Below are 56,829 nucleotides of genomic sequence, written 5' to 3'. Positions count from 1 at the left end.
TACCAGATCTGCTCGGCGGGGACGGAGACCAGCTCGCGTTCCGGGTAGCGCAGCGCGGTCATCGTGCCGCCGAACACGCAGCCGGTGTCGAGGCAGATCGTGTTGTTGATCCACTCAGGCTTGGTCGTGGGCGTGTGGCCGTAGACGACCATGGCCCGGCCGCGGTACTCCTCGGCCCACGGGTAGCGGACCGGCAGGCCGTACTCGTCGGTCTCGCCGGTCGTGTCGCCGTACAGGGCGAACGCGCGGACCCGGCCCGACGCGCGGCCGTGGTAGGCCTCCTTGAGCCCGGCGTGCGCGACGACGAGCCGGCCGCCGTCGAGCAGGTAGTGGCTGATCAGGCCCTCCATGAACGTCCGGGCCCGCTCGACGAACTCCGGCGGCTCGGCGGCGAACTGCTCGAGCGACTCCTTGAGCCCGTGGGCGACCGTGACCTTGCGGCCGTTCAGCGCGCGCACCAGCTTGGCCTCGTGGTTGCCCGAGACGCAGATCGCGGTGCCGGCCGCGACCATGCCCATGACCAGGCGGAGCACCCCGGGCGAGTCGGGGCCGCGGTCGACCAGGTCGCCGACGAACACCGCCGTACGACCGGCCGGGTGATGGGCCGTCACCGCCTTGCCCTCGACGCGCTCGATCTCCCAGCCCAGGGTCCCCAGCAGCGTCTCCAGCTCGGAACGGCAGCCGTGGATGTCGCCGATGACGTCGAACGGGCCGGTCAGCTCGCGCTTGTCGGTCCACGCCTTCTCGTAGGAGAGCTCGGCGTTCTCGATGGCGTCGAGGCCGCGCAGCACGTGCACCTTCCTGAAGCCGTCGCGGGAGATCTTGCCCAGCGAGCGGCGCAGGTCCTTGCGCTGGCGGATCACCACACCGGGCCCGAAGTCGCGGTTGGGGCGGCCGGCGTTGCGCTCGATCGCCACCTCCTCGGGGGTGTCGAGCACGATCGCGTCGGCCAGCACGTCGTGCTTCTTGGCCAGCTCGATGAGGCTCCGGCGGGCGGCGTACTGCACGTTCGTGGCGTCGACCACGGTGAACAGCCCTCTGGCCAGGCGTACGCCGACGATGTGGTGGAGCAGGTCGAAGGCGGCGGGGGTGGCCGACTGGTCGTTCTCGTCGTCGGCGACCAGGCCGCGGCAGAAGTCGGACGAGATGACCTGGGTCGGCGCGAAGTGCTTGGCGGCGAACGTCGACTTCCCGCTGCCCGACACGCCGACGAGCACCACGAGAGACAGCTCGGGGACGCTGATCATCGGGTGAACACTCCCATCTGGGTGGGCGGCCCGACCTCGGGGTCGTCGTCGCCGACAGGCTTGAAGGTGACCTGGTAGCCGTAATCATCGGCCACCCGCGAGGCCCACGCGGCGAACTCGGCGCGGGTCCACTCGAAGCGGTGGTCACGATGGCGCAGCCCGGTCAGGAACTCGTAGCGGGGGTTGTACTCGATGTTCGGGGTGGTCACGAGCACGTGCTGGGGCCGGGCGTGGCCGAACACGACGCGTTCGAGCGCCGCCAGCCGCGGCGGATCGACGTGCTCGATCACCTCCATGAGCACAGCCGCGTCATAGCCGGACAGCCGCTTGTCGGTGTAGGTCAGCGCGCCCTGGAACAGCGTCAGCCTGGCCCGCTTGCTGTCGGGCATCCGGTCCAGCTTGAGCTTGCGCGCGGCGATGGTGAGCGCCATCGCCGAGACGTCCATCCCGGCGACCCTGGCGAACCTGGGCCTGGCCAGCATCGCGCCGACCAACTCGCCCTGCCCGCAGCCGAGGTCGATCACGCTCGTCGCGCCGATCTCCTCCAGGGTCTCCAGTACGGCCTCGCGCCGCCTGACGTTGAGCGCCTTCGGCTTGACCTCCGGCACATCGCCCTGGGCCTCGGCCTCTGCGGCGGCCGCCTCGTCGGCCGCGGTCTCCCCCGCCGCCGCGTCCTCGTCGACCGCGGGCTCCAACTGCTCCTCGGTCTCGTCGCCCAGCTCGGCCAGCCTGGCCAGCGCCGTCCGGGCCAGCGCCCAGCGGCGGCCCAGGTAGCGCCGCATGATCAGGCCGCGCTCCGGGTGCCCGTACAGCCAGCCCTCACCGGCCCTGACCAGTTTGTCCACCTCGTCGGGCGCGATCCAGTAGTGCTTGCCGTCGTCGAGCACGGGCAGCAGCACGTACAGGTGGTTGAGCGCGTCGGCCAGCCGTACGGTCCCGCTGAGCGTCAGCCGGACGTAACGCGAGTCTCCCCATTCGGGAAACCCCTCGTCCAGGGGTACGGCCAGCGCCTCGACGGCCCAGCCGAGCGGCTCGAACAGCCGGGCCGCCAGCTCGGGCCCGCCGCGGCAGGGCAGCGCCGGCAGCCCGATCACCAGCGGCATCGGCCGGCCCGGCAGGTCCGGCCGGGCCTTGCACCGGCCGGCCCGCGCGGTCCGGAAGACGTCGCCCAGGGCCACGGCCAGCAGCGAGGAGGCGGCGTAGGGCCGGTCGTTGACGTACTGGGACAGGCTGAAGTCGGGCGAGTTCTTGCCGCGTGACCGGACCAGCGCGATCGGGTCGACGTCGAGCAGCAGCGCGGCCGTGCAGCGCCCCTCGCCGGACTCCGGGTAGAAGACCGTGGCCGTACCGAACGACTGGCCGAACTCCTGCACCCGATCTGGATGCTTATGCAGGAGAAAGCCCAGATCGGTGGCAGGTGTGGCGGTGGTCGAAATGGTCAGCAGCACGGGGCAAGTGTGCCGCAGTCCGACTTAGGGGCGCCAACGGATATGTCAGACGTGCGGCAGCACCTCGGCGGCGATCAGCTCCAGGTGTTCGAGGTCGGACAGGTCCATGACCTGGAGGTAGAAGCGCTCGGCACCGAGCTCGCCGAACCGGCCGATCTTGTCGAGCACCTCCGCCGGAGTTCCCGCGAGACCGCCTTCCCGCAGCGCGGTCAGGTCCTGGCCGATGGCGGCGGCGCGCCGTTCGAGCTCGGCCTGGTCGCGGCCGACGCAGACGGTCTGCGCCGCCGAAAGGATCACGCTACGGCCGGTCTCCGCCGTCGCCTCCCGCACCCGGTCATAGGCCGCGCCCGTGTCGGACAGGGTCCTGAACGGCACGTTGTACTCGTCGGCGAAGGCGGCCACCAGCCGGGGCGTGCGCTTGGCACCGGTGCCGCCGATGATGATCGGCGGGTGCGGGCGCTGGACCGGCTTGGGCAGCGCGGGCGAGTCGACGAGACGGTAGTACCTGCCCTCGAAGGAGTAGGACTTCTCCGCCGTCCAGAGCCCCTGGATGATCTCCAGCTGCTCCTCGAACCGGCCGAACCGCTCGCCCACCGGCGGGAACGGGATGCCGTACGCGGTGTGCTCCTGGTCGAACCAGCCGGTGCCGAGGCCCAGCTCGACCCGGCCGCCGCTCATCTGGTCCACCTGCGCGACGCTGATGGCCAGCGGTCCCGGCAGCCGGAACGTGGCCGGGCTCACCAGCGTGCCCAGCCTGATCCGGGAGGTCTCCCTGGCCAGCGCGGCCAGCGTGAGCCAGGCGTCGGTCGAACCGGGGCCCGGGTCGCCCTCCCCGATACGCAGGTAATGGTCGGACCGGAAGAACGCGTCGAAGCCCAGCCGTTCCGTGGCCTGGGCGACGGCGAGCAGGTCATCGTAGGTGGCACCCTGCTGGGGCTCGGTGAAGATCCGCAACTTCATAAGGCCATTATCCGCTCACGTACCACCACACATGGGACGACACCTGGAGAATGCCCCCGCCACACCCGCGCCGCCCCCACGACGGCCATAGGATTTTGTGAGCAACGTGGCTTTTATCGGCGAGGGAGGGGTGAGATGGCGACCCGTCCGGAGACGGCGAAGAAGATCCTCCTCTACTGGATGGACCTCACGATCGCGCTGCTGGGCATCGCCCTCTCGATGCTCGTCGTCGCCGCGGTCCGGGAGCAGCGGATCTCCGTGCCGCACGCGGTGGCCGCCGAGGTCTGCCTGCTCGCTTCGCTGGCGTTCGCCCCCCTCATTCTGCGGGACTCCTTCAGCGACCGGCCCCGTCCCACGGCGAAGCTGGCCGCGAGCGGGCTGTTCTCCGTGGCCGCGGTGGCGCTCGTGCCGCACGCCGGCGCCGGCTCCGGGTCGTGGGAGACGATCGGGACCTTCTGGCTCTCAGTCCTCGCCCTCTACCTGCCGCTCCGGGCGACGGCCTGCGTGGGCGCCGGGCTGGTCGCGCTGATCACCGTCTACATGTCGGCGGTGAACGGCCAGCCGTGGCTGTCCACCCTGATCACCTTGACTCTGTCCGCCGTGCTGCTGCCCGCCACCATGCTGCTCTGGCGCTGGGTCTGGTGGACGATCAGGGAGGCGTACGACGGCCGGGAGGCCAGGGCCACGCTGGCCGTGGCGAACGAGCGGTTACGCTTCGCCCGCGACCTGCACGACCTGCTCGGCCACAGCCTGTCCGTCATCACGCTGAAGAGCGAGCTGGCCGCCAAGCTGGCCACTCTTGACGAAGGCAAGGCCGCGGCCGAGATGGCCGACGTGGGCCGCCTGGCCGCGGAGTCGCTGGCCGAGGTGCAGGTGGCCGTGGACGGCTACCGGCTGCTCGACCTGGACGAAGAACTCGCCGGGGTACGCGTCGCGCTGGAGGCGGCGGGCGCTCGGTGCGTCATCGAGGCCAGGGCCGACGACCTGTCCCCCGCCGCCCGCACGCTGCTCGCCTGGGCGGTCCGCGAAGGCGCCACCAACGTGCTCAAGCACAGCAAGGCCACGCGCTGCGCGATCGTCATCGACGGTGGCGTACTGGAGATGCGCAACGACGGCGTGCGCGGGCCCGCAGCCGGGGCCGGGAGCGGGCTGCACGGGTTGGCCGAGCGCATGACGGCCGCGGGCGGCTCGTTCGCGGCGGCTCCCACGCCGGCGGGCGAGTTCCTGCTGCGAGCGGCGGTGCCCGCATGAGGCGGACCACCCCGTGGCGCGGCCGTCTCAGGCGGGCGAGCCGGCTCGACAAGGTGCGATGGGTGATCGTCTACTCCACCGACATCGCCCACCTGCTCGCCGTGTTCGGGTTCTTCGAGCTGTATGCCCTCTGGCAGGAGGGCTTCCCCGAGGCTCTCGCGATCGGGGCGGCCATCCTCCTCCTCATCCTGCTCGTGCTGGCCACCCGCCCGTTCAGGATCGCCGTCAGGGGCGGGCGGCGGCCGACCGCGATCCTCGTGGTCGCCGGGATCATCACGCTGCTCCTGGCCGCCCTCCCGATGATCTGGGTGATCCCGGTGGGGCTGGCGATGCTCGCCCCTTACGTCCGCAGGCGTACCACCCTCATCCTGTCCATCGGGTCGATCGTCGTCATCAACGTGTACGTCACGCTGGCCGCCGGGTTCCTGATCGAGGTCCTCGTGCTCCAGATCGTCACCACCGGCATCGTGACCGGCGGCGTCATGGCGAACCTGTGGCTGTGGCACGTGGCCAAGGACGCCTACGAGGGCCAGGAGGCCAGGGCCATGCTCGCGGTGTCGGAGGAACGGCTGCGCTTCGCCCGCGACCTGAACGACCTGCTCGGCCAGAGCCTCGCCGACATCTCGGCCGGGGCCGGGGCCGCCGCGCGGACGCTGCGCGACGATCCCTCGGCGGCGGCGGGCGAGATGTTCGAGGTACGCGACCTGGCCAGGAAGACGCTGCGCGAGGTGCGCTCCACCGTACAGAGCTATCGGGCCCTGGACCTCGACGAGGTCCTGGCCAGCGTGCGGGCGGTCCTGGAGGCGGCGGACGTACGGTGCGCCGTCCGCGCGAACACGGCCGCGCTGACCGCCGAGACCCGCACGCTGCTGGCCACCGTGGTCCGCGAAGGCGCGACCAACGTGCTCAAGCACAGCAAGGCCGGGCATTGCACGATCACGATCGAGGATGGGGTGCTGGAGATGTCCAACGACGGGGTCGACGGGCCGGTGAACGACCACGCGCCGGACGGGCTCGGCGGCCTGTCGCAACGGGTCAGCGCCGCGGGCGGCACGCTGTCCGCGGCGTGCACGGGTGACGGCGCGTACCTGCTGCGGGCGGCGGTGCCGGCATGACGACGCGCGTACCCGCTCCAGGGGGGACGACCCGCGTTCTGCTGGCCGACGACGAGCACCTGGTCCGCGGTGCCATCGCGGCCCTGCTCGACCTGGAGGCGGGCATCGAGGTGATCGCCCAGGTCGGCCGCGGCGACGAGGTGCTGGCCGCCGTCGTCGAACACCGCCCCGACGTGGCCGTACTCGACATCGAGATGCCCGGCATGGACGGACTGAGCGCGGCGGAGCAGATCAGCTCCCTGTGCAAGATCGTCATCCTGACCAGCCTGGGACGACCCGGCTACCTGCGCCGGGCGATGGCGGCCGGGGTGAGCGGCTTCCTCGGCAAGGACGCCTCCGCCGAGGAACTGGCCATGGCCATCCGCAAGGTCCAATCGGGCGGCCGCTACCTGGACGCCGAACTGGCCGCGGCGGCGATGGCCGCCGGAGACAGCCCCCTGACCGGCCGCGAACGAGACGCCCTGCGGCTGGCCGGCGACGGCGCGACGATCGCCCGGATCGCAGCCGAACTGCACCTCACCGAGGGGACCGTACGCAACTACCTGTCCAGCGCGATGACCAAGCTCAACGCCCAGAACCGACTCGAAGCCATCCGTACGGCACAGCGCATGGGGTGGCTCTGAAAGCCCGGTCAGGATGCCTCATTCTTGGTCGGAGCTTCTACCGCCGAAAGGGACGCCCGACCCTTGTCTGCGTGAATGTCCTGTCGAGCTTGGCCGGTTCGCTGCATATCGAGCACCATGCCCGAAGGATCGCCAAATAACAGACCGAGCAAGAACATCAGCCGCTCAAATGGAGTCCGTTCGTCTCCCCTGCCAAGCAATGCGAACGCCACTATTCCCAGAACGGCGATCAGCACCACGCCTATGACCAGGAGCGTAATAGGCAGCGCACCGCCGAAGAAGATCGCCGTCGCCGCCGCCCCACCGCCGATCGTGCTGTAGAGCGTCCTTCCGCGAGGCCTGCGAGGTACCGGGCAGTCGTTCTCGGCAGGTGTTTCGTCACCGTTTGCTGCCATCCGACCCTGCCTGATCTCAGTCCGGTCCAAGCTCCCCCACTAGAGCCCTGAGTTGGGAGACGGGACGGCTGGGCCATCGCGATCTCGCGCGAGTCATCCTGCCTCCTACCGCCAGAATGAGCTACGCTAAGCGTGCATGCAAGGTTGCATGCAGAGATGCTTCTCTTACGTCTGGGAGAAGGTCAACCATGACCGGACGCTCGCTGGGCTTTCGCAACTCTGCGGAGCAGAACCTTGCCTAGCTCTCCGTCGATCCAACGCCGGATGCTGGCTGCCGAGCTCCGTCGGATGCGCGAGAGTGCCTTTCTGACAGGGGAAGACCTCAAGGCGCGTTTGGGATGGTCCACATCCAAGGTCAGTCGGATCGAAAACGCGCGCATCGGTATTTCGACCGAAGATCTCGACATCCTGCTGGACCTGTACCGGGCCACCGCCGCCGATCGTCAACGACTGATGACGCTGCTCGAGCAGTCTTCCGCACATCCATGGTGGCGCACCTCCTCGACTCCGCCCAATGACTTTCATCAGTATCTGGATTTCGAAGCGGTCGCCGACCTGATCGAGGATTGGGAAATACGAGTAGTTCCAGGCTTATTCCAGACTGAGAGCTATGCGCGAAGCCTGTTGAACGCATGGAAAAAGGTCGAACCCGCTCTAACGCCCCGCGAGCTCGACGAACGAGTAGCCCTCCGCATGCGTCGCCAGGTTCGGCTGAACACCTCCGATCACCCTCTTCGGCTTGATTCCATCGTCGATGAGTCCGTCTTGTTGCGACGCATCGGCGACGCTACGGTGATGCACGCGCAACTGGCCAGATTACTCGAAATATCCGAGCTGCCCAACGTAACCCTGCGCGTTCTGCCGCTCGACGCCGACCGAGAGATCATGGACGGCTCTTTTATGCTCATCAAACTTTCCCCTGGCGAGGAGGTCGAGCAACGTCTGCTCTATGTGGACAACGTAGGCAGCGGGACGATCAGCACAGATGACACTTACATCTATCAATTTCAACGAACTTTTGAAAATCTGGCAGAGCACGCACTGACACCTGAACGCACTCGCGACTTGATAGTGCGCCACGACCAACAACGCTGGATACCTGCGATGGCGCAGGAAAACAACCATTCAAAATAGGGGTGTGCATAATGGAAAAGGACCTACTGACGGCGGCCTGGCAGCGATCGAGCCGGTGCAGCAACAACGGCTCTTGCGTCGAAATCGCCCGCTTGCGGGGCGGCCGGGTAGCCATACGCGACAGCAAGAACCCGCATGTCCACCCCATGATCGTCTCCGACACCGTTTACCAAGAATTCATCAACTCGATCAAATAGACAGCTCAGGCCGAACCAGCCGCGATGGGGGTGGCCGGGAGGTTCCTCACCACCCGGCCCTTACCTGAGGTGACCCTGAAAGCGTGGGATAAGCAGGTCCGACGGGCTCGTCACCTGGATAGCATGCCGACCCATGAGAAGACCGGCAAAGATCGCAACCGTGGCCCTTGGGGCAACCGTCCTGGCCACCCTGACACCGACCGCGCCCGCACTCGCGGACAGGGGATACGTGATCAAGAACGTCTCCACCGGTATGTGCCTCACCATCGGCGGCGACACCTCGACGCGGCGGATGGGCAACATCGCGCGGACCTGGGAATGCCAGCCCGGTTTCCAGGGCTACTTATGGAATCGCACTGCCCGCTCCCAACTCGCCAGCGCCGACTTCGGGGGCAAGCTGTGCATCGGTGCGCCCAAAGGCCCGCTCGTGCTCGTACGCCGATGCGGGGCCGATCTCAAGCACCAGCGGTTCACCTTCTCCACGATCAAGACCAACTACGGCGACCGGCTCCTGATCAAGTGGAAGAACGTATCGCCGGAGACCTGCCTGAACAGCAACGACAAGGGCCAGGTCTTCGGCTCGCGCTGCGACCCGGCCAGCACGAACCAGAACTGGACGCTGGGCCCTCGGGTTCGTGTCGGCTAGGCGATTTCGTGTCGGCCCCCGAGGGCGGGCGCGGACAGCTCTAAGAGATCTGGTGACACCTACGCTCGGAGGATCACATGAGGTCGGGTAGCGCGCAGGGGGACGACATCTCGCTGGACTACTACCTGATCTTCGCCACGCCAGCCGACAGGGACCGTGGGGCGCCGCCTCTGGGGGTCCTGGTCGAGGAGTTCGTGCTCTGCGACGACTACACCGCGGCCGGTATCGACAGTGTCGAATGGCCGGCGGCGACCGGTGTCTGGGGCGGTTCGTCCGCATCGAGCCGTGACATCCGTGCCGACGCCCTGCTGCGTTCGCGGGTGATCGCGGTGAGCCGTCACGACGCCGGCGGCGCTTACAAGGCGGGCGGCGGGGGCGAGCTGCCGACAGAGGCGGAGATCCGCACCCTGTTCGGCGAACGCCAGCCGTTGCCGGCCGCCGCCCCACTTGACCTGGGCGCGACGGGATCGCGCCTCTACCGCGTCCTGTTCGCCGGGGAACTCAGTGGGCGCGGCCTGGCGAACGTGCGGTCGGCCCTGAGACTGGAGCCGGCCGACGACCCCGCGGCTCCCCTGGCCCGCGTGGTCGGCACGGCGACGGCGACCGCCGCGGGTCACGGCTTCACCTGGGAGTTGCGGCGGATCGGGCCGGGGATTGCCTGGTGCCTCGATGTGACCGTACGTATGGGGACCGGCCCGGAGTCCGCCGTCGGGGCGCTGCTCCATCACCACCGGCAGGCGATCCGCGGGCAGGGCCTGATTCCCGTCACGATCGAACGCTTCAGATAAAAGCCCCGCAGGGCCGCGAAACTATGCCAAGGGCGTCCGGCTGAGGAAGGCGGGCACCGACGCGCGCCAGCGCGGGGCGTCCAGCGCGTTGAGCGCCGAGACGAGCCGCTTCTCCTCATAGACGAAGTGGGACTCCAGCAGGGCGGCCAGACCGTCCAGCTCGGCCCGCACCCGTTCGGGATCCGCGTCCAGGTCGCCGAGCAGCTCCTGCAACGCGCGCATGATGTCGGCCACCTGCCGGTGGTCACGGGCCAGCTCGTCCAGTACGGGACGCAGCTCGGGGAACTGCTCCGCCAGAGCGGGGAAGGCCCCCTCGTCCTCACCGCTGTGGTGCTTGGTCACGGCCGAGCAGAACGTCAGGCAGTGGGCCCGCAGCTCCCACGTCCGCTCGGGACGGGTGTGCGCGTCGGGGTGGGCGTGCACTTCCTCGCGCAGCCGGGCCAGCTCCTCGCGGAGCCAGAGGTGCGCCTCGATCAACTGGTTGCCGAACGCCGTCAGGCGGCCGTCCGGTTCGGAGGGCGGGTTCATCTGAATGGTGGCGCGGAGACCCGGTCCTTCAGGGCCGGGAGGAAGCGCCACTCCTCCTTTCGAAAACAGTATGGAAAGACTTAGTCACGTTCAGTAATGCGTGCGGTGGGTGAGAGTGCTGTGACAGGAGGTGCGCGATGACGATCCGCCGATCTGCTACCAAACGCAATGGCCTGCCCACGGTCGTGCAGCTGCGGCTCACGCCCGCCCCGGCCCAGGCCGACGCGCTGACCGCGGCGGTGCTGCTGTGCAATCAGGCGGCCACCGTCGTCTCCCGGCTGGCCTGGCAGCACCGCGTGTTCGCCGTGGTGGAGCTGCACCGGCTGGCCTATTACGAGGTGCGGGCTCAGGTGGCCGGGCTGGGCGCGCAGGCGGCCGTGCGGGCGATCGCCCGGGTCGCCGGCGCGTATGCCAACCGGCGCGCCAGCAAGAAGCGAGCTCACATCTTCCGGCCGCACGGCGCCATCCCTTACGACGCCCGGTTGATGAGCTGGAATCGTGACGCCCGCACGGTGTCGCTGTGGACGCCCACCGGCCGCGTCGCCGTCCCATATGCGGGTCGGCCGGAAGATCTCAAGGCTGTGGACGTGCTGCCGGTGGGGGAGGCCGATCTGGTCTGCCGGCGTGGGGTGTGGCTGCTGCAGGTCGCCCTCACCCTGCCCAAACCGGCGGTGCGTGAGCCGGTCGGCGGTTTTGTGGGGGTGGATCAAGGCGTGGCGAACCTGGCAGTCACCTGCGACGGTGCGGTGCTGTTGGGCCCTGCCTTGGTCGGGCCGATCGGCGGCAACGGGCACGTCCGCACCCTGCGCGAGCGGCGCCACCGGCAACGCCGACGGCTGCAGAAGAAGGGCACTGCTGCGGCGCGGCGGGTGCTGCGCCGCCTGTCCGGGCGTGAGCATCGGATGATGACCGACCTCAACCACCAAATCAGTAAGTTCGTGGTGCGTGAAGCCGAACGCACCGGCCGCGGGGTCGCCCTGGAGGATCTGCAGGGTATCCGCGGTCGGGTCAGGGCTCACCGGCTCCAGCGGCGCACCCTGCACACCTGGGCGTTCGCCCAGCAGATCGCCTTCACCCGCTACAAGGCCGCCCGGACGGGGGTTGCCTTCGTGTTGGTCGACCCTGCGTATACCTCGCAGGCGTGTCCGGAGTGCGGGTGTGTGGCGAGGGCGAACCGGCCGGCGCGGGGCCGGTTCGTCTGCACCCGGTGCGGCCTCGCTGGGCACGCCGACCACATCGCGGCCCGCAACATCGCCACACGCGGCATAGCGGGCTGGGCTGCCATCAACCAGCCACACGCTACCGGCCTCCCTTCACCCAGACGGGACCGCGAGAGCAAACCACCAGCTTCAACCGGCGGTTAGTTGATGGTCGTTCCATCCAGCACCCATTTGGGCGAGCCGTCAAACTGGCACCGTGAACAGGATCATCGTCTGCGGCATCTCCGGGTCGGGCAAGACGACGCTCGCCAGGAAGCTGGCCGCCCGGCTCGGCCTGCCCCGCCACGAGCTCGACGCCCTGCATCACGGTCCCGGCTGGGTCAAGCGGCCGGAGTTCGAGGCCGACGTGGACGAGTTCAGCCGGGGCGAGCGGTGGGTGACCGAGGACCAGTACCACCGCTTCCTGGGCGACCTCCTCTGGCAGCGCGCCGACACGGCCGTCTGGCTGGACCTGCCGCGCCGCACCGTGATGTGGCGGGTCGTACGCCGCTCACTCGGCCGCGCGATCACCCGGCGCGAGCTGTGGAACGGCAACCGGGAGGACTGGAGATCCTGGCTCGAACCTGACCACCCGATCCGGTGGGCGTGGACCCACCACCAGCGCCGCAAGACGCAGACCGCCGACCGCATCGCCCAGCACCCGGAGGTGACGGCGATCCGCCTGCGTACGGCCCGCGCGGCGAAACGCTGGCTCGCCGACCTGCCCCCGAAGGAGTGAGGAGGACAGCGCACCCCTCTTGATCGAGACGTGAGTGCGACGGCACCCGGTGACGTGGAACGCCGCGCCCTATGCCGAATACGGCGGATCCACTTGAGCAATGCATACTGAATATGCATACTTCGTATCTATGTCGATCAGGCACGGGCTGCTCGCCCTCCTCAGCAGGGGGCCCCGGCATGGCTACCAACTGCGGGTGGAATTCGAGGCGTCGACGGGGGCGACCTGGCCGCTCAACATCGGCCAGGTCTACACGACGCTGTCCCGTCTGGAGCGCGACTGCCTGGTCGAGCCGAGTGAGTCGGACGAGCAGGGGCGAGTCGTCTACACGATCACCGCGGCCGGGCGGGAGGAGATGGCGCGATGGTTCAGCACCCCCGTCGTCCACTCCGACCGGCCGCGGGACGAGCTGGTCATCAAGTTGGCCATGGCCGTCGCCGCCAAGGAGGTGGACGTCGCCGAGGTCATCCGCAAGCAGCGTACGGCGACCATGCGCGCCCTCCAGGAGCTGACCAGGGCCAAGCGAGCTGTCGCGGAAGGCGCGGCCCAGCGGCTCGTGCTCGATTCCATGATCTTCCACGCCGAGGCCGAGCAACGGTGGCTGGACCACTGCGAGGCCGTTCTCGAGGAGAAAAGATGACGTTCGTACGGCTGGCTGAGGTGGCCAGAGTCCACGGCGAAGGGGCGACAGCCGTACCCGCCCTGAAGGGTGTGAGCCTCGAGGTCGACGCGGGAGAGCTGGTCGCGGTCATGGGCCCGTCAGGGTCCGGCAAGTCGACCCTGCTCAACCTCGCGGGCGGGCTCGACCGGCCCACGTCGGGGACGGTGCACATCGGCGAGCAGGACCTGGCCACCGTGCGCGACCTGGCGGCGCTGCGGCGCCGCAGCGTCGGCTACGTCTTCCAGGACCTGAACCTGATCCCGTCGCTGACGGCGGCGGAGAACGTGATGCTGCCGCGCGAGCTCGACGGCGTACGGTCACGTCAAGCCCGCGAGGAGGCCATGGCCGTGCTGGCGGAGATCGACATGGAACACCTGGCCGACCGCTTCCCCGAGGAGCTGTCCGGTGGCCAGCGCCAGCGGGTCGCGATCGCCCGCGCACTGATCGGCGAGCGGCGCCTGCTGCTGGCCGACGAACCGACCGGTGCGCTCGACACACGTACCGGGGACGAGATCCTGCAGATATTACGCACGCGCTGTGACGCGGGCGTGGCGGCCCTGCTCGTCACCCACGAGCCGCGCTACGCCGCCTGGGCCGACCGTGTGGTGTTCCTCCGCGACGGTATGATCACCGATTCCACCAACGGGTCGCTGGTGAGCGCCCGATGAGCGCCGTTCTCGCCGCGCTGCGCATCGCCCGCCGGAACGCGTGGCGTTCCCGGGGACGAAGCGCGCTCATCATGATGATGATCGGCTTGCCCGTCCTGGTGATCACGGCGGCTCTCACCCTCAGCGAGACCATGACCGTCACTCCGCGCGAGGGCCTGGTGGCCGAGCTCGGCGCGGCCGACGCCCGCCTCGTGCAGGTACCCGAGGGCACGGTGCTGCACCAGCAGCCGGGCGGGGCGAGCATGGACCCGGCTGACGGCAAAACGGCCACGCCCCGGCTCAACGCCGCCGAGGTGGTGGCCCTGCTGGGGCCGGGTGCCCGGGTGATCCCCTTCAGCACCGGCGCGCTCCGGCTGGGCAGCGGGCAGGCCGTCGGGCTGCGGACCGATCTGCGCGATCCTCTTACCAGGGGAATCCGGACGCTGAGTGAGGGCAGGTTTCCCTCCGCCCGCGAGGTCGCGGTGACACCCGCGTTCGGCCTGCGGCCCGGCGATGTCCTGCGGTTACCCGGCGCGGCGCCGCTGACGGTGGTGGGCGTGGTCGAGCACCCGCACCAGCCGTCGCTTCGAGAGGTCGTGGGTCCGGATCTCCCGTTGACGCCGTCGGAAGAATTCTGGCCCCGCGAGTACGGCAGCGGCTGGCTCGCCGCCGCCGCGAGGCCCGTGTCGTGGACCGACGTGCCCGCGCTGAACAGAGGCGGTCTGTACGTCACCTCTCGCACCATGATCACCGACAATCAGCGCGCTCTGGTTCGTGGCCCAGACTCCGTCCAGGAGCTGGCCGGGATCGGCGCCATGGTGATCGTGATGGCGCTGGAGACCGTGCTGCTGGCCGGGCCCGCCTTCGCGGTCGGGCTCCGCAGACGGCGCCGGGAACTGGCCGAGATCGCGACCCAAGGCGGCTCAGCCGGGCACCTGCGGACGATCGTGCTGGCCGACGGGCTCATCCTCGGTGGTGCGGCCACCCTCGTGGCGACCGTGCTGGGCATCGCGGCCGGAACGCTGGGCGCCCCGGTCCTGGCGCGCTGGGGAGGGCAGGTCGGCCCGCCGGACGTACCGTGGTGGCCGGTTCTGGGCGTGGCCGGGCTGGGCCTGCTCACCGGGCTCGTGGCAGCGCTGGTGCCTGCCGTGCAAGCGGCTCGGCAGAACACCGCGGCCGTGTTGGCCGGCCGCTCGCCCACGATGGCCGACCGGCCGGGATGGCCCCTGGTGGGGGTCGCGCTGGTGCTGGCCGGACTGGCGGCGACCGTGGTGGCGCGCCGCCAACCGGGCTCGGCGTGGGTGTTCGTCTCGTCGGTGCCGGTCCTGCTCGGGCTGGTGGCGTTGACGCCATGGCTGGTCCGCTACACGGGACGGCTGGCCACGCGGCTGCGGCTGCCGCTGCGGGTGTCCGTCCGCGACGCGGTCCGCCACCGATCCCGGACGGCGAGCGCCGTGGCGGCCGTCATGGCGGTCACGGCCACGGTCGTGGCGATGGGCATCGGCGCTCAGAGCGCATACATGGACCAGCGCAACGCCTACACCTCGGCGCGCCCGACCGGCATGCTGGCGATCTGGGGCGGCACCATGGCCGACGCGACCTGGAACAAGCTGCGCGCCGAAGCGGCCCGCCTGCTGCCGGGCGTGCCGCTGACCGCCGGCTACCAGGTGAAGGACGCCCAGGGCCACCGCTACGCGTTGCGGTACACGGTGCGATGGAACGGCACCCGGACACGTCGCACGGCGGCCATCGGCGACCAGGCGCTGCTCGAACTCCTGCAAGGACGCCACGACCCACAGGCGGCCGCGGCGCTGGCGAGCGGTAAGGCCGTGGTGTTCGACGCGGCCGCCCTGCGGGACGGCAAGCTCACGCTGCGGGCGGGCTCCACGTCCGGCCCCGCGCGCCAGCTCGACGTGCCCGCGGTGCTGGCCACACCCGCTGACGAGTACCAGGGCGGTGCCCTGCTGCCGCGCGCCCTGGTCGAGCAGGCCGGCTTCTCGACGGCGGAGCGCCAGCTCTACGCCATGCACCGGCCGCCGGCCGACTCACCGCTGTGGCGCGATCTCGCCAAAGTGACCCACCGCGTCACGATCGCGTCCGAGGAGGGCTATCGCAACACGCCCGACCCCAGCTTGTGGGGCTGGCTCGGCGGCGCTCTCGTCCTCGTCGTCGGCGGCACACTGGCCGCCACCCGCCTGGCGGCCGCCGACATGCGGCCTGAACGGGCCACAATGGCAGCCATCGGCGCCCCGCCCGGGATGTTGCGGATGGTCGTGGCCGGCCAGGCCCTCTACATCTCCGGGCTCGGCGCGCTGGTCGGGCTGGTCGCGGGAACGGTGACAGGCGTGGCGCTGAGCCGGCCGATGACGACGCACGGCGCGGGAGATCCCGCCACGATCGCCATACCGTGGTCATTCGTGATCGCCGCTGTGGTGGGGCTGCCCCTGCTGGCGACCGCAGCGGCACTGATCACCCGGACCCGGCTGCCCCTCGCCCGTCGGCTCGTGTGACGCGGATCCTGGATCGCTCCCGGCCACCGTGGTGAGCTGCGCCATCGGCACCGGGAGCGTCGTGATGGTCGACGAACGCGGCTACTTCCTGGCCAGCAGTGCCACGCACTCCACGTGGTGAGTCATCGGAAAGGCGTCGAAAGCCCGCAGGTCTACCAGCTCATAGCCGTCGTCGCCCAGCCAGGACAGGTCGCGGGCCAGCGTCGCCGGGTCGCAGGAGACGTACACGATCCGCGACGCCTCCAGCGCGGCGACCCGGCGGACCACGTCGCGCCCGAGCCCCGACCGGGGCGGGTCGACGACGACGATGTCGGCGCGCTCGATCTGGAACCGGTCCAGTGCCTCCTCCACCCGTCCCCGCTCCACCCGGGCCTGCGGCAGGTCGCGGAGGTTGGCGCGGGCGTCGCGGACGGCGGCCGCCTCCGACTCCAGGCCGAACACCGCGCCCTCGGCCCCCACACCCTCCGCCAGGCCGGCGGCGAACAGGCCGACCCCGCAGTAGAGGTCCAGGGCCCACTCTCCGGGCTCCGGCGCGGCGTAGGACAGGACGGCGTCGAGCAGGGTCTCGGCGGCGCCCGGATGCACCTGCCAGAAGCCGCTGCCCGCCACCCTGAACTCCCGGTCGCCCACCTGCTCGTGCAGCACCCCGGAGCCCTTGCGCGGCACGGTGTGGCCCTTGCCCTGGTCGAGCAGGATCGAGGCCGACGCGTCAAGGTCCGGGACGGTCACGCTGCGCCTGGGCCGCGGCTTGACCACCACGGCCTGGTCGCCGGCCGAGGAGGCGATCACCTCGACGACGGACGCGCCGCGCCACTCGCGCTGCTCGGCGCCGACGGCCTCCACCTCCGGGTGCGCGATCAGGCAGGCGTCGACCACCTCGATGTCGTGCGAGCGGTGCTTGCGGAAGCCGAGCTCGCCGTCGGGCCGGGCGGCGAACTGGACGCGGGTGCGCCAGCCGAGCCCGTCCTTGGCGCCCGGCACCTCCTCGACCACGACCGCACGCTCGATGCCGGCCAGCCTGCTGAGCTGCTCGGCGACCACGGCGGCCTTGAGACCGCGCTGCGCCTCCAGAGTGGCGTGCTGCCAGTCGCAGCCGCCGCAGCGGCCGGGGCCGGCGAAGGGGCAGGGCGGGACCACGCGGTCGGGTGACGGGTCGAGCACCTGCACGGCGTCGGCCCGGAGGAAGCGGGTGGTCTCCTCGGTGACCTCGGCGATGACCCGCTCGCCTGGCAGCGCGTGTCGTACGAAGACCACGCGCCCTTCATGGCGCGCCACGCACCAGCCGCCATGGGCGACCGGACCTACCGTCAGCTCGAGAGATGCCTGTTCCACACGGATACCCTATGCCCTGGCCGACCCTGCCACTTTCCGGACTTGGCCTGCTACAGGGAGTGGTCGCTGGCTTTGATCTCGTCTTTCGCCTTGACGTCCGTCTTGATGACCTGGTGTCCCGCCCGGCGCGAGGCGCCCGGCGCGAACGGCTCGCGCCGCCCCTTGAGCCGGTCGGAGGAGTGGAGCTGCCACGGCACGCTCGTCACCATCACCCCTGGCTTGAACAGCAGCCGCGCCTTCAGCCGCAGCGCGCTCTGGTTGTGCAGCAGGTGCTCCCACCAGTGCCCGACCACGTACTCGGGGATGAACACGGTCACCACGTCGCGCGGTGAGCGGCGGCGCAGGGTCTTGACGTAGTCGAGGATCGGCTGGGTGATCTCCCGGTATGGAGAGTCGAGCATCTTCAGCGGCACCGGGATGCCCAGGCGCTCCCACTCGTCCTGGAGGTGGCGGGCTTCGGCGCCCTCGACGCCGACGGTGATCGCCTCCAGCGTGGACGGCCTGGTGGCGCGGGCGTAGGCGAGGGCACGCATCGTCGGCTTGTGAATCTTGGAGACGAGCACGATCGCGTGGTTGCGCGCCGGCAGCATCGACTCGTCGAACTCCTCGGTGATCTCCAGTTCGGCCGCCACGTTGTCGTAGTGGCGCCGGATGGCCTTCATCATGAGGAACAGGACCGGCATCGCGAAGCACACGATCCAGGCGCCGACCAGGAACTTGGTCAGCAGCACGACGACCAGCACCAGCCCGGTCATGATGCCGCCGAAGAAGTTGATCACTCGCGAGCGGTGCATCTGGTGCCGGATCTTGGGGTCGGTCTCGGTCTTGAGATGGCGGGTCCAGTGGATGACCATGCCGATCTGGCTGAGCGTGAAGGAGACGAACACGCCGACGATGTAGAGGTTCAGCAGGCGGCTGACGTCGGCGTTGAACCCCCACAGCAGCAGGCACGCGCCCAGCGCCAGGATGACGATGCCGTTGGAGAAGGCCAGCCGGTCGCCGCGGGTGTGCAGCTGGCGGGGCAGGTAGCGGTCCTGGGCCAGGATCGAGCCGAGCACCGGGAAGCCGTTGAAGGCGGTGTTGGCGGCGAGGAACAGGATGAGCGCGGTGACCGCCGAGATGACCACGAACGGCAGCGAGCCGCCGCCGAAGACCGCGTCGGCCACCTGCGAGATGATCGGCTGCTGGTAGTAGCCGGGGCCGACCGGCGACCCGTCCGCCCGGTGCAGGTCGTAGGCCACCACCGACGGCTCGGCCACCTTCACGCCCGAGGCCAGGCCCAGCGCGATGATGCCGCCGAACATCGTGATCGACACCAGGCCCATCATGAGCAGCGTGGTGGCGGCGTTCTTGCTCTTGGGCTTGCGGAAGGCGGGCACGCCGTTGCTGATGGCCTCGACACCGGTCAGCGCCGCGCAACCGGAGGAGAAGGCGCGCAGGATCAGGAAGGCGGCGGCGAAGCTGGTCAGGTTCGCCTGCTCGGCGTCGATCGTGAACCCGGCGCTGGGCGCCCGCAGGTCGTCGCCGAGCACCAGCAGCCGGAAGCCGCCCCAGGCGATCAGCCCCAGCACCGCGAGCATGAACGCGTACGTCGGGACGGCGAAGGCCGCCCCCGACTCGCGCAGGCCGCGCAGGTTGACGACGGTGAGCAGGATCACGATGGCGATGGCGACGGCCGGCTTGTGCTCGCCGACGAACGGGATCGTGGCGCCCACGTAGTCGACGCCGTTGGCGACCGACACGGCCACGGTCAGCACGTAGTCGACCATGAGCGCGCTGGCCACGGTCAGCCCGGCGTTCTTGCCGAGGTTGGTGGTGGCCACCTCGTAGTCGCCGCCGCCGCTGGGGTAGGCGTGCACGTTCTGCCGGTACGAGGCCACGACCGTCAGCATCACGACCACGACGGCGATCGCGACCCACGGACTGTAGGAGTAGAACGACACACCCGCCAGCGACAGGATGACCAGAATCTCCTGCGGCGCGTACGCCACGGAGGACAGGGCGTCGCTGGCGAAGATCGGCAGGGCTATGCGTTTGGGCAGCAGTTGCTCGTGAAGCTGGCCGCTTCTGAGCGCCCGCCCCACAAGCACGCGTTTGACAAGATCCGTTACCTTCGCCACGTAACGAAATGCTAGCCCCCCGTGCCAGGGGCGCCGACGGGGCGCTCCCCTATCGGGCCATACTGGTGTCGAGCAACCGGCCGACCGCGAAGTGCGGGGGAGTATGCATATAGTGATCATGGGCTGTGGCCGGGTCGGTTCGACCCTGGCCCACATCCTCGAGGACAACGGCCATACGGTCGCGATCATCGATCGCGACCCTCAGGCCTTCCGCCGGCTGCGTGCCGGTTTTCGCGGGCGGCGGGTGACCGGCGTCGGATTCGACCGTGACGTGCTCACCGAGGCGGGCATCGAGTCCGCGGCCGCGTACGTGGCGGTCTCCAGCGGCGACAACTCCAACATCATCTCGGCGCGCGCGGCGCGCGAGACGTTCGGCGTCGACAACGTGGTGGCCCGCATCTACGACCCGCGGCGGGCCGAGGTCTACCAGCGGCTGGGCATCCCCACGGTGGCGACCGTGCGGTGGACCGCCGACCAGATCCTGCGCCGCATCCTGCCCGAGGGCGCCGAGCCGCTCTGGCGCGACCCCACCGGCACCGTGATCCTGGCGGAGGTCGCCACGAATCCCGGCTGGATCGGCACCCGGGTCGTCGATCTCGAGGCACGGGCCAGGACCCGCGCCGCCTACCTCAACCGCATGGGCGAGGCCCTGGTCATCGCCGATGACACCGTGATCCAGGAAGGCGACGTGCTGCACGTCATCGCCGCCGAGAACGACATGGACCGGATCAACAAGGTGCTCGCCCTGGCACCGGAACAGGACCACTGATGCGCGTCGCCATCGCCGGTGCGGGGGCCGTGGGCCGGTCCATCGCGGCCGAGCTGCTGGAGAACGGTCACGAGGTCCTCCTGATCGACATCGACCCCCGCGCCATCAAGATCGACAGCGTGCCGCGGGCGGAGTGGCTGCTGGCCGACGCCTGCGAGATCGCCTCGCTCGACGAGGCGGGCCTGAGCAACTGCCACGTCGTCGTCGCCTCCTCCGGCGACGACAAGGTCAACCTCGTGGTGTCGCTGCTGGCCAAGACCGAGTACGGCGTGCCGCGCGTGGTGGCCCGGATCAACCACCCCAACAACGAGTGGCTGTTCAACGAGTCGTGGGGCGTGGACGTGGCGGTCTCGACACCGCGCCTGCTGAGCGCGCTGGTCGAGGAGGCGGTGAGCGTCGGCGACCTGGTGCGGCTGATGACGTTCCGCCAGGGGCAGGCCAACCTGGTCGAGCTCACCCTGGCCGAGGACGCGCCCGTGGTGGGCCAGCGGGCCGGCTCGGTGCCGTGGCCGAACGACTCGGCGCTGGTCGCGATCCTGCGTGAGGGCCGGGTGCTGGTGCCGACCAACGACGACCCGCTGGAGGCGGGCGACGAGCTGTTGTTCGTCGCCAACCAGGAGGTGGAGCAGGAGCTCGCGCACCTGCTCTCCCAGCACTGAGCGGCTAGGCGGGGGCGACCGGCGACTTGATCGGCGTTCGTCCCCTGCCGAGCAGCCACAGCATCGCGCCGAGCGCGGCCACCTGGAGCGGCCAGCCCATCACGATCTTCGCGAAGCCGAGGGCGGCCACGGCCTCGTCGCCGCCGCCGAACAGCCACACGGGCAGCTGCACGGCCACCCTGATCACGCACGGGATCAGCAGCATCCAGGTCAGCTTGGCGCAGAGCCGGACGATGCCCGGATCCTTGTGCCAGGCCGTGGGGTCGCCGGTGACCGAGCCGATCAGGAACCCGACCACGGGCCAGCGGGTGACGATCGACAGCAGCATCGCCACCGAGTAGCCGGCGTTCCACAGGATGCCGGGCAGGAAATAGTCCTTCGCGTCGCCGGTGCGGCTGGCGAAGAACGCGCCGATGGCGATGCCGATCAGGCTGTTGATCACGAACTGCGGCGTGGACCGCTGCGCGATCCTGGCCACCAGCAGCACGACCGCCAGCGAGACGCTGATGATGAGCGAGATCTTCAGGTCTTCGGTGAAGATCCACGACAGCGTGAACGCGATGGTCGGCACCGCCGCCTCGATGATGCCCCGTACTCCGCCGAACGCCTTGGCGAGCTGGGCTCGCACCGCCGCTTCGACGGTGTCGTGGGCGACCTCTTCCGCCTCGGCACTCACCTGATCAACTCCCTGGGCGCAGCTCGTAGCGAGGATTGAACATCACCTTGCGCCCGTCCTGCATGCTGACCAGGCCTTCTGCCTTGACGGTGCGCCCGGGCTCGATGCCCGCGATCTTGCGGCGGCCGAGCCATACCAGGTCGATCACGTCTGACCCGTCGTAGAGCTCGGCCTCAAGGGCGGGCGCGCCGCCCCTGGGCCGCAGTGTCACGGTACGTAGCGTACCGGCCACGCAGAAGCGGCGCCTGCCGCCACACGAGACGATGGGGGTCGCGCCGACCTCGTCGACGTCTTCCCGTAGTTCCTGGGCTTCGATCTCGGACTGGGTGGAGGCCAGCCGACTGAAGAACCCGCGCAATCCCCCGCGTTTCGGAGGTTCTGCCGTACTCATGATGACTCAGCCTACGTGATAGGAACGGTCAGCGAATCTCGCTGATCTCGGGTCCTCGTTTGAACGGGTTGAGCCCCTGGCTCTCGTCCGTTTCGGTGCTCTGCTCGTTGGGACGGCGCAGCGTGATCGCCTCTTCCCGGGCCATCGGCTCGGTGCCCCGTACTACCACGACATCCCGGATGAAGTCGAGGAACACGTTCGCCACGCTCTCGTCGAGCGCGGCCCGGCCACTGATCATCGCCAGCAGGAACCAGCGCGGACCGTCGATGCCGATGTAACGGGCCTTGCGGGTGGTGTTGCCCTCGCCGGCGATGTCGCCGATCAGCTCGGGACCGAACGGGCCCTCCTGCCCGGCGAGGTCCTTGGCACCCGACAGGATCTTGGCCCGGACCTCGTCCCAGAGACCCATGGTCTTGGGCGCGGCCAGTGCCTGGAGCTGCAGCGAGCTCTCCTCGTACAGCACGACGACACCGACGTTCTGGTCACCCACCGAGGCCAGCCGCAGGTCGAAGTCGGGGTTGTGCGGCACGCGCAGCCCGCCGAGATCGATCCTGTCGGTGTCGGGGTGGGGCTCGTCGGCGTCCCATGGGCCGGATTCGCGCATGGGGGCGGCGGAGACCTTCTGCTCTGCCGCCTGATCCGGCTGCTCACGACGGCGACGTCGGAACACTGTGCTCACTCTCCCTGGTTAACGTCCTGTTGATCCGAAACCGCCGGTGCCGCGGGCCGAGCCGGGCAGCAGCTCCACCTCGGTGAACGCCGCCCGCTCGACGCGTTGGACGACGAGCTGGGCCACCCGGTCTCCGCGGCTCAGGCGGAAGGGCTCCTTGGCGTCGGTGTTGATCACCGTCACCCTGATCTCGCCGCGGTAGCCGGCGTCGACCGTGCCTGGCGCGTTGACCAGCGTGACGCCGTGCTTGGCGGCAAGGCCCGAGCGAGGGTGCACGAACGCGGCGTAGCCGTCGGGCAGCGCGATCGCGAGGCCCGTCCCGATCACGGCCCGCTCGCCGGGCAGCAGTTCGACGTCCTCGGCCGCGTAGAGGTCGGCGCCCGCGTCGCCCGGATGGGCGTAGGACGGCACCGGCAGCTCGTCGTCGAGTCGCTGGATGAGGACCTGCACGTCGGTCAAGGGTTCACCTCACGGTCGTGGTGCTCGGCGGCGATGCGCCCCCTCAGCCTCAAGGTACGCCCTTCCGCCCGTACTCCTGTCGCACCAGACAGGAGGGTGGAGTGTCGGGCCACCGGGAAAAGGGAGAAGGCACCCGAACTCGGGCGTCCCTCGGTGAGGTGGTCACGGGTGACGAGATTACTCGGTGTCAGGGGGACTATCGTCCTTGTCGGCCGAGCCCGAACTTGCGCCCGGGGGCGGGGAGTCGGGTGACCGCGCGGGGGCCGGCGGCAGGGCGGGCGGTTTGTGCACCAGCTCGGGCAGCGCCCGGTAGATCACCGCCGCCACGGGCACGGCCACCGCCGCTCCCGCGATGCCGGCCAGGATGCCGCCGACGGCCAGCACGAGGATGATGGCCAGCGGGTGGAAGTTGAGCGCCCGGCCGACGATGAGCGGCTGGAGCACGTGGTTCTCCAGTTGCTGCTCGACGATCAGGATGCCGATGAAGATCAGCGCGTAGACCGGCCCCTTGGCGCCCAGCGTGACCAGGGTGGCGATCGTACCCGCGAAGAAGATGCCGACGATCGGGATGAAGCTGGCGAAGAAGATCAGCACCGCCAGCGGCGCCCAGAGCGGCACGCCCATACCGGCCAGCACGATGCCCATGATTAATCCGTGCACGGCGGCGACCGCGACGGTGCCCTGCACATAGTGGGAGAGCGTGGTCCAGGCGGCCCGGCCCGCCCGGTCGACCCGCGGCGCCATCGAGCCGAACCCCCGCAGGAACCACGACCAGATCCGGTCGCCGTCCTTGAGCAGGAAGAACGTGACGAACAGCAGCAGCACGAGGGATGCGAGCACCTCGAAGGCGACGGCGCCGGCGGTCAGCACGGTGCTCGTGATGGCCGTGCGCTGGGCGTTGACCATCGTCGCGATCTCGTCGACGTAGCTGGTGATCTGCGCCTCTTTGAGGTGCAGCGGGCCGGTGATCAGCCAGTTCTGTACGTCGCGGGCGGTGGACTGGACCTGTTCGACCAGGTTGGGGAACTCCTCGGTGGCCCGCGCGCCGACCAGCCATCCGGTGCCGGCGAGCACCGCGAGCGCCACCAGCATGGTGATCCAGGTGGCGTAGATGGGGCGCATGCCCGCCTCACGCAGGCTCCTGGCCAGCGGGAACAGCAGCGCGGTCAGCAGCAGGGCGATGGCGACGGGCAGGGCCACGAAGCTGAGCCGCGCGATGCCCTGGACGAAGAAGTAGACGACCACGCCGACGAGGATCAGGCACAGGCACCAGGCGGCCATCTTGGCCAGCACGGGTGGCACGAGCTTGGTTGGGCGGTCAGTCAGCACGTGTTCAAGACTGGCACGTGACCGGAATGGATGCGCGCGGATAAAAGATCGGGTCTGATCGGGTCTGGGCAACGGCATGATCACATGCGACCGTCATGCACATGAAGACCGTCGCGCTGGTTAAGGTGAGCGCTATCACCGCCGTGATCGCATGTCTCGTCGCGGTCCCCGTGCCCGCCCTGGCCTCGCGCGGTGAGCCCGCGCTCGACGTGCTGTCCAGCCGCGCCGACCGGGTCAGCGGCGGTGACGCCTTGATCCGGGTACAAGTAAGCCAGGGCATGCGGCTCAAGGTGCTGCGCAACGGCGAGGACGTCACCGCGGCCTTCACACCGGATCCCGGCGGCGAGTCGTTCAGCGGCCTGGTGACCGGGCTGATCGACGGCGACAACACGATCAAGGCGCTGGCCGGGCCGTTCAAAGAGACGCTGAAGTTACGCAACCACCCGATCTCAGGACCGATCTTCTCGGGGCCGCACCAGTACCCGTTCCTGTGCAAGACCGAGCGGAGCGGGCTCGGCCCGCCGGTCGCGGACAACCAGGACGGCCAGGGCATGCGCACCACGGGCGGGTGGAGCAGGGACTGCTTCGCGCCGGTGCTGAAGGAGCGGCTCTACCGCTCGACGGACGGCGCGTTCAAGACGATGCCCGCCCAGCGCCCCGCGGACATGTCGACCACCACCACGATGGACGGCCGGACGGTGGACTTCGTGGTGCGCCGCGAGCGCGGCGTGATCAACCGCTTCCTCTACTCCATCGCGATGCTGGAGGACGGCTACAACGGCCGGGCGATCTACCGCTTCGACGGCGGCGTGGGGATCGGCCACGACCAGGGCACGCTCGGCGGCAGCGCGCTCGACGTGTACGGACTGGGCAAGGGCTACGCGATCCTGTACTCGTCGGGCACCCGCACCTCGACGCACTACAACCTGATCCTGGGCGGCGAGACCGCGCTGATGGTGAAGGAGCGGTTCATCGAGCAGTACGGCGTGCCGCTCTACACGGTCGGCGTGGGCGGCTCGGGCGGCGCCCTCCAGCAGTACATCTACGGGCAGAACTACGGCACCGAGGTGATCGACGCGGCGATCCCGCAGTACTCCTATCCCGACATGGTCACCCAGACCATCCACGTCGGCGACTGTGAGCTGCTCGAACGCTACATGGACCACAACCCGCGCTGGGCGTCCTGGGACGCGCGGACCGCGCTGATCGGGATGAACGCCAGCGACACCGTGGACAACCCCTACACCGGCAAGCCGGGCTCGGACGAGTGCGTCAAGGGCTGGCGCGGGCTCACACCGCTGACCATGAACCCGCTCTTCAGCTCCAACAACGATCCCGAGTGGGCCAAGATGGACCCGCCCGGCGTCAAGGACACGGTCCAGTGGACGCACTGGGACGACCTGCGCGAGGTCTACGGCGTCGCCCCCGACGGCTACGCCCGCTCCACCTGGGACAACGTCGGCGTCCAGTACGGTCTGGGGTCGCTGGTGAAGGGCCTGATCACGCCCGCGGAGTTCCTCGACGTCAACGCGCACGCCGGCTCCTGGAAGGAGTCGAAGGACATGGTGCGGGAGGGCTGCCCGTTCACCCCCTCCCTCTGCCAGGATCCGGCCCAGTTCGACCCGTGGAGCACCCGCAACCAGCAGACGGGGGACCCGGCGCCACGGCGTACCGGCGACCCGATCGCGATCAAGAACGTGGAGCGCAGCGGGCTGGTGTTCAAGGGCGACATCGCCATCCCGGTCATCGACTGGCGCCACTACCTCGAAGACCAGCTCGACATGCACGACGCGCACCAGTCGTTCGCCTCGCGGCAGCGGATGCTGAACTACGACGGCAACGCCGACAACCAGGTCATCTGGTTCACCGACGCCCGCCCCGACGGGCCGGCGTTCGACCAGACGCCCGAGGCGCTGCGGGTGATGGACCAGTGGATGGCCAACCTCCGCGCCCGCCCGTGGCGCGGGGTGGCGGGCAACAAGCCCGCCTCGGCCGTGGACCGCTGCTTCACCACCACCGGGGCGCAGATCGCCGCCGGCCCGCACGTGTGGGACGGCATCCTGGACCACCACGCCGCCGGCCCCTGCACCGCGCGCTTCCCGTTGTACTCCACCTCCCGCGTCGTGGCGGGCGGTCCGCTGGAGGGCGGCGTGTACAAGTGCCGCCTGCAGCCGGTGTCCAAGGCCATCGCACGCGGCCTGTACGGCTCGTGGCGCCCCTCCCCCGAGGAGCGGGCCCGCCTTGAGGCGATCTTCCCCTCGGGGGTGTGCGACTACTAGCAGTTACTGCTCGAGCGTCACCTCGACGGCGAACTCGGGACCGTCGTCGAGGACGAACTCCTCGACGTTGCCCGCGCCGCACAGGTCGTCCTGCGCCAGCCGTACCAGGGCGATCTCGGGGCCGGACACGGTGAGGCGGGAGACCTCGGCGCGCATCGACAGCTTGACGGCGGACTTGGCCTTGCGGATCCGCGCGAGCACGTCGGACGCCACGGTGAGCACCGCCGGGTCACCCGCGCCCGCCGGCACCGACGGCCACGCCGCGCGGTGGACCGAGCCGGGACGCCACCAGGACCAGACCTCCTCCGTGACGAACGGCAGGAACGGCGCGAAGAGCCGCAGCAGCACGTCGAGCGCCTGGCGCAGCGCCGCGTGCGCCGAGGCGGCCGCCGGGCCGCTCTCATAGGCCCTGGCCTTGACCAGCTCCAGGTAGTCGTCACAGAACGCCCAGAAGAAGCGCTCGGCGGCCTCCATCGCCCGGGTGTAGTCGTAGCCCTCGAACGCCTGGGTGGCCTCCTCGATCACACTCGAGAGCTGGGCCAGCATCGCCAGGTCGAGCGGCTCGGTGACCGCCGCCTCGGAGCCGGGGAAGCCGAGCACGAACTTCGACGCGTTGAGGATCTTGATGGCGAGCCGCCGGCCGACCTTGATCTGCCCGGTGTCGAACGCCGTGTCGGTGCCGGGCCGCCCGCTGGCCGCCCAGTAGCGGATCGCGTCGGAGCCGTACTCCTCCAGCAGCCCGAGCGGCGTCGTGACGTTGCCCTTGGACTTGGACATCTTCTTGCGGTCGGGGTCGAGGATCCAGCCCGCGATGACCACGTCGCGCCACGGCAGCGTGCCGAACTCCTGGTGCGCCCTGACCACGGTGGAGAACAGCCAGGTGCGGATGATCTCGTGCGCCTGCGGCCGCAGGTCCATCGGGAAGACCCGGCCGAACAGGTCGGGATCCCGCTCCCAGCCGCCGACGATCTCCGGCGTGAGGGACGAGGTCGCCCAGGTGTCCATGATGTCCGGATCGCCCATGAAGCCGCCCGGCACGCCCCGCTGGTCCTCGGTGTAGCCGTCGGGCACCTGCGAAGAGGGGTCCATCGGCAGCAGGTCCTCCGGCGGGACCAGCGGACGGGAGTAGTCGGGCTCGCCCGACCCGTCCAGCGGGTACCAGACGGGGATCGGCACGCCGAAGAAGCGCTGCCGGGAGATCAGCCAGTCGCCGGCCAGCCCCCGCACCCAGTTGTCGTAGCGGACCCGCATGTGCGGCGGGTGCCAGCGCAGCTCGGCGCCCCTGTCCAGCAGCCGCTCGCGCAGCTCGGGGTCGCGTCCGCCGTTGCGGATGTACCACTGACGGGTGGTGACGATCTCCAGCGGGCGGTCGCCCTGCTCGTAGAACTTCACCATCCGCCGCGTGGGACGCGGGTCGCCGTCCAGGTCGCCCGACTCGCGCAGCAGCTCCACGACGCGTTCGCGCGCGCTGTGGACGGTCTTGCCCGCCAGCTCTTTGTACGGCTCCTGCTCGACGCCCTCGGGCGGCTCGGGCAGCAGGCGGCCGTCCTTGCCGATGATCGGCCTGGTCTCCAGCGCCAGCTCCCGCCACCAGGTGATGTCGGTGATGTCGCCGAACGTGCAGACCATCGCGATGCCGGAGCCCTTGTCGGGCTCGGCCAGGTGGTGGGCCAGCACCGGCACCTCGGCGCCGAACAGCGGCGTCAGCACCGAGGTGCCGAACAGCGGCTGGTAGCGCTCGTCGTCGGGGTGCGCCACCAGGGCCACGCAGGCGGGCAGCAGCTCGGGCCGGGTCGTCTCGATCCAGACCGGCCCCTTCTCGCCGTAGAAGGAGACCCGGTGGAAGGCTCCCGGCCACTCACGGTCCTCGAGCTCCGCCTGGGCGACGGCGGTGCGGAAGGAGACGTCCCACAGCGTCGGCGCCTCGGCCAGGTAGGCCTCGCCGCGCCCCAGCGTGCGCAGGAAGGCCCGCTGCGAGGCGGCCCGCGCCCCGGCGTCGATGGTCGCGTACGTCATCGACCAGTCGACGGACAGCCCCAGCCGCCGCCACAGCTCCTCGAACGCCTTCTCGTCCTCGGCGGTCAGCCGCTCGCACAGCTCGATGAAGTTGCCGCGCGAGACGGAGACCTGCCGCTTGGGATCGGGCTTGGCCGGAGGTGTGAAGTCGGGGTCGTAGGGCACCGAAGGGTCACAGCGGACGCCGAAGTGGTTCTGCACCCGGCGCTCGGTGGGCAGGCCGTTGTCGTCCCACCCCATGGGATAGAAGACCTCGCGCCCGCGCATCCGCTGGAAACGGGCGATGGTGTCAGTGTGCGTGTAGGAGAAGACGTGACCGACGTGGAGGGAGCCGGAGACGGTGGGAGGCGGCGTGTCGATCGAGTAGATCTGCTCGCGCGTCTTGGACCTGTCGAACCGGTAGGTACCGTCATCTTCCCAGCGCGCTACCCATACCTGCTCCAAGCCGTCGAGAGTCGGTTTCTCCGGCATGGCGGCATGGCGTAGTCGCTGCTGATTCATGCCTCCATATGGTACGGCTTCACCGGCCTGGGAGGCGTTGCAGACTAGTGTTCGTTACAAAGCGGAAGGAGACGTTCGGATGGCAGACGACAAGCCCGACCTCGCCTGGCGGGTCATCGGCGGTCTGGTCGGATTGGTCACCGCCTGGGCGGCGCGCAAGATCCTCGGGTTCGTCTGGGTGAAGACCACCGGCAAGGAGCCGCCGATCGACACCGACTCACCCGAGGTCAGCATGGGCGAGGCGATCGGTTACGCCGTGGTGATGGGCGTCGGGATGTCCGTGGCGCAGATCGTGGTCAACCGGACCGCCAAGAAGCGTTATGAGGCGTGGAAGACGGTGAAGCAGGTGACTCCAGGGCAGTGAGAAACTCTCCGGCCCAGCGGTCCACGTCGTAGGTGGCGACCCGGCGGCGCATCGTCCGCATCCGCCGGGACAGCTCGTGCGGCGTGGCCCGCATCGCCGTCATCATCTGCCGCTTGACGTCCTCGACGTCATAGGGATTGACCAGGTACGACTGCCGCAGCTCGTCGGCCGCCCCGGCGAACTCACTGAGCACGAGCGCTCCCCGCAGGTCGTGGTGGCAGGCGACATACTCCTTGGCCACCAGGTTCATCCCGTCACGCAACGGCGTGACCACCATGACGTCGGCGGCCAGGTAGAGCGCGGCCAGCTCCTCCCGCCCGTATGACTGGTGGAAATACTGGATCGGCTGGAGGCCGAGCATCGCGTGCTCGCCGTTGATCCGGCCGACCTGCAGTTCGATGTCGTCGCGCAACCGGCGGTACTCCTCCACCCGTTCGCGCGAAGGCGTGGCGATCTGCACGAACACGGCCTCGTTGGGCTTCAGCCGCCCCTCCTTGAGCAACTCGCCGAACGCCTCCAGCCGTAGCCCGATGCCCTTGGTGTAGTCGAGCCGGTCCACCCCGAGCAGCACGTGCTCCGGATCGCCGAGCTCGGCCCTGATCTCCTTGGCGCGGGTCATGATGTGCGGCTCGCGCACCAGCCGGTCGAGCTCGCCGAAGTCCACCGAGATGGGGAACGCCTGCGTGGTCACGATCCGGTCGTCGAGGAAGATCTCATTCCCCTTGTACGGCAGGCCGAGCAGCCTGCGGCACAGCCGCCGGAAGTTCGAGGCGCCGCCGGGCAACTGGAAGCCCACCAGGTCGGCCCCGAGCAGCCCTTCGACCAGCTCCCTGCGCCACGGCAGCCGCCAGAACAGCTCGACCGGCGGGAACGGGATGTGCAGGAAGAAGCCGATGCGCAGGTCCGGCCGGAGCTTGCGCAGCATGGCGGGGACGAGCTGGAGCTGGTAGTCCTGCACCCAGACGAGCGCCCCCTCCTCGGCCGCCTCGGCCGCGGCCTCGGCGAAGCGCTGGTTGACGGCGCGGTAGGCGTCCCACATGCCGCGCTCGAACACCGGCGGCGCGACCACGTCGTGATAGAGCGGCCAGAGCGTGGCGTTGGAGAAGCCCTCGTAGTAGAGCTCCACCTCACTGGCCGAGAGCGGCACCGGGATCAGGCTCATGCCGTCCTGATCGAACGGCTCCAGGCGCTCGTCGGCGGCGCCGTGCCAGCCCAGCCAGGCGCCGTGGCGGCGCTGCATAACGGGAGCGATGGCGGTGACAAGCCCGCCTGGGCTCCTGCGCCATGAGGCCGTCCCGTCCGGCTCGACCGTTCGATCGACCGGCAACCGGTTCGCGACGATCATAAACGAGTTACGGCCACTCACCCAGGTCCTCCTAGACTCCATCCTTCGCGAGCCGCAAAACGCGGCACACGGCGGCGGCCACCCTTTCGGGCTTCGCGTGAGAGAGAACCGCGGCGACATGGGCGTCCGGCCTGACGATCCAGACCTCGCCCCGCTCCACGCCCAGCGTCTCTGCCAGGGCTCCGGAGCGGTCCAATGCCGCGAACTCCCGCACGGCGAGCGGCGCCGTAGTGACCTTGCCCAGGACCTGCACAAACAAACGTGAATCGCACATATCGCCCAATAGGACAAGGATTCCGGCTCGGCAAAATTCGCGCAGTCTGCCGCCGCCCGGAAGCGGGATGTCGGGCAGCGCCACCCCGGGAGCGGGCGCCGGACTCGCCCCCTTGGCCGGCCGCCCCGCGAACGGGCGCCTCGGGTCGGGCGTGGTGAGCGGCGAGTCGACGTACCAGTACGGCTCGGCGAACCGGCCGGAGTCGATCTCCTCGGGCACGCCCTTCTCCAGCGCCGCCCGCCGGCGCGCCCGCTCCGGCTCGTTCCTGGGCGCCAGGAAGCGCATGGTGGCGCCGGTCACCTCCAGGTTCTCCAGCGCGGCCGCGTGCCGCTCGATGTGGTAGGTCTCCAGCAGTTCTTCGGGGGCCCAGCCGTGGGCGACGAAGGCCAGCTTCCAGGCGGCGTTCTCGGCGTCGGGCACGCCGGAGTTGAGGCCACGGGCGCCGAAGGGGGCCACCAGGTGGGCGCAGTCACCGGCCAGCAGCACCCGGCCCGTCCGCATGCGGGAGGCGATGCGGGAGTGGAAGCGGTACGTGGTCCGCCAGAGCAGGTCGTAGTCCCGCTCGCCAATGATTTGCCTGATTCTTCGAGAAATATCGTCTTCTGTTGGGGTGTAGTCCGGCGGGACCTGCCAGTCGATGCGGAACGTCGATCCGGGGCAGGGGTGGATGAGCACCTGCCTGCCGGGGTTCCACTCGGGGTCGAAGTAGAAGCGCCTCTCGTGCTCCCAGCCGGGCAGGTCGGCCCTGATGTCGCAGATGAGGAACTGGTCGTCGAACGTCTCCCCGTCGAAGGTGACGCCCAGCGCCCGGCGGAGCGGCTCGGCCTTGGCGCCCGCGCAGGCCAGCACGTAGGGGGCGCGCAGCACCCGCTCCCCGCAGCGGACCGTGACACCCTCGGCGTCCTGGGTCAGGCCGGTGACCTCGTGGTCCCAGCGCACCTCGATGAGCGGCTGGGCGGCGATGGCGTCGTCCAGGATCTCCTCGGTGCGCGACTGCGAGATGTTGACGCACGGCGGCAGCGGGCCCTGGCCGCCGAACGTCCATGAGAACAGCTCGCGGCCCCGGTAGTAGGTGCGGGCGGTGGTCCAGGCCAGGCCTTCCTCGGCGATCCGGCCCGCGCCGACGGCCGACCAGATGTCGAGCACGTCCCGCTGCTGGCAGATGGACCTGGACCCCGTGGCGGCGCGGGCGGGACTCCGGTCGAGGACGAGCACGGGCAGTCCCCAGCGGGCCAGCAGCAGCGCCGCCGTCTGCCCGACGGGCCCGGCACCGATGACGATGACCCCGGCGATCGCGTCCCCGGCGCCGATCCCGGGGCCGGTGCCGGTCATGACTGGAGCTGTTCCCAGACCGCGCGGTCGCGTTCGGCCGTCCAGATGACCGGTCGTTCGACGCCGTCGAGCTCGTCCCACAGCCGGGAGACGTTGAACGGCAGGCAGTGCTCGAAGATGGGCCAGGCGCCGTAGCGGGGTTCGAGCGCCCGGTGGGTGTTGGCGAACGCCTCCTTGAGCGTGCCGCCGCCCTCGTGGGCCCGGCCGACCTCGCGGAGCATCACGGCCAGGAAGTCGCGGGTCTGCGCGATGGCCGCCTCGACGCCCTGCTTGCCACGGGCCACCGCTCCCCTGCCGCCCACCAGCGTCTCCGCGCCGAACGCGGCGACCCGGTCGAGCGTCGTGGTGGACCAGTCACGGTGGAAGGCGTCACCGGTGTAGAGGGCGGCCTGCGACTCGACCAGGTCGCCGGCGAACATGACGCGCCGCTCCGGCAGCCAGGCCACCAGGTCGCCCTCGGTGTGCCCGCGCCCGCAGTAGGCCAGCACCAGGTCGCCGCGCCCGCCGCCGAGTGCGATGGTGAACCGGTCGCTGAACGTCGCCGTGGGCCACGTCAGGCCGGGGATGGAGCCGGGCTCCTTGAACAGCCGGGGCATCCGGGCGTACTCGCTGGCCCAGTCCTCGGCACCGCGCTCGGCGATCAGTTCTCTGGTCTTGTCGTGCGTGACGATCACGTCGGCCCCGAACGCCGAGGCGCCCAGCACCCGTACCGCGTGATAGTGCGACAGAACGAGGTATCTGATCGGCTTGTCCGTGTGCTCGCGCAGCCGGGCGAGCCACTCGCGGGCGGCGACCGGGGTGGCCAGCGCCTCGAAGCAGACCAGGAAGTCCTCGCCCTCGATCGCGCCGACGTTCGGGTCGCCCTCGGCGGTGAGCGCGTAGACGCCCTCGGCCAGCACTTCCAGCGACTGCCGCTGCTCTCCGAGATCGGCGGACGAGGCGAACGGCTTGACCATGGTTTCCTCCCGTTCAGGCGTACCTCGGGGGGTTCCGTCCGTCTCTTGACAGGGATCGGGCCGGACGGTGAAGTGTTTACCGAACATTCGGTCAGTTGACAAGGGAGACTTGCGTTGGAGAGCGCGCGTCGCATGATGGACGCCGACACCGCCTCGGCGGCCCTGGGCATCGAGCTGGCGGAGCTGGGCGCCGGCCGGGCGGTGTGCCGCATGGAGGTCACCGATCGGATGATCAACGGGCACGCGCTGTGCCACGGCGGGTACGTCTTCCTGCTGGCCGACACCGCGTTCGCCTGCGCGTGCAACAGCCACGGGCCGGTGACGGTCGCGGCGGGCGCGGAGATCACCTTCGTGGCGCCGGCCCGCGCGGGCGACGTGCTGGTGGCCGAGGCCGCCGAGCGCACCCGCTACGGGCGCAGCGGCATCTACGACATCACGGTGAAGAAGGCCGACGGCGAGGTGGTCGCGGAGTTCCGCGGCCGCAGCAGGGAGATGCGATGAGACTCGGCGCCGCCCCTCGGCCCGCGGAGCTCGACCCGATCGAGCGGGTTTCGCGCGATGAGCTCATGGCGCTCCAGTTGGAGCGCCTCCAATGGACGCTCCACCACGCGTACCAAAATGTCCCGAAATATCGGCAGAAGTTTGATGAGCACGGCGTCCACCCCGCCGACTGCAAAGAGCTCGGCGACCTGGCGAAGTTCCCGTTCACCACGAAGCAGGACCTGCGCGACAGCTACCCGTTCGGCATGTTCGCCGTGCCACGGGAGCGGGTGGCGCGGGTGCACGCCTCCAGCGGCACCACCGGGCAGCCCACCGTGGTCGGCTACACGAAGAACGACCTCGACGTCTGGGCCGATGTCATGGCCCGCTCGATCCGCGCCGCGGGCGGCCGGCCCGGCGACATCGTGCACATCTCGTACGGCTACGGCCTGTTCACCGGCGGCCTGGGCGCCCACTACGGCGCCGAGCGGCTGGGCTGCACGGTGATACCGGTCTCCGGCGGCATGACGCCCCGCCAGGTGCGGCTCATCGCCGACTTCCGGCCGGACGTCATCATGGTCACGCCGTCGTACATGCTGGCGCTGCTCGACGAGTTCGACCGCCAGGGCCTGGACGCCCGCGCGTCCTCGCTGCGGATCGGCGTCTTCGGCGCCGAGCCGTGGACCGAGGAGATGCGCGCGGAGATCGAGGACCGCTTCGACCTGGACGCCGTCGACATCTACGGCCTGTCGGAGGTGATGGGCCCGGGCGTGGCCAACGAGTGCGTCGAGTCCAAGGACGGGCTGCACATCTGGGAGGACCACTTCTACCCCGAGACCGTCGACCCGTTCACCGGGGCCCCGGCCGAGACGGGCGAGCTGGTCTTCACCAGCCTCACCAAGGAGGCGCTGCCGATCATCCGCTACCGGACCCGCGACCTGACCCGGCTGCTGCCCGGCACCGCGCGGCCGGCCTTCCGGCGGATGGAGAAGGTGACGGGCCGCACCGACGACATGATCATCCTGCGCGGGGTGAACGTCTTCCCGACCCAGATCGAGGAGATCGTGCTGCGCGTGCCGGGACTGTCGCCGCACTTCCAGGTGCACCTCACCAGGCCGGGACGGCTCGACGTGATGACAGTCAAGGTCGAGGCCCGGCGGGGCCTTGAGGCGGGCACAGAGGCCCGCGCAGAGGCCGGGCAGGCGGTGCGCCGGGCCGTCAAGGACACGATCGGCGTGCAGGTCGAGGTCGAGGTGGTGGACCCGGAGACCCTGGAGCGCTCGGTGGGCAAACTCCGGCGACTGGTGGATAAGCGGGATACTTAGCCCTATGGCGACCAGTACCACCCGCCGGGGTAAACGCGGACATGATCCCGAGTCCGTGCTCTCCATCGCCGTGGGCGTGTTCAACGAGCGCGGCTACGACGGCACCAGCATGGAGGACCTGGCCAGGGCGCTCGGCGTCACCAAGTCGGCGATCTACTACCACGTGCCGGGCAAGGAGCAGTTGCTGGCGCGGGCGCTGGACCGGGCGCTCGGCGGCCTGTTCGCGATGATCGCCGACGAGCGCGCCACCTCGGGCCCGGCGATCGCCCGCCTGGAATGGGTGGTCCGCCAGAGCGTCCGCATCCTCGTCGACCACCTGCCGTACGTGACGCTGCTGCTGCGCGTGCGGGGCAACAGCGCGACCGAGCAGGCGGCGCTGGAGCGGCGGCGCGAGATCGACAGGTTCGTCAGCCACCTGGTCAAGGAGGCGGCGGCGGACGGCGGCATCCGGCCCGACGTGGACCCGTCGCTGGTGACGCGGCTGCTGTTCGGCACCGTGAACTCGATCACCGAGTGGTACCGGCCGCCGCGCGGCGGCTCGGCCGACGACCTGGCCGACGCGCTGCTCAAGATGACGTTCGACGGGTTGCGGGTCTAACCTGGTCCAGCTCGGGCGACCGGTCACCGGGCGGCAGCTTGCCGCGCAGGTCCTCGCGGATGGCCTGGCCCAGCTTCTTGGTCGCCATCCGGTTGAGCGTGCCGCCGGCGACGGCGCCGGTGAGGAACGGGCCCAGCGTGGTCAGGTGCCGCCCGAGCGTGCGCAGGAGGCGGTTGCGTACGGCGGTCTTGGTGGCCGCGCCGAGGGCGAGTGAGACCGAGGCGGGGCTGAGGGGGTCGACGCCGCGCTGCTTGGCCCAGGCCGCGGCGAAGGCGGCCGCGCGCTGGGTGCCGGTGCCCTGGACGCGTACGCCGTAGACCTCGTGGAGCTCGGCCAGCAGCTTGACCTCGATGGCGGCCACCACGATGGTCTCGGCGACGAGCTGCGCGGGAGCGGAGAGCAGGAGCGGTGGTGCCGCGAACTCGGCCGCGGCGAGCGCTCCGCCGATGGCGCCGACCGTCATGGTCGCCTTTTGGGCGGTGCGCACCAGGTCGTCGGCGAGTTGCTCGCCGGTCAGGCCGTGATGATGCTCGGAAAGCGTGTGCAGGTCTCTGATGGGGATGCGGGGCGCGATGTTCATGAACACATCCGTCAGCCAGCGTCCGCGCCCGACTCCGGTCTCACGCGCCTTGTTCGCGCCAGAGGCCAGAGCACGGGCTAGACGGCCGAGCAGCCGACGCCGCTCGGCCGGCTCCAGCTCACCGGGGTCGGCGAGCCTGCCCACGAGCTCGCCGACCTCTTGGTCGGGGTCGGCGTTCTCGTTTCCTGGTTGCCGGTCCTTCTCAGGTGCGGCCACGCGGAGCCTCCTTCGTCAGGCGGCGCACTCCCGGCACACCTGCTGGCCGTTCTTCTCAGACGCCAGCTGGCTGCGGTGGTGCACCAGGAAGCAACGCGAGCAGGTGAACTCGTCAGCCTGGCGCGGGATCACGCGCAGGCTCAGCTCTTCGTTCGACAGGTCTGCACCGGGTAGTTCGAGCGACTCGGCCAGATCCGTCTCATCGATGTCGATGCTGCCCGACGACTTGTCGGTGCGCCGCGCCTGGAGCTCCTGGAGGCTGTCTTCCCCCAGGTCGTCGTCCGTCTTGCGCGGGCTGTCGTAATCGGTAGCCATTGTGCTTGCTCCATCCCCCTCATCTATAAGTCTTCGCGCTCATCGCGCGTCTTCTAACGTCCAGGAGCCTCATCTTGTGCCCGTTCTGCCGGGGGAATTTTTGCATCGGTACCCAGCAGGAAGGAACGACGAACCTCCCAACACGTCAGGGCCTGCTGCCATCGGCAATGGTTAGCCAAATATGGCCAAACCCACAGCCTTGGCGGCATGCTCCACCGTGTTCGACGGCACATCCAACCACATGTGCGGCGAGAACGAGACGCCCGCCGTGGTGCAACACGCCGGATCAGCGGCTCGGCAGCCGAATGGTCACCACAAGTCCTCCGCCCTCCCGAGGCACGGCGGTCACATTTCCACCGTGAGCCTGCACAACAGCACGAACGATGGACAGCCCCAGACCTGATCCCTTCGCCGAATCCACACGGTCCGCGTGGAGCCTCCTGAAGGGCTCGAACAGGGTGTTCACCTCGTACGCCGGGACGTGCTGCCCCGTGTTGGCCACCTGAACAACCAGTGCCCCGTCCACCATTCCCGTTCGGATCCATACTTTTCCGTTTTCCGGAATGTTGTACTTGACGGCGTTCTCGAGCAGGTTGCTCACGGAGCGCTCCAAGAGCACCGGATCGCCTATGGTAGGCGCGCTGACCAGTTCGGTGGTGATGGTTACAGAGTTATCTTCGGCGAATGGAGTCACCTGCTCAACGGCCGTCTGGGCGACCTCCTGGACGTCCACCGGCTTGCGTACCGCCAGCTCGCGTTCGCTCCTGGCGAGCAGCAGCAGACCCTCGATGAGCTTCTCGTTGCGCGCGTTGACTTCGAGCAGGGTACGCCCGAGCGCTTTGAGATCTTGCGACGCCTCGGGATCGGACAGCGCGATCTCCAGGACCGTCCTGTTGATGGTCAGCGGGGTCCGCAACTCGTGCGAGGCATTGGCGACGAACCTGCGCTGGGTGTCGAATGCGAGATTGAGCCGGGTGAGCATGGCGTCGAAGGTGTCGGCCAGCTCCTTCAGCTCGTCGTCCGGGCCCTCCAGGTCGATGCGCTGATGGGCCAGAGTGCTCTCGGAGAGCTTCTTGGCCGTGGCCGTCATCTGGCTCACCGGCCGCATCGCCCGGTCGGCGACGAAGTAGCCGAGCATCACCGCGAGGATGCCGACGCCGGCCAGAGCCATGAAGGAGCTCTGCAGCAGCGCGTCGCGGGCGCTGGTGACGGTCTGGTCCCTGGCGGCGTACCAGCGCGCCTGCATGATGGCCGCGTTGATGGCGTCGATGTTGCTGGTGTCGAGCTGCAGCCACGTGGAGGTGATCGCCGTGCCGACGATGGCGTAGATCGAGAAGAGCAACCCCACCGCGGCCACGAAGAACAGCGCGCTGTAGGTGAGGGTGAGCCGCCACCGGATGCTCACCCTGCCCGGCAGCCCCTTGACCAGCTCCATCGTGGTCCGTTGCGGCCGGGCGTACGACGGGGGCGGCGGGCCGTCCCAGACGGGCGGCCCGCTCGGCGGCGGGACCCGCTGCATCTGCTTGCTCCTCGACACGGCCCGCTCGGAATGGGGGCTGATCATCGGGTGCGTCGGCATAGCCTCGCGCTCCGGCCGTTCTGTCACAACTTGTATCCCACTCCGGGCACCGTCTCGATCACCTGCGGATCCCCAAGCTTCTTGCGCAGCGTCATCATCGTCACGCGCACCACGTTGGTGAACGGGTCGATGTTCTCGTCCCACGCCTTGTCCAGCAGGTCCTCCTGGCTGACGACGGCGCCCTCCGCCCGCATCAGCTCTTCCAGGACCGCGAACTCCTTCTTCGTGAGGACGATCTCCTTGCCCTCACGCTCGACCAGCCGCTTGCCCGGGTCCAGCCGGACCCCGCCCCGCTCCAGAACGGGCGGCAGCGCGGGCGCGGACCGGCGGCCGAGCGCGCGCACCCGGGCGACCAGCTCGACGAAGACGAACGGCTTGGCCAGGTAGTCGTCGGCCCCCAGGCCGAGCCCCTCCACCTTGTCGTCGACGTCGCCGGAGGCGGTCAGCATCAGGATGCGCGAGGCCGTACGCTGCTCCACCAGACGGCGGCAGACCTCGTCCCCGTGCACGACCGGCAGGTCGCGATCCAGGACGATCACGTCGTAGTCGATGTAGGAGGTGCGCTCCAGCGCGCCACCGCCGTCATAGGCCACGTCCACCGCCATGGCTTCGCGCCGCAGACCGGTCGCGATCGCGTCGGCGAGCACTCGCTCGTCCTCTACAACCAGCACTCGCACGACTGGCACCTCTCTCCGGATCCGCTGCTTCATTCTGCCCACACCTGCGATAAGCGCACGGTAAGGCATGTGCGACAGGTGTGCTGCAAGGCGCAGCCAAATTCATGTTTTGGTATGCGATAGGCCGGGGTATGCCTGCTGAACACCCATCGCCGTGTGCCTGATCGGGTTCCACGCGCGCGGTGGGCGCTCTTCGCCCCGCAACCCCTGAAGAGAGTAGGTGAGATGGGCGAGTTCACGACCACGATCGAAAGCCGCCTCGACCAGGCTTACAAGGGCCTTCGGGAGGCCCGGTGCGCCGGGGACGACTACCTCGCCGACACCCTCACCGCCGAGATCGAGGACCTGCGCCGCCTGGCGGATGACAATGGTGTCCCGTTGCCTCATTGATCGGTGTCTCGCGTGACGGAACGGCCGGAGCCCTGGAGAGGGGCTCCGGCCGTTTTCGCGCTGTCACGTCACCTCACGGCGTCAGGCGTCGCGTTGCGGATCCAGCGGTACGAGCAGGTCGTGCAGCTCCTCGAACAGCCCCTGCGCCGCGCAGAGCACGAAGTCGTTGCCGTACGGCCTGCCGTTCAGCCCGCCGATCCTGGCCCCCGCCTCGGTCGCGACCAGCCCGGCCGCGGCGAAGTCCCAGTAGTTGGTGCCCCGCTCGTAGTAGGCGTCCACCCGGCCCGAGGCCACCGAACAGAGGTCGACGGCGCACGAGCCGCCCCGCCTGATGTCGCGTACCCGCGGCAGCACCGACGCCAGCACCTGGGCCTGCACGGCCCGGCGTTCGCGCAGGTAACCGAAGCCGGTCGCGACCAGCGCCTGCGACAGCGGCACGCCGGTGTTGCAGCGCAGCCGCTCGCCGCCGAGCCAGGCGCCGCCACCGAGCGAGGCGGTGAACACCTCGCCGCGCGGCACCACGTTCACCACGCCCGCGACGATCTCGCCGTCCACCTCGACGGCGATCGACACCGCCCACTCGGGCAGGCCGTACAGGAAGTTGACCGTGCCGTCGATCGGGTCGACGATCCAGCGCACGCCGGAGTCGCCGGCCGCCTCGCCGCCCTCCTCCCCCAGCACGCTGTCACCGGGCCTGGCCTCCAGCACGCGGGCGCGGATGAGCCGCTCCGAGGCCGTGTCCAGGGCGGTGACCACGTCGGTGGGGCTGGACTTGGTCTCGACGACCTCCGACATCGTGGGCCGCTTGGCGAGCAGCATGTCGCCCGCCTCGCGGGCGATGTCCTCGGCCAGTTCGAGCAGCGCCTGTGGATCGTTCATCACGCCACCGAGTCCGGGCGCTTCCACTCCTGGCCGAGCACGTGCTGGGCGAGGAAGGCCAGCACGGTCTCGTACCAGGCGACGGCGTTGCCGGGCTTGAGTATCCAGTGGTTCTCGTCGGGGAAGTACAGGAACTTCGACTCGACGTCGCTGCGCTGCAGGTCCCACCAGAGACGCAGTGCCTCGCCGATCGGCACCCGGTAGTCCTTGTCGCCGTGGATGACGAGCATCGGGGTGGTGATGTCGCCGAGCCCGTGGTGCGGGGAGAGCTTGGTGTAGCGCTCGGAGCCGGGCTCGCCGAACTCGCGCTGCCAGTACATGGCCGCGTCGGTGGTGCCGGCGAACTGGTCGAGGTTCCACAGGGCGGCGTGGGTGACGAGGGCCTTGTAGCGGTCGCTGTGGCCGGCGATCCAGTTGGCCATGTAGCCGCCGTAGGAGCCGCCCATCGCGCCGATCCGCTCGCCGTCGATGTCGTCCCTGGCCACGGCCACGTCCACGATCGCGTCGAGATCGGCGAGCGTGCGCGGGCCCCAGTCGCCCCAGCCTCGGTCGATCATCTCCTGACCATAGCCGGTGGACAGGCACGGGTCGGGCAGCAGAACGGCGTAGCCGTGCTGGGCCATGATCCAGGACTGCCAGCGCCACTGCCAGTCGTTCCACGAGGCGACGGGGCCGCCGTGGATCCAGAGCAGGAACGGCGCCGGGTTGGCGGCCGAGGCGCCCTCGGGCAGTACGAGCCAGCCGCGGATCGTGGTGCCGTCGTCGGCGGTCGCGGAGATCTCGGTCAGCGTGCCGGGCACCTCGGGGCGCGGGGCGGGCGAGGGCAGGTCGGTGATCTCGCCGGTGGCGGTGTCGATCCTGGCCGGGCCGGGGGCGCGGTCGACGGCGCTGTGCAGCGCGTAGACGAACCGGCCGTCGGCTGAGGGGTTGAGCCCGAGATAGGCGGCGTCGTCCTGGGTCAGCCGGGCGACCTCCCCGTCCAGCGGCACGCGGAAGATCGGGCGGCGGCCCTGGTGGTCGGCCACGAGGTAGACGGCCGACGAGTCGGGCGCCCACTCGACGTCCATCGGGAACAGGTCGGGCGCGTAACCGCGGGCCTCGCCGGTGGCCAGGTCGCCGATCCACAGCTCGTTGCGGACGGGGACGTCGATGCCGCCCAGGCGCTCACGGACGCAGGCGACGCGGGTGCCGTCGGGCGAGATCGCCAGCGGGCCGCCGAAGTCGTGGCCCTCGTCGGTGAAGAGCGTGCGCCGCTCGCCGGTGGCCACGTCGATGGCGACCAGGTCGACCCGCAGCTCGCCGCCCGGCAGGAAGGTACGCCAGGTCGCGACCACGGTGGCGCCGTCAGGTGTGAGCGCGAAGGTGACGTCGCGCAGCGCCTCGCCCGGGTCGGGGGTCAGGTCGCGCACGTCCTCCAGCCGGTCGCCGCCGAGCTTCGCGGCGAACAGCCGGGTACGGCCCGGGCCGAGGTCGTGGTCCCAATAGCGGACCGGGTAGCTCTCGTGCAGGATCGCGCTGATGCCGGCGTCCTTGCGCGCCTTGCGGCGCTCCTCCTCGGCCGCCTCCTCCCCGGTGAGCACGTCGGAGGCGAACACCACCACATCGCCGACCGTACGGAAGGCGCCGATGCCACCGGGACGGGCGGCCACCTGCCGGGCCTCGCCGCCTGAGCGGGGCAGCAGCCACAGCGCGGGCACCTCGTCGGTGGCGTCCTTGACGGTCGGGTCGGGACGGGCCGAGGTGAACAACACGTCGCCCGCGTCGGTGAACTCCGCCGCGCTCTCACCCTTGGCCGAGCGGGTCAGCCGGTACGGCTCGCCGTCGACTGGGATCGCCCAGAGCGCGGTGCCGTACGACTTGCCGTCGGGGTTGAGGGACTGGACCGCGGAGATCAACCGGGAACCGTCGGGCGAGAGCTTCAGCGAGAGAACCCGGGGGATGGCAACGTAATCACGAATATCGTCGAATGCGCTCACTCCATCGAACCTACCTGCTTATTGCCTCACTCCGTGAGGCTGGCTCGGTCGCCCAATGCCGCCGCCTTCCCCCGTCGCTCTGGTCGCTACGCTCCGTGCCTATTTGCCTCACTCCGTGAGGCGGGCTCGGTCGCCAAACGCCGCCGCCTTCCCCCGTCGCTCTGGTCGCTACGCTCCGTGCCTATTTGCCTCACTCCGTGAGGCGGGCTCGGTCGCCAAACGCCGCCGTCTTCCCCCGTCGCTCTGGTCGCTACGCTCCCGGCGCTCCTCCTCCAGACGACGGCACTCCCTCGCCGGCTCCTCCTCCAGACGACGGCACTCCCTCGCCGGCTCCTCCTCCAGACGACGGCGCTCCCTCGCCGGGGCCGCAGACGCCGGCACCCGCACGCGGGAATAGGGTTGGTCACGTGGGGACTTACGACGCTCTGCTGGTGCTGTCGTTCGGGGGGCCCGAGGGGCCTGATGACGTGCTGCCGTTCCTGGAGAATGTGGTGCGCGGCCGGGGGGTGCCGCGTGAGCGGTTGCTGCAGGTGGCCGAGCACTACCAGGGGTTCGGCGGGGTCAGCCCGATCAACGGCCAGAACCGCGAGCTCATCGAGGCGCTGCGTCCCGTGGTCGGTGTGCCCGTCTACTGGGGCAACCGCAACTGGCACCCGTTCGGCGAGGAGACCGTCCTGCGGATGAAGGACGACGGGGTCCGCAAGGCGGCGGTGTTCGCCACCTCGGCCTTCGCCGGCTACTCCAGTTGCCGCCAGTACTACGAGGACATCGCCAGGATCTCCGTCAAGGGCGGTCCCGAGCTGGTCAAGATGCGGCACTTCGGGGAGCATCCGGGGTTCGTGGCCGCGATGGCCGACCACGTCCGGCAGGCGCTCGACCGGCTCGGCCGCGACGACGCCCGGCTGGTGTTCACCGCGCACAGCGTCCCGGTCTCGATGGCGCGCACCGCGGGGCCGTACGGCGGCCTCTACGAGGCGCAGTTGCGCAGGAGCGCCGAGCTGGTCAACGCGGCGCTGGGCCGCACCCAGCCGTGGGACCTGGTGTGGCAGTCGCGCAGCGGGCCGCCCGAGGTGCCGTGGCTGGAGCCCGACGTCTGCGACCACCTGCGCAAGACCGACGCCCGGTCGGTCGTGCTGGTGCCGATCGGGTTCGTCTCCGACCACATGGAGGTCGTCTACGACCTCGACACCGAGGCCAGGCAGGTCGCCACTGAGCTGGGCCTGCCCATGGAGCGGGCCGCGACGGCGGGCGTCCATCCGGCCTTCGTCCGCATGGTCCGCGAGCTGATGGACGAGCCCGAGCCGCAGCCCTGCGCGCTCACCTGCTGCCCGCCGCCCCGGCGGCGTCAGGTGTAGGCGCGGGCGTACGCCTCGGCGATGCCCATCACCTTGTTCACGTAGTCCCACGAGTGGTTGTAGAACCAGATCGACTTGCGTAGCTTCTGGCCGCCCTGGCCGGCGCCGTTGGCGCACAGGTACTTGGCCGCCGCGGGCACCGCGTCGTACGGGCTCCAGATGTCGGCCTTGCCGTCGCCGTCGCCGTCCACCCCGTAGTGCTTCCAGGTGGCGGGCATGAACTGCATCGGGCCGAGCGCGCCCGCGCTCGACGGGCCGTTGTTGCGGCCATGGCTGCTCTCCACCTGGCCGATCGCCGCCAGCACCGTCCAGGACAGGCCGGGGCAGTGGGTGGCCGAGGCTTTGTAGAGGTCGAGGTAGCTGCTCGGCCGCCCGACGTTGACCTGCTGCTGCGGCTTGGCGGTCTGCTTCGGCTGCGCCTTGGGGCGCGCGCCCAGCGTCACGACCTGGGCGCCCTTGCCGAGCAGCTTGCGTACGCCCGGCTCGCTGATGGCGGACTTGCCGTGCAGCAGCACCGCGACGCCCGGCGCCAGGCCGAGCGCCTTGCCCATGTCGGCGCCCACCAGGCCGTCGATCCCCGTCAGGCCGAGCGTGGCCGAGGCCGCGACGCGCAGCCGGGGGCCGCCGTCCACCTGGTACTCGGCGCCCAGGATCATGCCGAGCCTGCGTACCGTCGAGGTGTCGGCGACCAACTCGCCCCTGGACAGCGCGCTCCACACGGCGGGCTGGTCGGCGACGGCCTTGGGCGTCCAGGAGCGGAAGTCGGCCGGGTCGACGGCGAGCAGGTTCAGGCCGGTGCCGGACACCTTGACGGAGCCCGCGTCGACGACGGCCACCTTCTGCACGTGCTTGAGCTTCGACAGGGCGAAGCGGGTGGGCTTGGGCACCTCGGCGCGGGCGATCGCGAGGACGCGGGGCGGGGTCGGGGTGACGCTGGGTCCGCCCTCGCCGAAGTCCTTCACCGGCTCGGCCGTGGGCACGATCTTGTCCAGACCGGCGGTCTGCTGCAGCGTCTTCTGGGCTGGTTTCTGCGCCTTCCGTACCGGCTGCTGGTCGGCCGTACTGGCGAAAAGGTCGTCCCGCGTGGACAGTGCCACTCCCACGGCCACGACCGAGACGGCCACGACCGCGGCAATCACCATCAGAACGGCACGGAAGGAGGGAAGACCGGACACCCGGCACACGTTAGCCGAGTTGCCGGAAAAATCACTTGCTGTCCGGTCAGCGCGTGCGTAAAGGTTGGGACGCACTTAGGGAGGGGAACGGACGTGGTCGGGCCTTACCGGGGGTTGTTCAACGGGCCCGGCGTCAAAGGATTCGTGCTGGCCGGCTTCATCGGCCGGATGCCGATGTCCATGCTCGGCATCGGCATCGTCCTGCTCATCTCCGGCCTCACCGAGTCCTACGCGACCGCGGGCGCCGTCGCGGCCACCACCAACGTCTCCTTCGCGGTGGCCGGCCCCTTGACCGCGCGGCTGGTCGACAGGTTCGGGCAGGCCCGGGTGATCGTGCCCTTCTCGATCGTGAACGGGCTCTCGCTGGCCGCGCTCATGCTGTCCGCCGGTTTCGGGCTGCCCGAGTGGACCCTGTACGCCGCCGGGCTGTCGGTCGGCGCGACCTCCCTGTCCCTGGGCGGGATGGTGCGGGCACGCTGGTCGACCCTGCACGCCGGCTCGGCCAAGCTGCACACGGCGTTCGCGTTCGAGTCCGTCGCCGATGAAATGATCTTCGTTGCCGGGCCGGCGCTGGTCACCGTGCTGGCCACCGCGGTCAACCCGTACACGGGGCTGCTCGTGGCGCTGGTCTGCATGCTCGGCGGATCCCTCGCGCTCGCGGCGCAGCGGCGCACCCAGCCGCCGGTGCGGGCGGGTGAGAGCGGCGGCGGGATGGCCATCCTGATCCCGGGGATCGCCCTGCTGTCCTGTGTCTACCTGGCGCTGGGGGCGGTGTTCGGGTCGATCGACCTGATCACGGTGGCCTTCGCCGAGGAGCACGGGGTCAAGGGCGCCGCCGGGTTCCTGCTGGCCGCCATCGCGAGCGGGTCGATGGTGTCGGGGCTCTGGTTCGGCTCGCGGCACTGGCGGCTCTCGCTGCGCCGCCGGTTCGTGCGGGCGCTCGGACTGCTCGTGGTGGGACTGCTGCCGATCATGTTCATCGGCGACGCGCGGTTCATGGCCTTCGGCCTCTTCCTGGCCGGGCTGTCGATCTCGCCGACGCTCATCACCGGCTTCTCGCTCACCGAGCGGCTCGTGCCGTCCGCGGTGCTCACCGAGGGGCTGGCGTGGATCTCCACCTCGATCGGGTTCGGGGTGGCGATCGGAGCCTGGGCCGGCGGGCGGCTCACGGAGACGTTCGGGGCGTCCAACGCGTACGGCTTCACGCTCGCCGCCGCGGCGGTCGCGGTCGTCGTGGGCATAGGAGGTTCGGGTTTGCTGAGACTTCCCGAGGCACCTTCACCGGCCGGGAACTGATCCGCTACCGTCGGGACAACCCTCGCAACACCCTTCACACACGAAAGCTTTGGCATGTCCCGACAAATCACTTCACTTCTTGCTATCGCGGCTGTTGTCGTCACTCTGACACCAACAGCGGCATCCGCCGCCCCCACCCCGAAAGCGCCCGCCCGCTCCGCTCCCGTCGCCCAGGCCAAGGCGACGGCAGTGGACTGCGCGCAGCTCAAGTGCATCGCCCTGACCTTCGACGACGGCCCGGGCAAGTACGCGGGAACGCTCCTCGACACGCTGAAGAAGTACAACGCCAAGGCGACGTTCTTCCTCGAAGGCCAGTACGTGAAGAGCCGCCCCGCCTTCGTCAAGCGCATGGCCAAGGAGGGCCACGAGCTCGGCAACCACAGCTACTCGCACCCGAACTTCACCACCATCGAGCCGGACGCCGTCAAGAACGAGATCCAGAAGACCCAGGACGCCGTCAAGAAGGCCGCGGGCGTCGAGCCCAAACTGCTGCGCCCGCCGTACGGCATGCTGGACGTGCAGACCTCGGAGATCGCGGCCGGGTTCGGCATGCCGATGATCCTGTGGACCGCCGGCTCGCGCGACTGGGCGACCAAGAACTCCGCGGAGATCAAGAAGCAGACGCTGGCCGTGGCCAAGCGCGACGGCATCATCCTCATGCACGACTGGGTGAAGCAGACCGTCGACGTGATGCCCTCGCTCGTCAAGCTGCTGCAGAGCCGCGGCTACACGCTGGTGAAGGTCTCCGACGTCATCAAGTCGCAGAACCTGCAGCCCGGCGACGCCTTCCCGCTTCCTGAAGGCTGGGAGAACTGAGTATCGTTCACGTTTAACGGAACAAAGCTCTAGCGCAAGGGCGGCCATGGCCTTCACGAACTGGGCCCGCAACCAGACGGCCGCGCCCGCCGAGGTGCGTACCCCGGCCTCGACCGAGGACGTCGTACGCGCCGTCAGGGCCGCCGCCGCCGGCGGCCGGCGCCTGCGCATGATCGGCACGGGCCACTCCTTCACCGGGGTGGCCCTCACCGACGGCATCATGCTCCGCCCGTCCGCGCTGACCGGCGTCACGTCCGTCACCGGCGACCGCGTCACCGTGCTCGCGGGCACGCCGGTACGGGTGCTGAACTCACTGCTCGCCGCGCGCGGGCTGGCGCTGGCCAACATGGGTGACATCACCGAGCAGACGGTCGCGGGCGCCATCCAGACCGGCACGCACGGCACGGGGCGCGACAGCGGCGGCCTGGCCGACCAGGTCGTGGCGCTGGAGCTGGTGCTCGCGGACGGCTCGGTGGTGACGGCCGGCCCCGGGGAGGACCTGTTCGACGCGGCCCGGGTGGGGCTGGGCGCGCTCGGGGTGCTGACCTCGGTGACGTTCCGGGTGGAGCCCGCCTTCCTGCTGCGCAACCGGCGGCGCAGGATGACGCTCAGCGGCATCCTCGACTCGCTGGACTCCCTGACCTCGGAGAACGAGCACCTCGACTTCTTCTGGCTGCCCCACACCGACGCGTGCCTGGTCAAGACCAACAACCGCGATCCCGGCCCGGCCCGGCCACCCGGCGCGGTCAAGTACTGGCTGGACAACGTGCTCCTGGAGAACACGCTGTTCGGCGCCGCCTGCGCCGTGGGGGCGCGATTTCCCGGGCTGATCCCGCGGATCAACGGCGTCAGCGCCGCCGCGCTCGGCGAGTCGGAGGCCGTGGACGCGTCGTACAAGATCTTCACCTCCCGGCGCGACGTGCGCTTCCTGGAGATGGAGTACGCGGTGCCGCGCGAGCACCTCGGCCAGGCGCTGCGGGAGACTCGGGAACTGGTGGAGCGGATGGGGTGGCGGATCACGTTCCCGGTGGAGGTGCGGGTCACACCGCCCGGCACCGCCTGGCTGTCCACGGCGTACGGCCGTCAGTCGGCGTACATCGCCTGTCACATGTACCGGCCCACGCCCAACCCCGCGTACTTCGCCGGGGTGGAGGAGATCATGACGCGGCTGGACGGGCGGCCGCACTGGGGCAAGCTGCACACCCGGGACGCGGCCTACCTCGAGAAGGTGTACCCGCGGTTCGCGGACTTCGTGGCGCTGCGGGATCGGCTGGATCCCGGACGGCTGTTCGGCAACGCCTACCTGGAGACGGTGCTGGGATAGGGGCCGCCCGTCACTGCGTCTCCTTGTTTTCCTGCACTGGTGGTGACTGCGGCGGGTCGGTCGGCACGGACGTCTCCTCGGTCAGGTCGCCGGGGTCCTGGGCCGTCGTGGTCGTGGACGGGGTGGACGGCTCCACCGTGTTCTTGGCCGTCTCCTTGCCCGTGTCGGTGGGCGCCGGCGTCGGGCTCTGGGACGTCCGGGTCGGCGAGGCGGTCGGCGTCGGCGATCCGGTCGGCGTGTCGCTGGGTGTCGCCGGGGCGCCGGAGAACGTCGTCCGAGGCTGGAGCGCGGGCTCCTCCGAACGCTTCTTCTCCTTGGCGGGCGCCTGCTCGCGTTCGGTCGCCGGCTTGGCGCCGGTGAGCTGGTCGTGCACGGTCGTCTGAGCGATCGTCTGGTAGGCCAGGATGCCGCCCATGCTCACCCCGAACACCAGCGCCGCGGCCACCCCCGTCTTCGCCCACGGCACGCGCCTCGGCGCCGGCACCTCGATCGGCGCCATGACCAGCGTGGACTCGCCCGGCCGTTGCTCATCTTCCCGCACCGTCGTGCGTACGGCCGTCGCCAGCTCGCCCTGACCCTCATGTCGCTCCGGTGGAGGCTGCTCCGAGCCGTACTCGCGCCAGGCGATCACCGTGTGCTGCTTGACCTTGTCGCCCGTGCGCTTCAGGTAGTGCGTGTAGACGGCGGTGGCGACCGTACTGGCCACGCTCATCAGCGCCGCGCCGATCACCGTTCCCCCCACGCCGAGGTAGGAGGCTGCGACCGCTGCTGTGACGGCCGCCAGGGCACTACCCGCGATCTGCGGCACGCTCAGCTCGAACTTCCGCTGCTCGCCGCTCATCCCCTCGGTTCAGTCCTTTCTCGCATGTGTTCGGTAATTCGGTAAAGAGCTTTCTCGTGAATAGACGCGAGCGCGTGTCCTGTTGTTCCTGTGACTTGTGTGACAGACACCCTCGTCGCTCGTGTCCCGACGAATCGGCCTGCTCTCCCTGTACCTCGCCGCGGCCGTGGCGACGGCCGTGACCACCGCGATTCCCCTCGCCATGCCGCCCGCCGCCGGCCTCACCTTCCGGCCGCCGATCATCGAGCCTACGCGCCCGTACATCGTCACCGCCCGTAACCGGGCCGCGGCCCGTGACCTGGTCGGCGCGATGCGATGGCGGGTGCGCCGCTTCTACACCGCGGCCATCCCCGGCTTCGCCACCTGGGTGAACACGACCGAACTGGCGGAGCTACGCGCGGACCCGCGGGTCCTGGCGATCGAACCCGACCGCGAGATCCACCCTATGCCGATCACCGCGCCCGATCGCGCCTGGCTGATCACTGGGCCCGCCCACCAGATCCACTCCAGGTCGACTACCGGGCCCAACCGGGCCCGCGTCGCTCGCGGCACCGGGAGAGGCGTCACGGTCTACATCGTGGACAGCGGCGTCAACGGGCAGCCGGGAACCGCGACGGTCGGCCTCCGCAGGGCCGGCGGGTTCGGAGATCGGGCCTGGCGGGCCTTCGACGCCACCGGACGTGCCGGCGACGACTGCGGCGGCCACGGCACGCGGGTGGCGCGCGCCATAGCCGGCCGGTCACACGGCGTGGCGCCGCGGGCCCGGATCGCCTCGGTACGGGTGCTCGGCTGCGGCGGCTCCGGCAGCCTGTCGGACGTCCTGGCCGGCCTCGACTGGGTGCGCCGACACGCCCATGGCCCCGCCGTCGCCAATCTCTCGATCGACGGCGCCCGCTCCCGGGCCCTGCGGACCGCCATGGCCCGCCTGACGCGGTCCGGCGTCTTCGTCGTCGCGTCCGCCGACACCGGCGGGTGCCGGCTCTCCCCCACCGGCGAGACGTACTCCACCAGATCCCCATACCTGGCCGGAGCCGCCGCCCGCTACCTGGAGCTCCATCCGGACGCCAACCCATCCGTTCTCGCGTCTTGGCTGAAGTGCACGGCGACGCGAGACACTATTCGCCAGAATCCGTCAAGGGCTTCGCGTACGGGCAGACCCTGAGATGATGGAATCAACAAATGTGACCGGCGTCACATCGCCACTGGGCTATCCCATGAAGGCGATGTTCGGACATGCCGGGTACGGTGCTGGCAGGCAACCGGCACACGCGAGAGACTCAAGGGTCCGGGGGAAGAATGAGCAGCACGCTGACGAAGGGACTCGCATGCAGGAGCTCCGACTCGTCGCGGTAAGTGAGGACGGTACCTATCTCGTGCTGGCGACAGCAGGGCGAGGTACTCGGTTCACGCTTCCCGTGGACGACCGGCTCCGTGCTGCCGTCCGCGGCAACTTCTCCCGTCTCGGCCAGTACGAGATCGAAGTGGAGAGTCCGTTGCGCCCCAAGGAGATCCAGGCCCGCATTCGTGCCGGAGAAACGGCCGAGGAGATCGCCGCGACAGCGGGCATCCCGGTCGAACGTGTTCGCTGGTTCGAGGGCCCCGTGCTCCAGGAGCGCGAGTACGTGGCCCAACAGGCGCAGCGCGTGTCCGTACGCATGCCCGGAGAATCTTCAGCCGGCCCGACGCTCGGCGAGCTCGTCGCCGAGCGGCTGACCCGGCGCGGCGTGCCCACCGACGAGATCGACTGGGACTCCGCCAAGCGCGACGACGGCCTTTGGCGCGTCAAGCTCGGTTACGTTTGGAACGGTCACACCAGGCACGCGGAGTGGCTGTTCGACCCGCGCAGGCGGCACGTCACGCCGCACGACGACGAGTCGATGCGGCTCTCGGCCGCCGACTTCGACCCCAGCCCCGTGGTGGAGGACACCACGGTCACGCCGTTCACGCCGCGCGTGGCCAAGCTGCAGCCGGTGCCACCGCTCGCGTCGGACCCGCTGCCGTTCCCCGCGATGATCCGGCACGAGCCCGAGCCGCAGGAGCCGGCGGTCGGCTACCAGCCAAGGGGCACGGAGCCGTCCTACAGCCGTACCCCGTCCACCCCGTCCCGCGAGGCCCCCTTCACCCCCGCCCGCGAGGCCCCTTTCGACCGCGCCCCCACCGACCCTGCCGGCCCCGGCTACCGTACTGAGCCCCCCACCAGGGAGCCCGGCCACCGCTCAGACCCTCCCTCGAGGGACTACCGCTCGGAGCCGCCCACTGGGGAGCCCGGCTACCGCACCGACCCCGCGGCACGGGAGACCGGCTACCGCGCTGAGCCGTCCGCTCAGGAGACGGGGTACCGTACCCAGTCGCCTGCGCAGCAGACCGACCACCGTACCCAGTCGCCCGCACAGGAGACCGGCTACCGCACCGACTCGCCCGCACAGGGCACCGCTCGCCCCGGCGAGCCTCCGGCACGTCACGGCGAGCCTTCGCCCTGGCTCCCGGACTACGGCACTCCCCGCACTCCCGACCGCCCGACGGGCCGGGACGGCGAGGCCATCTACGCCCCGGCGACTCGTGATGTCGCGCCTGCGGGCAGCCGTGCCACCGTGCCTGTGGCCGAGGACTCTTTCACGCTGCCCCCGGCAACGGACGCGACCCCCGGGGATGGCCCGGCCTACGGCGCACCCGTCGTAGAGACGCCAACTGCCAACGCGCCCGCTGCGCAGGGCTCAGCCACCAGCACCCGCGCCGCACAGGGCCCGGCCACCAACGCGCCCGTCGCTGAGGACCCGGCTTCGAGCGCTCCTACGGCGGCTGACCGCGCTACAGAGCCGGCGAACTACGCGCCGCCTGCCCCTGCAACCCAGGCCCCGGCGCCTGACGCCGCTGCCACAACGACCCCGGCCATCGCAGAACCCGCCACGGCGACCGCCCGCGTCACGGACGCCACCGTTACGGACGCCACCGTCACGAAGGCTGCCGTCTCGGACGCCACCGCTACGGACGCTGCCGTTACGGACGCCACCGTCACGAAGGCTGCCGTCTCGGACACCGCCGCAACGGACGCCGCCGTCACGGACACTGCCGTCTCAGACGCTTCCGTTACGAACGTCTCGGACGCTGCCGTTACGGACACTTCTGTCACGAAGGCTGCCGTCACGGACGCCACCGTCGCGAAGGCTGCCGTCTCAGATGCCACCGCTACGGACGCCGTTGTCGCAGACTCGGCGCCCGCACCCACCGCGCAGACCCCTGCGCAGTCGGCGCCCGCCACGGATGCGTCCTCGGCTGCGGATTCGCCGTCTGCCGTGCCCACAGTGGCACGCACCGACGCCCCGGCAGCGGAGACCACACGCCCTTCCGAGACTCCGGAGCCCACTACCGTCCTGGAGCCGACCACACCTCCCCCGGCCGAGTCGCAGCCCGCCACGGGGGTCACGGCCGAGTCGCAGGCGACCAGTGCGGCCCCCGAGACGCCGCCCAACAGCACTCTCACCGAGTCGAAGGGCGTTGGGGCGGTCGCTGAGCCGCAGTCGGGCGGGGCCGTCATCGAGTCGCGGTCCGGCGACGCCGCTATCAAGTCGCAGTCCGATGGCGCCGCTACGGAGAGCACCGCCACGCCGCAAACGTCCCCGACCGCAGAAGGCAAGACCGAAGCCCCGGCGCAGGGAGCCGCTGGGCAGGAAGCCGCCACGGCGGTCGACACCCCAGCAAAGACGGACACCGTCACAACACCGCCCGCCCCCGAGGCGGTGACTGCGGCCGACACCAGCGCCCCCGCAACGGCAACCGACCAGGACGCCTCCAAGCAGCCCTCCAAGGCCGCGCCCGAGGCAACGTCTCAGTCGGCAACCGCGCCCACCGCAGCCGCGCCCACGGCGGCCGCGCCCACGGCGGCCGCGCCCAAGCCACAGCCAAAGCCCCAGCCCACGAAGCCCGAGCCCAAGGCCGACTCCGCGACACCCGCGCCCACCCCGGCACCGGCTCCCAAGGCCGAACCCGCGGCGGCCGAGCCAAAGGTCGAGCCAAAGGTTGCGGCCGCAGTGGCCGAGCCCAAGGCCGAGCCGAAGGCTGAGCCTGCGGCGGCCAAGGCTGAGCCGGCAGCGCCTGAGCCCGCCGTGCCCGCCGCGAGGACGAGCAAGGACGGCACCGCAAAGCCCGAACAGCCTGCGCCCAAGGAGGAGCCCCCGGTCCCGGTGCCCTCTCCCCCGCCTGCCCCCGCGGCTCGTCAGCCGCGCAAGGGTTCCAGGGGACGTCGCGCCTCGGTACCGACCTGGGACGAGATCATGTTCGGCGCCCGCCGCCAGGACTAACCGACCAGCCACCGACCACACCGCCGCCCGGCCCCGGCGTCGCCGTACCGGCGCCTGACCGCGCCGCTCCGCATTGACGGCTGGACACGCCTTCGCCGAACGACGCCGCGTACACCAACGCCGGGTGCCCGGACGCGTCATCGCACACGACCGACCACCCGCACACACCGCCCCAGCGCCGCCCGTACGCAACGCCCGGTGGCTCGTTGGTGGTCTCAAACCGGGCAGGGCCTTCACGGCCCGGTGGGCAGCCTCGAGCCGCCGAGAGCGGCAGTGCGGAACGTGCGGAACGTGCGGAACGTGCGCCCGCCTACTTCCCCTTCTCCATGAACGGAGCCAGCCACTCCGGCGTCACCTCGGCCGGGAAGCCGATCGCCTGGGACTGGGAGACGTCGATCGCCGAGTAGCCGCCCTTGCCGGCTCCCACCCCGGCCGTGAGCGTGTACACCCCGGCTCGCCGCTGGAACCAGGTCTGCCTGAGGTGCCAGCCCACCACCGCGCGGCGTTCGACCACGGCTTGTGACCGGCGGAGGGAGCCGGAGCGGACCGCCAGGCGTACGCCGTCGTATCCGTGTCCCAGAGACCTGTACCGGTCGAGGCCGAGGGGGATCCCCGTGCCCGCCAGGAGGAGGGCGACCACGGCCGCGATCCACCAGGCCGCCTCGGCGGTCAGCAGGGCCGTCAGGGCGGTGGCGGCGGCCGGGAGGAGCCACGGGGCGATGGCGCGGAAGAGGCGGCGGTTGCGCGCGATGGGTGGGTGGGGGCGGAGTTCGGCCCGGTAGGAGCCGATGGCTTCGCCGGTGACCTTGAAGGCGACCGCGCGCGGGACGTCCGGCAGGAGTTGGCCGCGCGTCTGCGTGTCGCCGAGTCCCGTCACGATGGCCCAGACGCGGGCGACGCCCGCCCAGCGCTCGGCGAGCCCCTCGACGATCTCGTAGCCGCGGACGCGCCGGGCCTCCAGCGACACGCTGCGCCGGTTGATCAGGCCGCGCTCCGCCACCAGGTAGCGGTCGCGGCTGGTGAGCCGGAAGTTCCAGTTGAACACCGCGTACATCACGCCGCCCACCACCGGCATCGCCACCACGAGCAGCAGCACCACCGCGAGCAGCAGATAGGGGTGCTCCCACAGCCACTCCCCGACGGTCAGCGCGGCGTCCCGGCCGAAGCCGAGGTCGTCCCCCCACTGGAACGCCAACCCCACGGCACCCCCCGCCAGCGCGAACGGGGTCAGGAGGTACGCGCCGGACAGCGGGCCGTACAGCAGCCAGGTCCACGGAACGCTGATGATCTCCCGATCAGCCTCCGCCGCGACCCCAGAAGCGCGCGGCGGGGCGGCCGGACCCGCGGCGGTGACGGAGGGGGAGGCGCCGTCAGACGCGGAAGGGGAGATGGTCTCGCCAGAAGCGGTGGCAGAGTGCGCGGCGGCTCGGGCCGCGCGGGTGCGGCGGAGCAGGACCGACTTCAGGCGTTCGGCCTCCTCCAGGGTGACGCCGTCGAGTTTGCCCTCCTCGGCGTCGCCGCTCGCCCCCGTGTCGATCTTCAGTACAGCCAGGCCGAGCAGCCGGTGCATGGGCGGGGTGGAGACGTCCACGCCGCGTACCCGTTCCAGGGGGATGGTACGGACCGACCGGCTGATCAGGGAACGCTTGATCTCCAGCCGGTCGCTCACGATCTCGTAGCTGAAGATCGCCCACCGGACGACGGCGATGGCGAACGTGACGCCGACCCCGACCGCCGCCCAGAGGTACGACTTGCCGGAGAACCCGCCGACGAACAGCAGCCCGACGAGCGGGAGGAGCAGCGACGGGATCATCCGCACCGGTTGGATGAGCAGCACCTTGGGACTCAGCCGCAACGGCGCCCGCCCGGGCACCGGGGGCGGAAGGAGCGGAGGCGGCCCCGCAGGGATGGGAGACGAGCCCTCGGGGCCAGGTGGTGCGGGCGGGTGGGAGGGAGGCTCGGTCATGTGGCATCGTCCCTGAGCTCTTCCGCCCGGCGCGCCAGCTCCTCCGCCAACCCCGCCGCCACCTCGTAGTCCAGCCCCTTGATCGTCGACGACCCCGCGTGGGACGCCGTACGGATCTCCAGCGTCGCCAGCCCGAGCAGCCGTTCGACCCACCCCTGCGCCTTGTCGACCGTCTGGATCCGGCTGACCGGCACGAAGACCCACTCCCGGGTCAGGAACCCCGACCGGGTGTAGACCACATCGCCCGACAACTCCCACCGATGTACGGCATAACGCACGAACGGCTCAGCGATCAGGAACGGCGTCGTCAGCACCCCCAGCACCACGGGCAGCAGCCACGGATCGTCCGCGAACCAGCCGGGCACCCACGACCACCCGCTCCCCCCGACCCAGCGCGCGACCAGGATCGAGCAGCCCACCAGCAGCACGAACCCGAACAACGCCTCGGCCAGCCAGAGCCGGACGGCCTTGGGCGACACACGGTGTTCGGGATCACGCAACGGGCCAGAAGTCGTCACAGGGCCAGCTTATGACTCCCGTCCGCACCAGTGATCTCCCAGAGGCGCCGGATGCCATCGGAAAAGTGTCGGTGCCGTAGGTCACAGTGGGGGCATGCAGTACGCGATTGAGGCAGACGGCCTGGTGAAGCACTACGGCGCGACCAAGGCACTCGACGGGGTGGCCCTCGCGGTGCCGACCGGCAGGCTGCTCGGCGTGCTGGGCCCCAATGGGGCGGGCAAGACGACCGCCGTCCGCATTCTGGCCACCCTCCTCACGCCCGACTCGGGCACGGCCACGGTGCTGGGGTTCGACGTGCGGCGGCAGGCTCATCAGGTGCGGTCGCTGATCGGGCTGACCGGACAGTACGCCGCGGTCGACGAGATGCTGACCGGTGTCGAAAACCTGATGATGATCGGCCGCCTGCTGGGTTTACCGAGGCGTGCGGCGCGGGAGCGGGCGAAGGAGCTGCTCGGCCGCTTCGACCTGGCCGACGCCGGGGGCCGGGCCACGAAGACCTACTCGGGCGGCATGCGCCGGCGGCTCGACCTGGCGGCGAGCCTGGTGGGCAGGCCGCAGGTGCTGTTCCTGGACGAGCCGACGACCGGTCTCGACCCGCGCAGCCGCACCGACCTGTGGGGAGTCGTACGCGGGCTGATGGCCGACGGCGTGACCGTGCTGCTGA

The 56,829-nt window shown here is 70.1% G+C and carries 53 protein-coding genes (2 of these 53 running past the window's edge); 27 read left to right on the top strand and 26 right to left on the bottom strand.

The features are described from left to right. The 3 genes in view from KLK06_RS14365 to KLK06_RS14355 are tightly spaced (at most 45 nt apart) and all read right to left on the bottom strand, a layout consistent with a single transcriptional unit that may run on beyond the window. On the bottom strand, positions 1 to 1,247 hold the 5' portion of the coding sequence (locus KLK06_RS14365; RefSeq protein WP_214635913.1) for a polynucleotide kinase-phosphatase. The gene continues 1,243 nt to the left of window position 1, outside the view; only the first 1,247 of its 2,490 coding nucleotides appear in the window; its start codon is at positions 1,245 to 1,247; its stop codon lies off the left edge, out of view. Continuing rightward, entirely contained in the window at positions 1,244 to 2,695 is a 1,452-nt protein-coding gene (locus tag KLK06_RS14360; protein WP_214635912.1) for a 3' terminal RNA ribose 2'-O-methyltransferase Hen1, read from the bottom strand. Before KLK06_RS14360 ends, KLK06_RS14365 begins: the two co-directional genes overlap by 4 nt. Positions 2,696 to 2,740: 45 nt before the next feature. Continuing rightward, a complete protein-coding gene (locus tag KLK06_RS14355) occupies positions 2,741 to 3,655 on the bottom strand; it encodes an LLM class F420-dependent oxidoreductase (protein ID WP_214635911.1) in 915 nt (304 codons plus the stop codon). 135 nt (positions 3,656 to 3,790) lie between these two features. On the opposite strand from KLK06_RS14355, the gene KLK06_RS14350 reads away from it, so the two are divergent. The 3 genes from KLK06_RS14350 to KLK06_RS14340 are packed head-to-tail and all read left to right on the top strand — an operon-like array spanning position 3,791 to position 6,644. Beyond that, positions 3,791 to 4,906 (top strand): sensor histidine kinase, encoded by a 1,116-nt coding sequence (locus KLK06_RS14350; protein ID WP_214635910.1) that lies wholly within the window; start codon positions 3,791 to 3,793, stop codon positions 4,904 to 4,906. After that, complete coding sequence (locus tag KLK06_RS14345) at positions 4,903 to 6,021, top strand: sensor histidine kinase (protein ID WP_214635909.1); 1,119 nt, start codon at positions 4,903 to 4,905, stop codon at positions 6,019 to 6,021. Before KLK06_RS14350 ends, KLK06_RS14345 begins: the two co-directional genes overlap by 4 nt. Continuing rightward, a complete protein-coding gene (locus tag KLK06_RS14340; protein ID WP_214635908.1) occupies positions 6,018 to 6,644 on the top strand; it encodes a DNA-binding response regulator in 627 nt (208 codons plus the stop codon). Before KLK06_RS14345 ends, KLK06_RS14340 begins: the two co-directional genes overlap by 4 nt. An 8-nt stretch (positions 6,645 to 6,652) precedes the next feature. On the opposite strand, the gene KLK06_RS14335 is transcribed toward KLK06_RS14340, so the two are convergent. After that, positions 6,653 to 7,039, bottom strand: a complete 387-nt coding sequence (locus tag KLK06_RS14335; protein ID WP_214635907.1) for a hypothetical protein — start codon at positions 7,037 to 7,039, stop codon at positions 6,653 to 6,655. Between the two features lie 264 nt (positions 7,040 to 7,303). On the opposite strand from KLK06_RS14335, the gene KLK06_RS14330 reads away from it, so the two are divergent. The 4 genes from KLK06_RS14330 to KLK06_RS14315 all read left to right on the top strand — a co-directional run bounded on the left by KLK06_RS14330 (position 7,304) and on the right by KLK06_RS14315 (position 9,804). Beyond that, positions 7,304 to 8,173 (top strand): helix-turn-helix transcriptional regulator, encoded by an 870-nt coding sequence (locus tag KLK06_RS14330; RefSeq protein ID WP_214635906.1) that lies wholly within the window; start codon positions 7,304 to 7,306, stop codon positions 8,171 to 8,173. A gap of 11 nt (positions 8,174 to 8,184) precedes the next feature. Next, positions 8,185 to 8,370, top strand: coding sequence for a DUF397 domain-containing protein (locus KLK06_RS14325; protein WP_214635905.1), 186 nt, complete (start codon positions 8,185 to 8,187; stop codon positions 8,368 to 8,370). A 133-nt stretch (positions 8,371 to 8,503) separates the two neighbouring features. Next, entirely contained in the window at positions 8,504 to 9,016 is a 513-nt protein-coding gene (locus KLK06_RS14320) for a ricin-type beta-trefoil lectin domain protein (RefSeq protein WP_214635904.1), read from the top strand. Positions 9,017 to 9,093: 77 nt separating this feature from the next. Continuing rightward, entirely contained in the window at positions 9,094 to 9,804 is a 711-nt protein-coding gene (locus KLK06_RS14315; RefSeq protein ID WP_214635903.1) for a hypothetical protein, read from the top strand. Positions 9,805 to 9,825: 21 nt separating this feature from the next. Here the strand turns inward: KLK06_RS14315 and KLK06_RS14310 are convergent, their stop codons facing one another. Beyond that, positions 9,826 to 10,332 (bottom strand): hemerythrin domain-containing protein, encoded by a 507-nt coding sequence (locus tag KLK06_RS14310; protein WP_214635902.1) that lies wholly within the window; start codon positions 10,330 to 10,332, stop codon positions 9,826 to 9,828. Positions 10,333 to 10,469: 137 nt separating this feature from the next. On the opposite strand from KLK06_RS14310, the gene KLK06_RS14305 reads away from it, so the two are divergent. The 5 genes from KLK06_RS14305 (at position 10,470) to KLK06_RS14285 (ending at position 16,088) form a co-directional block, all read left to right on the top strand. Then, positions 10,470 to 11,696: a transposase gene (locus KLK06_RS14305; RefSeq protein WP_250905372.1), complete on the top strand. Its 1,227-nt coding sequence runs from the start codon at positions 10,470 to 10,472 to the stop codon at positions 11,694 to 11,696. 52 nt (positions 11,697 to 11,748) lie between these two features. Then, positions 11,749 to 12,270: a hypothetical protein gene (locus KLK06_RS14300; protein ID WP_214635901.1), complete on the top strand. Its 522-nt coding sequence runs from the start codon at positions 11,749 to 11,751 to the stop codon at positions 12,268 to 12,270. 130 nt (positions 12,271 to 12,400) lie between these two features. Continuing rightward, on the top strand, positions 12,401 to 12,910 hold the full coding sequence (locus KLK06_RS14295; protein WP_214635900.1) for a PadR family transcriptional regulator: 510 nt from the start codon (positions 12,401 to 12,403) through the stop codon (positions 12,908 to 12,910). Further along, entirely contained in the window at positions 12,907 to 13,599 is a 693-nt protein-coding gene (locus KLK06_RS14290) for an ABC transporter ATP-binding protein (RefSeq protein WP_214635899.1), read from the top strand. The genes KLK06_RS14295 and KLK06_RS14290 overlap by 4 nt, the downstream gene beginning before the upstream one ends. Next, positions 13,596 to 16,088 (top strand): ABC transporter permease, encoded by a 2,493-nt coding sequence (locus tag KLK06_RS14285; RefSeq protein ID WP_214635898.1) that lies wholly within the window; start codon positions 13,596 to 13,598, stop codon positions 16,086 to 16,088. The genes KLK06_RS14290 and KLK06_RS14285 overlap by 4 nt, the downstream gene beginning before the upstream one ends. Before the next feature lie 81 nt (positions 16,089 to 16,169). On the opposite strand, the gene KLK06_RS14280 is transcribed toward KLK06_RS14285, so the two are convergent. Together KLK06_RS14280 and KLK06_RS14275 are read right to left on the bottom strand one after the other, a co-directional pair. Beyond that, positions 16,170 to 17,420 carry a class I SAM-dependent RNA methyltransferase gene (locus tag KLK06_RS14280; protein ID WP_308168244.1) on the bottom strand — a complete coding sequence of 417 codons (1,251 nt, stop codon included), beginning with the start codon at positions 17,418 to 17,420 and terminating at the stop codon, positions 16,170 to 16,172. 50 nt (positions 17,421 to 17,470) lie between these two features. Continuing rightward, positions 17,471 to 19,540, bottom strand: coding sequence for an APC family permease (locus KLK06_RS14275; RefSeq protein ID WP_214635897.1), 2,070 nt, complete (start codon positions 19,538 to 19,540; stop codon positions 17,471 to 17,473). 103 nt (positions 19,541 to 19,643) lie between these two features. Between KLK06_RS14275 and KLK06_RS14270 the strand changes: the two genes are divergently transcribed. Together KLK06_RS14270 and KLK06_RS14265 are read left to right on the top strand one after the other, a co-directional pair. Next, entirely contained in the window at positions 19,644 to 20,309 is a 666-nt protein-coding gene (locus KLK06_RS14270) for a TrkA family potassium uptake protein (protein ID WP_214635896.1), read from the top strand. Further along, positions 20,309 to 20,968, top strand: a complete 660-nt coding sequence (locus tag KLK06_RS14265) for a TrkA family potassium uptake protein (protein WP_214635895.1) — start codon at positions 20,309 to 20,311, stop codon at positions 20,966 to 20,968. Before KLK06_RS14270 ends, KLK06_RS14265 begins: the two co-directional genes overlap by 1 nt. A 4-nt stretch (positions 20,969 to 20,972) precedes the next feature. Here KLK06_RS14265 and KLK06_RS14260 read toward each other — a convergent pair whose 3' ends face one another. From KLK06_RS14260 to KLK06_RS14240, 5 genes are all read right to left on the bottom strand, one after another. Then, positions 20,973 to 21,644, bottom strand: coding sequence for a DUF3159 domain-containing protein (locus KLK06_RS14260; protein WP_308168243.1), 672 nt, complete (start codon positions 21,642 to 21,644; stop codon positions 20,973 to 20,975). 4 nt (positions 21,645 to 21,648) lie between these two features. Then, positions 21,649 to 22,035, bottom strand: a complete 387-nt coding sequence (locus KLK06_RS14255) for an OB-fold nucleic acid binding domain-containing protein (RefSeq protein WP_214635894.1) — start codon at positions 22,033 to 22,035, stop codon at positions 21,649 to 21,651. 28 nt (positions 22,036 to 22,063) lie between these two features. Beyond that, a complete protein-coding gene (locus KLK06_RS14250) occupies positions 22,064 to 22,714 on the bottom strand; it encodes a DUF3710 domain-containing protein (RefSeq protein ID WP_308168242.1) in 651 nt (216 codons plus the stop codon). 9 nt (positions 22,715 to 22,723) lie between these two features. Then, positions 22,724 to 23,164: a dUTP diphosphatase gene (gene dut / locus KLK06_RS14245; protein ID WP_214635893.1), complete on the bottom strand. Its 441-nt coding sequence runs from the start codon at positions 23,162 to 23,164 to the stop codon at positions 22,724 to 22,726. A 177-nt stretch (positions 23,165 to 23,341) separates the two neighbouring features. After that, positions 23,342 to 24,493, bottom strand: a complete 1,152-nt coding sequence (locus KLK06_RS14240) for an AI-2E family transporter (RefSeq protein ID WP_214635892.1) — start codon at positions 24,491 to 24,493, stop codon at positions 23,342 to 23,344. Positions 24,494 to 24,594: 101 nt separating this feature from the next. On the opposite strand from KLK06_RS14240, the gene KLK06_RS14235 reads away from it, so the two are divergent. Beyond that, positions 24,595 to 26,772: a DUF6351 family protein gene (locus KLK06_RS14235; protein ID WP_214635891.1), complete on the top strand. Its 2,178-nt coding sequence runs from the start codon at positions 24,595 to 24,597 to the stop codon at positions 26,770 to 26,772. Positions 26,773 to 26,775: 3 nt separating this feature from the next. Here KLK06_RS14235 and valS read toward each other — a convergent pair whose 3' ends face one another. Continuing rightward, complete coding sequence (gene valS / locus KLK06_RS14230) at positions 26,776 to 29,289, bottom strand: valine--tRNA ligase (protein ID WP_250905371.1); 2,514 nt, start codon at positions 29,287 to 29,289, stop codon at positions 26,776 to 26,778. Between the two features lie 79 nt (positions 29,290 to 29,368). Here valS and KLK06_RS14225 point away from each other — a divergent pair, with 79 nt between their 5' ends. Beyond that, positions 29,369 to 29,653, top strand: a complete 285-nt coding sequence (locus KLK06_RS14225; RefSeq protein WP_214635890.1) for a DUF4235 domain-containing protein — start codon at positions 29,369 to 29,371, stop codon at positions 29,651 to 29,653. Here the strand turns inward: KLK06_RS14225 and KLK06_RS14220 are convergent. From KLK06_RS14220 to KLK06_RS14210, 3 genes are read right to left on the bottom strand one after another with little or no spacing between them, the layout of a single operon-like run. Then, entirely contained in the window at positions 29,586 to 31,019 is a 1,434-nt protein-coding gene (locus KLK06_RS14220; RefSeq protein ID WP_308168241.1) for a trehalose-6-phosphate synthase, read from the bottom strand. The genes KLK06_RS14225 and KLK06_RS14220 overlap by 68 nt on opposite strands. A gap of 10 nt (positions 31,020 to 31,029) precedes the next feature. Then, positions 31,030 to 32,604 carry an FAD-dependent monooxygenase gene (locus KLK06_RS14215; RefSeq protein WP_214635888.1) on the bottom strand — a complete coding sequence of 525 codons (1,575 nt, stop codon included), beginning with the start codon at positions 32,602 to 32,604 and terminating at the stop codon, positions 31,030 to 31,032. Next, entirely contained in the window at positions 32,601 to 33,560 is a 960-nt protein-coding gene (locus KLK06_RS14210; protein ID WP_214635887.1) for an MBL fold metallo-hydrolase, read from the bottom strand. The genes KLK06_RS14215 and KLK06_RS14210 overlap by 4 nt, the downstream gene beginning before the upstream one ends. Before the next feature lie 132 nt (positions 33,561 to 33,692). On the opposite strand from KLK06_RS14210, the gene paaI reads away from it, so the two are divergent. The 3 genes from paaI to KLK06_RS14195 are packed head-to-tail and all read left to right on the top strand — an operon-like array spanning position 33,693 to position 35,963. Further along, on the top strand, positions 33,693 to 34,061 hold the full coding sequence (gene paaI / locus KLK06_RS14205; RefSeq protein ID WP_214636175.1) for a hydroxyphenylacetyl-CoA thioesterase PaaI: 369 nt from the start codon (positions 33,693 to 33,695) through the stop codon (positions 34,059 to 34,061). Continuing rightward, a complete protein-coding gene (gene paaK / locus KLK06_RS14200) occupies positions 34,058 to 35,365 on the top strand; it encodes a phenylacetate--CoA ligase PaaK (RefSeq protein WP_214635886.1) in 1,308 nt (435 codons plus the stop codon). Before paaI ends, paaK begins: the two co-directional genes overlap by 4 nt. 4 nt (positions 35,366 to 35,369) lie before the next feature. Then, positions 35,370 to 35,963 (top strand): TetR/AcrR family transcriptional regulator, encoded by a 594-nt coding sequence (locus KLK06_RS14195; RefSeq protein ID WP_214635885.1) that lies wholly within the window; start codon positions 35,370 to 35,372, stop codon positions 35,961 to 35,963. Here the strand turns inward: KLK06_RS14195 and KLK06_RS14190 are convergent. The 4 genes from KLK06_RS14190 to KLK06_RS14175 all read right to left on the bottom strand — a co-directional run bounded on the left by KLK06_RS14190 (position 35,932) and on the right by KLK06_RS14175 (position 39,330). Continuing rightward, positions 35,932 to 36,759 (bottom strand): hypothetical protein, encoded by an 828-nt coding sequence (locus KLK06_RS14190; RefSeq protein ID WP_308168240.1) that lies wholly within the window; start codon positions 36,757 to 36,759, stop codon positions 35,932 to 35,934. The genes KLK06_RS14195 and KLK06_RS14190 overlap by 32 nt on opposite strands. A gap of 15 nt (positions 36,760 to 36,774) precedes the next feature. After that, positions 36,775 to 37,074, bottom strand: a complete 300-nt coding sequence (locus tag KLK06_RS14185) for a DUF4193 domain-containing protein (protein WP_020542847.1) — start codon at positions 37,072 to 37,074, stop codon at positions 36,775 to 36,777. 286 nt (positions 37,075 to 37,360) lie between these two features. Continuing rightward, complete coding sequence (locus KLK06_RS14180; RefSeq protein ID WP_250905370.1) at positions 37,361 to 38,593, bottom strand: cell wall metabolism sensor histidine kinase WalK; 1,233 nt, start codon at positions 38,591 to 38,593, stop codon at positions 37,361 to 37,363. Between the two features lie 83 nt (positions 38,594 to 38,676). Further along, entirely contained in the window at positions 38,677 to 39,330 is a 654-nt protein-coding gene (locus tag KLK06_RS14175; protein WP_214635884.1) for a response regulator transcription factor, read from the bottom strand. A gap of 225 nt (positions 39,331 to 39,555) precedes the next feature. Between KLK06_RS14175 and KLK06_RS14170 the strand changes: the two genes are divergently transcribed. After that, positions 39,556 to 39,720: a hypothetical protein gene (locus KLK06_RS14170; RefSeq protein ID WP_214635883.1), complete on the top strand. Its 165-nt coding sequence runs from the start codon at positions 39,556 to 39,558 to the stop codon at positions 39,718 to 39,720. 81 nt (positions 39,721 to 39,801) lie between these two features. Here the strand turns inward: KLK06_RS14170 and KLK06_RS14165 are convergent, their stop codons facing one another. Then, the gene (locus KLK06_RS14165; RefSeq protein ID WP_214635882.1) at positions 39,802 to 40,599 is read right to left on the bottom strand and encodes an inositol monophosphatase family protein; all 798 of its coding nucleotides are present in this window, start codon (positions 40,597 to 40,599) and stop codon (positions 39,802 to 39,804) included. Further along, entirely contained in the window at positions 40,599 to 42,575 is a 1,977-nt protein-coding gene (locus KLK06_RS14160; protein ID WP_214635881.1) for a S9 family peptidase, read from the bottom strand. The genes KLK06_RS14165 and KLK06_RS14160 overlap by 1 nt, the downstream gene beginning before the upstream one ends. 407 nt (positions 42,576 to 42,982) lie before the next feature. Here KLK06_RS14160 and KLK06_RS14155 point away from each other — a divergent pair, with 407 nt between their 5' ends. Next, a complete protein-coding gene (locus KLK06_RS14155) occupies positions 42,983 to 43,930 on the top strand; it encodes a ferrochelatase (protein WP_214635880.1) in 948 nt (315 codons plus the stop codon). Here the strand turns inward: KLK06_RS14155 and KLK06_RS14150 are convergent. After that, the gene (locus tag KLK06_RS14150) at positions 43,921 to 45,105 is read right to left on the bottom strand and encodes a lytic transglycosylase domain-containing protein (RefSeq protein ID WP_308168239.1); all 1,185 of its coding nucleotides are present in this window, start codon (positions 45,103 to 45,105) and stop codon (positions 43,921 to 43,923) included. The genes KLK06_RS14155 and KLK06_RS14150 overlap by 10 nt on opposite strands. Before the next feature lie 93 nt (positions 45,106 to 45,198). Here KLK06_RS14150 and KLK06_RS14145 point away from each other — a divergent pair, with 93 nt between their 5' ends. The 3 genes from KLK06_RS14145 to KLK06_RS14135 all read left to right on the top strand — a co-directional run bounded on the left by KLK06_RS14145 (position 45,199) and on the right by KLK06_RS14135 (position 48,541). Beyond that, the gene (locus tag KLK06_RS14145; protein ID WP_214635879.1) at positions 45,199 to 46,401 is read left to right on the top strand and encodes an MFS transporter; all 1,203 of its coding nucleotides are present in this window, start codon (positions 45,199 to 45,201) and stop codon (positions 46,399 to 46,401) included. 189 nt (positions 46,402 to 46,590) lie between these two features. Then, positions 46,591 to 47,217, top strand: a complete 627-nt coding sequence (locus tag KLK06_RS14140; RefSeq protein WP_308168238.1) for a polysaccharide deacetylase family protein — start codon at positions 46,591 to 46,593, stop codon at positions 47,215 to 47,217. Between the two features lie 46 nt (positions 47,218 to 47,263). Beyond that, positions 47,264 to 48,541 carry a D-arabinono-1,4-lactone oxidase gene (locus KLK06_RS14135; protein ID WP_214635877.1) on the top strand — a complete coding sequence of 426 codons (1,278 nt, stop codon included), beginning with the start codon at positions 47,264 to 47,266 and terminating at the stop codon, positions 48,539 to 48,541. A 10-nt stretch (positions 48,542 to 48,551) separates the two neighbouring features. On the opposite strand, the gene KLK06_RS14130 is transcribed toward KLK06_RS14135, so the two are convergent. Then, positions 48,552 to 49,382, bottom strand: coding sequence for a hypothetical protein (locus KLK06_RS14130; protein WP_214635876.1), 831 nt, complete (start codon positions 49,380 to 49,382; stop codon positions 48,552 to 48,554). Between the two features lie 121 nt (positions 49,383 to 49,503). Between KLK06_RS14130 and KLK06_RS14125 the strand changes: the two genes are divergently transcribed. Then, on the top strand, positions 49,504 to 50,544 hold the full coding sequence (locus KLK06_RS14125) for a S8 family serine peptidase (protein ID WP_214635875.1): 1,041 nt from the start codon (positions 49,504 to 49,506) through the stop codon (positions 50,542 to 50,544). Position 50,545: 1 nt separating this feature from the next. Then, on the top strand, positions 50,546 to 53,680 hold the full coding sequence (gene sepH, locus KLK06_RS14120; RefSeq protein WP_308168237.1) for a septation protein SepH: 3,135 nt from the start codon (positions 50,546 to 50,548) through the stop codon (positions 53,678 to 53,680). Between the two features lie 310 nt (positions 53,681 to 53,990). Here the strand turns inward: sepH and KLK06_RS14115 are convergent, their stop codons facing one another. Both KLK06_RS14115 and KLK06_RS14110 read right to left on the bottom strand, forming a co-directional pair. Beyond that, positions 53,991 to 55,646 carry a PH domain-containing protein gene (locus KLK06_RS14115; protein WP_250905368.1) on the bottom strand — a complete coding sequence of 552 codons (1,656 nt, stop codon included), beginning with the start codon at positions 55,644 to 55,646 and terminating at the stop codon, positions 53,991 to 53,993. Then, positions 55,643 to 56,164, bottom strand: a complete 522-nt coding sequence (locus KLK06_RS14110; RefSeq protein WP_308168236.1) for a PH domain-containing protein — start codon at positions 56,162 to 56,164, stop codon at positions 55,643 to 55,645. Before KLK06_RS14110 ends, KLK06_RS14115 begins: the two co-directional genes overlap by 4 nt. Positions 56,165 to 56,258: 94 nt before the next feature. Between KLK06_RS14110 and KLK06_RS14105 the strand changes: the two genes are divergently transcribed. Then, positions 56,259 to 56,829, top strand: partial view of an ATP-binding cassette domain-containing protein gene (locus tag KLK06_RS14105; protein ID WP_214635873.1) — the 5' portion only. The gene runs 389 nt beyond the window's last position; only the first 571 of its 960 coding nucleotides appear in the window; its start codon is at positions 56,259 to 56,261; its stop codon lies beyond the right edge, outside the window.

It is taken from the genome of Nonomuraea sp. NEAU-A123 (assembly GCF_018603905.1).
Lineage (GTDB): Bacteria > Actinomycetota > Actinomycetes > Streptosporangiales > Streptosporangiaceae > Nonomuraea.
This window is presented reverse-complemented; position numbering and strand designations above follow the sequence as displayed.

Coding starts and splice junctions, on each gene's coding strand:
- paaI (WP_214636175.1), top strand. CDS start 33,693: ATGATGGACGCCGACACCGCCTCGGCGGCCCTGGGCATCGAGCTGGCG.
- KLK06_RS14270 (WP_214635896.1), top strand. CDS start 19,644: ATGCATATAGTGATCATGGGCTGTGGCCGGGTCGGTTCGACCCTGGCC.
- KLK06_RS14315 (WP_214635903.1), top strand. CDS start 9,094: ATGAGGTCGGGTAGCGCGCAGGGGGACGACATCTCGCTGGACTACTAC.
- KLK06_RS14195 (WP_214635885.1), top strand. CDS start 35,370: ATGGCGACCAGTACCACCCGCCGGGGTAAACGCGGACATGATCCCGAG.
- KLK06_RS14310 (WP_214635902.1), bottom strand. CDS start 10,332: ATGAACCCGCCCTCCGAACCGGACGGCCGCCTGACGGCGTTCGGCAAC.
- KLK06_RS14115 (WP_250905368.1), bottom strand. CDS start 55,646: ATGACCGAGCCTCCCTCCCACCCGCCCGCACCACCTGGCCCCGAGGGC.
- KLK06_RS14210 (WP_214635887.1), bottom strand. CDS start 33,560: ATGGTCAAGCCGTTCGCCTCGTCCGCCGATCTCGGAGAGCAGCGGCAG.
- sepH (WP_308168237.1), top strand. CDS start 50,546: ATGATGGAATCAACAAATGTGACCGGCGTCACATCGCCACTGGGCTAT.
- KLK06_RS14185 (WP_020542847.1), bottom strand. CDS start 37,074: ATGGCTACCGATTACGACAGCCCGCGCAAGACGGACGACGACCTGGGG.
- KLK06_RS14285 (WP_214635898.1), top strand. CDS start 13,596: ATGAGCGCCGTTCTCGCCGCGCTGCGCATCGCCCGCCGGAACGCGTGG.
- KLK06_RS14235 (WP_214635891.1), top strand. CDS start 24,595: ATGAAGACCGTCGCGCTGGTTAAGGTGAGCGCTATCACCGCCGTGATC.
- valS (WP_250905371.1), bottom strand. CDS start 29,289: ATGAATCAGCAGCGACTACGCCATGCCGCCATGCCGGAGAAACCGACT.
- KLK06_RS14170 (WP_214635883.1), top strand. CDS start 39,556: ATGGGCGAGTTCACGACCACGATCGAAAGCCGCCTCGACCAGGCTTAC.
- KLK06_RS14135 (WP_214635877.1), top strand. CDS start 47,264: ATGGCCTTCACGAACTGGGCCCGCAACCAGACGGCCGCGCCCGCCGAG.
- KLK06_RS14325 (WP_214635905.1), top strand. CDS start 8,185: ATGGAAAAGGACCTACTGACGGCGGCCTGGCAGCGATCGAGCCGGTGC.
- paaK (WP_214635886.1), top strand. CDS start 34,058: ATGAGACTCGGCGCCGCCCCTCGGCCCGCGGAGCTCGACCCGATCGAG.
- KLK06_RS14305 (WP_250905372.1), top strand. CDS start 10,470: ATGACGATCCGCCGATCTGCTACCAAACGCAATGGCCTGCCCACGGTC.
- KLK06_RS14290 (WP_214635899.1), top strand. CDS start 12,907: ATGACGTTCGTACGGCTGGCTGAGGTGGCCAGAGTCCACGGCGAAGGG.
- KLK06_RS14165 (WP_214635882.1), bottom strand. CDS start 40,599: ATGAACGATCCACAGGCGCTGCTCGAACTGGCCGAGGACATCGCCCGC.
- KLK06_RS14320 (WP_214635904.1), top strand. CDS start 8,504: ATGAGAAGACCGGCAAAGATCGCAACCGTGGCCCTTGGGGCAACCGTC.
- KLK06_RS14330 (WP_214635906.1), top strand. CDS start 7,304: ATGCTGGCTGCCGAGCTCCGTCGGATGCGCGAGAGTGCCTTTCTGACA.
- KLK06_RS14225 (WP_214635890.1), top strand. CDS start 29,369: ATGGCAGACGACAAGCCCGACCTCGCCTGGCGGGTCATCGGCGGTCTG.
- KLK06_RS14265 (WP_214635895.1), top strand. CDS start 20,309: ATGCGCGTCGCCATCGCCGGTGCGGGGGCCGTGGGCCGGTCCATCGCG.
- KLK06_RS14295 (WP_214635900.1), top strand. CDS start 12,401: ATGTCGATCAGGCACGGGCTGCTCGCCCTCCTCAGCAGGGGGCCCCGG.
- KLK06_RS14345 (WP_214635909.1), top strand. CDS start 4,903: ATGAGGCGGACCACCCCGTGGCGCGGCCGTCTCAGGCGGGCGAGCCGG.
- KLK06_RS14180 (WP_250905370.1), bottom strand. CDS start 38,593: ATGCAGCGGGTCCCGCCGCCGAGCGGGCCGCCCGTCTGGGACGGCCCG.
- KLK06_RS14350 (WP_214635910.1), top strand. CDS start 3,791: ATGGCGACCCGTCCGGAGACGGCGAAGAAGATCCTCCTCTACTGGATG.
- KLK06_RS14340 (WP_214635908.1), top strand. CDS start 6,018: ATGACGACGCGCGTACCCGCTCCAGGGGGGACGACCCGCGTTCTGCTG.
- KLK06_RS14215 (WP_214635888.1), bottom strand. CDS start 32,604: ATGACCGGCACCGGCCCCGGGATCGGCGCCGGGGACGCGATCGCCGGG.
- KLK06_RS14335 (WP_214635907.1), bottom strand. CDS start 7,039: ATGGCAGCAAACGGTGACGAAACACCTGCCGAGAACGACTGCCCGGTA.
- KLK06_RS14255 (WP_214635894.1), bottom strand. CDS start 22,035: ATGAGTACGGCAGAACCTCCGAAACGCGGGGGATTGCGCGGGTTCTTC.
- KLK06_RS14355 (WP_214635911.1), bottom strand. CDS start 3,655: ATGAAGTTGCGGATCTTCACCGAGCCCCAGCAGGGTGCCACCTACGAT.
- KLK06_RS14130 (WP_214635876.1), bottom strand. CDS start 49,382: ATGAGCGGCGAGCAGCGGAAGTTCGAGCTGAGCGTGCCGCAGATCGCG.